The organism is Streptomyces violaceorubidus (assembly GCF_000717995.1).
GTDB classification, from domain to species: Bacteria; Actinomycetota; Actinomycetes; order Streptomycetales; family Streptomycetaceae; genus Streptomyces; species Streptomyces violaceorubidus.
The window spans coordinates 1-57,671 of sequence record NZ_JODM01000018.1 but is presented as its reverse complement, the minus strand read 5'-3'; the positions used below and the strand labels follow the sequence as shown (position 1 = coordinate 57,671).

Here is a 57,671-nt window from a genome sequence, read left to right as displayed (position 1 = left end):
GTGCACCGCCAGGGTGGTCTTGCCGACGCCCGCCATGCCGCAGACGACCGCGGTCGTCGTCAGCGGCCGGCTCTCGCCCTCCAGCGGCAGCAGCTCCAGGCACTGGCTCAGCACCCGCTGCCGGCCGACGAAGGACGCGCAGTCCGCGGGCAGTTGAGAGGGCACGCCGGTCACGGTGGGCTGCCGGTCCGGCGGCCGGCGGTGCACGCCCACGGCCCTGCGCTGGAGCAGGTGCTGCTGGGCGGCGCGCAGTTCGGGGCCGGGCTCGACCCCGAGTTCGTCGGCCAGCCCCCGGCGGACCGTCTCGAACTGCTCCAGCGCCTCGCCCCCACGGCCGGTGGCGGCGAGGACGGCGATGATGCGGCAGTGCAGGGCCTCGTCGAAGGGGTGGCACTCCACCGCGCGCCGCAACGCGGCCAGCACCTCCTCGGTCAGTGCGGGCTCCGCCCTGAGAACCGCGTCGGCCGCCTCCTTCACCGTCGCGACGTACTCGTGCCCGACCGAGGTGAACACCGGGTGCCGGGCCACATGGGTGCCGGCGGCGACCACGGGCCCGCGCCACAGCCGCAGCGCGGCCATGAAGTCCTGCGCGGCCCGTGCGGGTGTGCCGCCCTTGAGCGCGAGCTGCGCCCGCGCCCGCAGGTCGCGGAAGCACAGCAGGTCGGAGGTGCTGGTGTCGGCCGGCAGCCGGTATCCGTCCGCGGCGCGCACCAGGTGTGCCGCCTGCGACCTGCTGCGCAGCTCCGGTTCCAGCGTCCTGCGCAGCGCCCCGATGTGCCGGTGCACCACGTTGGCGGCGCTGGGGGGCGGCTCGTCGTCCCACAGGATGTCCACCGCCTCGCTCAGGGCGAGCGGACCGGGAGCACGCAGCAGCAGCAGGGCGAGCAGGGCCATCCGCTTCGGCGGTCCCAGGTCGAGCTCGGTGTCACCGCGCAGCGCGCGCACGGTGCCGAGGATTGTGTAGCGCACTGTGGCGTCCATCCGGCGGCCGGCCTCACCATTTCTGACGTCATCCCGTCGGTCGCCCCGCCGGCCGCTGTCCCGGGCGACATGTGTGCCGACCCAGAGGGTGCCCGGTCCGGTCCGTGGGCGATGCATGTTTGCACACAGATATTGTCGGTCATGTGGCGGCCCCGCGGTAGCGGAACCCGCGGCAGGCGGTGCGGGGTCTGCACAAAGTGTGCACATGGCGGGTATCTTCATGCTGTCGACAGAGCTGCCACGGGACGGGGCGGGCCCCGGTAGTTCTTCTTCGACAGTCGACACGTGTGCCGAAATGCTGAGACGCTGAGACGGCGCCGCCACGGGGTGTCCCGCCGGTGGGAGGAGGAGTCCCTTGTACGTACTGGTCCCGGACGACCCCGTGTTCTTCGCGAAGTTCCAGAGCCTAGAAGAACCGCTGCTCCGCCGGCTCTACCAGCTCCACAGCGCGGGTCTCGACTGCGCCGACGGGCGGATCATCTCGGACGCCTACGACAGCTGGGTGCAGGTCCTGCTGAAGCTGCCGCTGTGGTCCGACTGGCACGCGGCCGGGGAGCCCGTCGGCCCGGCGCCGGACGACGGAGCCGGATACGTCCTGCTCAGCGAACGCGGCGACCGGTTGACCAGCCTGTACCCGATCGAGGTGACCGCGGCCGACCTCGGACACCTGACGGCCTGCCTCGAACTGTTCGCCGGGCACGACCGGGCCCGCCTCGCGCTGCCGGGCGGGCAGCGGTTCGAGTGGGCCGGTGGGTGGAGCGACGGGTGGGCGGGGCCGCGGCCCGGGGCGCCGGAGCGGGAGAGACCGCTCACCGACGTCTTCCGCCGGGTCATGGAGGTGCTGCTGCTGCCTCCGCCGCAGCGGTTGCTGGCCCCCCTGATGAGTCAGCTCGTGCTCCGGGAGGCGGACGTCGCCGTCATCCTGCCGCGCGAGCAGGAGACGGAGTACCGGCGCTACTGCGAGGACATCGTGACCATCCTCAGCGCGGGGGACAACTTCGCCTACCGCAGTCACCGGGCCCTGTACTTCTGAGCGACGGCCGCGGTGCCCCTTCGGATCCCGGGGCCGCGGGCCGTGAACCTTTCGCCCGCACCGACACGTTCACCAGGAGGAGGCCCCGCGGTTGTCACGCGGGCAGCGGGGCCGGGACGGCTTCCGGAGTCCAGCCACACCCCCCGTGGTCGGAGCCGTTCCCGCGCCGGCGGTCCGAGTCCCACCTCGTGGACCGCCGGCGTTTCCTCCGTACCCCGCCCCTTCGTACTCCCGCCGCGTTCTCGTGCGACGTGGTCGCGCCGGGGCCGTCGTCAGCTCGCGGTGCCCGCCGCCACGGTCTTCTTGCGGGCCCGGTAGGCGGCGGCCTTGTACTTGTTGCCGCAGGACTCCATGCCGCACCACTGGCGCCGCATGCCGCGGGAGCGGTCGATGTAGACCCGCGTGCACTCGGGGTTGCCGCACTCCTTCAGCAGGGGCACGTCCGGGCCGCTGAGCAGCTCGACGGCCTGCCGGGCGACGGTGGCCAGGGCCTGCGCGGGCGTCGCCTCGGTGTGCCGGCCGGCCGGGGTGAGCTGGGGCGTCACGGGAAGCTCGCGCGCGGCCGTGTTGAGCACAGCGAGGGCCTCGCGGTCGAACTCCTCGCCGAGGCGGCGGTCGGTGATCAGGCGGTAGGCGGCCTCGCGCACGGTGACCGCTGCCCGGACGTCGTCCTCGTCGCCGGGAGTGATCGTGTCCACAAGCCCGGACTCCAGGTACCAGGCGTTGAGCCGGTCCGGAGTCACGAACATCTCGAAGCGAGTCGAACGCCGGGCGCGCAGGGTGGCCGCGAAGTCGAGCGCCGGGTGTCCGCAGACGAAGACATGGTTAAGATTCACGTCACCATTTTGACAGGTGACCGTGTCGGGGTGCAAGGAGTCGTCACCGTTCGGGTCGGTGCTCCTGGTGAGAGGGCCCGCCCGGTGCCCGCACGCCGCCTCCCGGGACGGGTCGACGTACGGTACCCCGGGCGGGGCGGGGGTGTCAGGACCGGGCCGGCGCCGCCTCCCGCTCCCGGTCGTGCCCCGGGACCAGCCGGATCTCGCGGCCGGACCACCGGCGGCGCAGCCAGCGGTCGTGGCTGGCGACCACGATCGCACCCGGCCCGGTGGCCAGCGCGTCCTCCAGTTCGTCGCACAGCCGGGGGGAGAGGTGGTTGGTCGGCTCGTCGAGCAGCAGCAGCTGCGGAGGGCGGGCGACCAGCAGCGCCAGTGCCAGCCGGCGGCGCTGCCCCACCGACAGCCGCCCGACCGGCTTGTCCAGGTCGGCCTCGTGCAGCAGGCCCAGCGAGACGAGCGGCACCCTCTCCGCCCGGGCCGCGCCCAGCACCGCCTCGTAGGTGTCGCGGACCGTGCGCTCGGGCCGCTCGAAGACGGTGTCCTGGGTGAGCAGCCCCACCGACAGCCGGCGCCGCCTGCGCACCTCGCCCCCGGTGACCGCCAGCTGCCCCGCGAGCACGGCCAGCAGCGTCGACTTGCCCGCCCCGTTGCCGCCCGTGACCAGCAGGCGGTCGGCGGCGGCCACCTCCAGCTCGTCCAGCGCGAGCCGCCCCGGCACCCGTACGCCGCTCAGGGCGATCAGCGGCTGCGGGCCCTCCTCCGCCCGGGCCGCGAGGTCGCCGGCGGCGAACCGCAGGGGGCGCGGCGGCTCGGCGACCTGGACGCGCTCCAGTTCCTCCAGCCGCCGGGTGGCGTCGCGCACGCGGCGGGAGATCGAGTTCTGGACGCGGCCCGCCCGGTGGCCGTAGCCCATCTTCTCGTGGTCGGTGCGGCCCCGGTCCGGGGCCACCCGGTGCGCGGTCACCCCCGCCGACGTGCGCAGTTCCTCCAGCTGCTGCTGCTCCTCGGCGTACCGCCGCTCCCAGCGCTCCCGCTCCGCGTGCTTCTCGGACAGGTAGGCGCTGTAGTTGCCGCCGTAGCGGACCGGGCCGTCCACCGCCGGGTCGAGGTCGATCAGGTCGGTGCAGACGGCGTCGAGGAACGCCCGGTCGTGGCTGGCGAGCACGACGGTCCCGGGCAGCGAACGGACCTGTTCCTCCAGGAAGGCGGCGGCGCCGTCGTCGAGGTGGTTGGTCGGCTCGTCCAGGAGCAGCGCGGAGGGCCGCCGGACGAGCAGCGCGGCCAGGGCGAGCCGGCCACGCTGCCCGCCGGAGAGCGAGCCGAGCGTGCGGTCGTGGTCCACGGCGCCGAGGCCCAGACCGTCCAGGACCAGGGCGGCGCGGCGGTCGGCGTCCCAGGCCTCCCGGTCCTGGGCCTGCTCCAGACGCCTGCCGTAGGCGTCGAGGACGGCCTGGTGGCCGGGGTCGTCCTCGGGGATCCGGGCGAGCTCCTCGCCGAGCCGGTCCAGCTCGGCGAGGTCCTCCCGGGCCTCGCGCAGCGCCTCGTCCAGGACGGCCGCGATGCTCGTGCCAGCGTCGAAGGGCATCTCCTGGTGCAGGAAGCCGAGGTCGGCGGGGCGGGTGACGCTGCCCGCGTCGGGTTCGTCCACGCCGGCGAGCACCCGCAGCAGGGTGGACTTGCCGACGCCGTTCTCCCCGATCAGGCCGATGCGGTGACCGGGGGAGGCGGTCAGGCCGACGCCGTCGAGGACACGGCGCCCGCCCAGGTTGCGGACGAGGTCGTGGGCGAGAAGTGCGGGCTGGGGCACGGTCGGTCCGTCCTGAGTGATCGGTACTCGGTCCGCCGGGCGCAGAGCCTCGACGCGGGCCACGTCACACGCCGGCGGCTCACACCGCCGGTGCCGCCGCTTCCTTCAGGGTCCCGTCGGCCAGCCGCAGCCAGCGGGTGATCCCGATCTCGGCGAGGAACCGCTCGTCGTGGCTGACCACCATGAACGCGCCCTGGTAGGAGTTGAGCGCGCTCTCCAGCTGGCCCGCGCTGACGAGGTCCAGGTTGTTGGTCGGCTCGTCGAGCAGCAGCAGGTGCGGCGCCGGCTCCGCGCACAGCACGCAGGCCAGGGTGGCGCGCAGCCGCTCGCCGCCGGAGAGCACCCGGACCGGCAGATGGGCGCGCGGGCCCCGGAAGAGGAACCGGGCGAGCAGGTTCATCCGCTCCGCCTCGGGCCGCTCGGGGGCGAACTCGGCGAAGTTCTCCGCCACCGTACGGTCCAGGTCCAGCAGGTCCAGACGCTGCGAGAGGTAGGCGATCCGTCCGTCGTTGCGCTTGATCTCGCCGCCGTCCGGGACGAGGTCGCCGGTGATCAGCCGCATCAGGGTGGTCTTCCCGGCGCCGTTGGGGCCGGTCAGCGCGATGCGCTCGGGGCCCCGGACGGACAGGTCGACGCCGCTCGCGGCGAACACGTCCGCGTCGCCGAGGCGCACCTGCATGCCCTCGCCGAGGAAGAGGTTGCGTCCGGCGGGGACCTGGGTGTCGGGCAGCTCCAGGCTGAGCTTGACCTCCTCGCGCAGCGCGCGGCCGGCCTCGTCCAGGCGGGCTTTGGCCTCGCTGACCCGGGCGGCGTGCATCGTGCCGGACTTGCCCGCGGCCTCCTGCGCGCCCCGCTTCATGTTCCCCGCGAAGATGCGCGGCAGGCCGGCGTTCTTCAGGTTCTTCTGGGCGTTGCTGGCGCGGCGCTCGGCGCGTTCGCGGGCCTGCTGCATCTCCCGCTTCTCGCGCTTGAGTTCCTGCTCGGCGCTGCGGATGTTCTTCTCGGCGACCTCCTGCTCGGCGCGGACCGCCTCTTCGTACTCGGTGAAGTTGCCCCCGTACAGGCGCAGTTCGTCGCTGCCGAGTTCCGCGATGCGTTCCATGCGGTCCAGCAGCGCGCGGTCGTGGCTGACCAGGAGCAGACAGCCGGTGAAGTCCGACAGGACGTCGTACAGCTTGTGCCGCGCCTCCGCGTCGAGGTTGTTGGTGGGCTCGTCGAGGAGGAGGACGTCGGGCCGCTTGAGCAGCTGGGCGGCGAGGCCCAGGGAGACGACCTGGCCGCCGCTGAGGGTGGCCAGGCTGCGGTCCAGCGTGAGGTCGGCCAGGCCGAGACGGTCGAGCTGGGCGCGGGTGCGCTCCTCGATGTCCCAGTCGTCGCCGATGGTGGTGAAGTGCTTCTCGTCGACGTCCCCGGACTCCACGGCGTCCAGCGCACGGATCACGTCGGCGACGCCGAGCACCTCGCCGACCGTGAGGTCCACCGTCAGCGGCAGGCTCTGCGGGAGGTACCCGAGCGTGCCGCTGATCGACACCGAGCCGGTGAGCGGCTTGAGTTCACCGGCGATCAGCTTGAGCAGGGTGGTCTTGCCGGAGCCGTTGGGGGCGACCAGGCCGGTGCGGCCGGGCGTCACGGAGAAGGACAGGTCGTGGAAGACCGGGGTGTCGTCGGGCCAGGCGAAGGAGAGGTTCGAACAGACGATGGCGGCGTCGGACATGAGAGGAGACCTCTGGGTGACTGAGGGCAGAGCATGATCCCTGCCCAGGGCAGACATGGGGAAAGGGGTACGACGGGACGGGCCACCTCGGCAGCGCTCCACGGCGCCGGCCGGTGGCCGTCATATCCGGATCTCACCCGGAGATGTCGTCTTCACCCACCACGTCTGTGACTCCTCGCTAGACGGTCTACGCGATTGTCCAGGATAGCAGGCGCGGTTCACCCCTCGTGCACGTTGACAGCAGGGGAGCCACGTGTCAGGATCGTCACCAGTTGAAACGGTGACGAAGAGTGGGTCGGCGGCACACACACGTGTCGAGCCTGTCGTCGCACGGTTCGCACACCTCGCCGGGCGACGCCTTCGGGTAAGGAGCACACTGACCATGGCAGGACAGTCGAAGCCGGACGCCGAAGGCGGCGCACCGGTCGGCCGGAGGGCGCTGCTGGGAATGCTCGGCGCGGGTGCCGCGAGCCTCGCCGCCGCGCCCTACCTCCAGCGGGGCTGGGAGGGCTTCCTCGGCGCCGCCTCCCAGGTCGACGCGACCGGTCTGACCGGGCTGCTGCCCAACCCGGGCGGCTTCCGCTACTACAGCGTCGTCGGCTCGGTGCCGCGCAAGGACGAGACGAACTACGCGCTCACGGTCGGCGGCCTGGTCGACCGGCCGAAGACCTATACGCTCGCCGACCTGCGCGCGATGCCCCAGACCCGGGTCGTCGCCGACGCGGTGTGCACGGACGGATGGCGCGTGGACGACGTCCCGTTCGAGGGGGTGAAGCTGGCCGACATCCTCGACGAGGCCGGGGTGCACTCGTCGGGCGCGGCGGTCCGCTTCACCTGCTTCGACGGGGCCTACTCCGAGAACCTCACCCTGGAGCAGGCCCGCCGCTCCGACATGCTGGTGGCGCTGAAAATGCAGGACAAGCCCGTCACCCACGAGCACGGCGGACCGGTCCGCCTCTTCACGGCACCCATGTACTTCTACAAGTCGGCCAAGTGGCTGTCCGGCATCTCGGTCACCGACAAGGTCGTCCCCGGCTTCTGGGAGGAGCGCGGATATGACATCGATGGCTGGCTCGACGGCGCCGACCGGCACGCGGCCTGACCCCCCGGGCCGCGTCCGCCGCTTCAGCCCCGCCGAACGCTGGGTCCACCGGGCCACCGGCTGGCTGATGCTGGTGTGCCTGGTCACCGCCGCCTGCCTCTACTTCGGCCCGCTGGCCCAACTCGTCGGACGACACCACGTGGTGGTCTTTCTGCACGAGTGGTCGGGCATCCTGCTGCCGCTGCCGGTCCTTCTGGGACTGTTCTCGGCCGCCTTCCGCGCGGACCTGCGCCGGCTGAACCGGTTCGCGGTGTACGACCGCCAGTGGCTGCGGGCCGTCCGCAGGCGGCGCAGGTCGCCCGAGGCACGCCCGGCCGGGAAGTTCAACGCGGGACAGAAGATCTACGCGGGCTGGATCGCCGGAGCCGTGCTGGTGATGATGTTCACCGGCCTGCTGATGTGGTTCATGGGGCTGCTGCCCTTCATCTCCCGCACCAGCGCCATCTTCGTCCACGACCTGCTGGCCTGGGCGATCACCTTCGTCGTCCTCGGCCACATGCGCAAGGCCTTCGAGGACCCGGAGGCGCGGCTCGGCATGCGCACCGGGTACGTCAGCCGGTCCTGGGCCGAGCGGGAGCACTCCCGGTGGCTGCGTACGGACCGCGACGGTAGCGTGGCCGAGAGAACGCACGAGGAGTGAGGTGTCCCCGACGAGGGCACCGAGGTGGCCGGAAGGGCACATGGACGACGGCGGCGTCGGGGACTCCCGGTCGCGAGAGCAGGAACCGGCCGGGGCGCTCGGCGACGAGCCCACGGTCGTACTGCACCGCGCCGTGGAGCAGGCCGCCCGCCATCTGTACGCCGACGCGGCGGCCGTCTACCTGCTGGCCCCAGACGGCCGGGAACTGCACGCCGCCCTGATCGGCGGCAGCCCGCCGTCCGTCCTCACCCTGCCCGGCCGCATGGCCCTGGACTCCCCCTACGCCTCCGCCCGGGCCCTGGCCGACGGGGGCGTCGCGCTGCTGGCCGAACCGGACCCGTTCGCCGACCCCGCGCACGGGGCGCTGGCCTATCCGTACACCGTCGCCTCGGTCCCCCTGGAGGCCGACGGCCACCGCTTCGGCGCGCTGACCGTACTGCGCGCCGAGGACCTGGGCGGCTACGACGACGAGGACGCCCGGCGGCTCACCCGGATCGGCGACCGGCTGGCCGTCCTGCTGGCCGAACTGCGTGCCCGGGGTGCGGCGATCGCGCCCGGCAACCTGCCCGTGCTGGTCCCGCTCCTGGACACCGAGCGGCGGCCCGCGGCACGGGAGCGGACGGTGTGGGGCGTCCCCGGGGTGCCCGGCTCCGCCGGGATGACCCTGCTCTACGCCCTCCAACGGCTGACCGAGATGCTGAACCGGGCCACCACCATGGAACACGTCGTGGGCGTGGCCCAGTTCTGTGCCGCGACACCGCTGAGGGCGCGGGCGCTGGTGCTGGCCTCGGCGGCCGAGGGCCGGCTGTGGGTCCTGGGCCACGGCGGTGACTCCGCGTCCCTGGTGCGCGACCTGCACGGCGCCGCCCAGCACGGCGACGCCCCCGCCGCGCGGGCGGCGCGGGGACGGGGGCTGTTCCTCACCGGAGACGGCAGCGGCGACGGGGGCGGCCGGGACGCCGCCGCCTTCCTGCCGCTCGTCGGCAGCCGACACGTGCTCGACCTGCCGCTGACGGACGCCGAGCCCGTGGTCGGCGTCTGGTGCCTGGCCTTCGACGGCCCCCGGACCTTCCCGCCCGAGGAGCGGGCGGTGCTGACCATGATGGCCGGACGGCTGGGCTCGGCCGTGCAGCGTATCGAGCTGAGCACCGGCCGCCAGGCGCTCGTGGAGAGCACGCAGAGAGGGCTGCTGCCCGCGGCACTGGCCGAGGCGCCCGGGCTGACCAGCACGGCCCGCTACCGGCCCGCTCGGGACCCGGGCGAGGCGGGCGGCGACTGGTACGACGTGATCACGATGCCGGACGACCGGGTGGTCCTCGTCATCGGGGACGTCGAGGGGCACACCCTGCAGAGCGCGGCCGTCATGGGCCAGTTGCGCACCGCGGTGGCCGCCTACGCCACCGAGGGCCACGGGCCGGCCGCGCTGCTGGAGCGCACCGACCGGCTGCTGTCCCGCCTCGGCAGCGAGCGCCTCGCCACCTGCTGCGTGGTGGCCCTGGACACCCGTACCGGCACCGCGGAGGTCGCGCTGGCGGGGCACCCGGCGCCCCTCGCCCGTCGGCCCGACGGCCGCGTGGTGCCGCTGACGGCCCCGGCCAACATGCCGCTCGGGATGGACGTACGCACGCCCTACGTGTCCCGGGAGCACACGCTCGCGCCCGGCACCGTCCTGGCCCTCTACTCGGACGGTCTGCACGAGCCCGAGCAGGACGACGTCCCCCTCCGGCTGGCCGCCGGGGAGCGGGCGGACGGGACCGATCTGGAACACCTGGCGGATCTCCTCCTGGACGGCACACCCCCGCGGGGCGACGACGCCGCGCTGCTGCTGGCCCGCTACGAGGGCGCCGCCGACGGCGAGGAGTCCCGGACCGCGCGCTTCCACGTCCAGCGGCGCGACCTGGGCGGGGTCGGGGAGGCCCGCGACTTCGTGCACGACCGGCTGCACGCCTGGGGGCTGGAAGGGCTGTCGGACGACGCCGCCCTCGTCACCTCGGAACTGGTGACGAACGCGCTCATCCACGCGGGCAGCGACGTGGACCTGCGGCTGCGGGTCCACGGCGACCGCCTCCGCATGGAGGTGCGGGACTCCGAGAGCGATCCGCCCGTGCCGGCCGCCTACTCGCTCAGCGACGAGGGCCGCGCGCGGGCCGAGCACGGCCGCGGCCTGTTCCTGGTCGACGCGCTGGCGGACACCTGGCACACCTCCCCGAACGGCCGGGGCAAGACCGTGTGGCTGGAGATGGACACCTCCAGGTGTGCCACCGAACTCGCCGAACCCGTCGAATGACCTAACGGATTCTTCACCTGTGCCGCCGGCCCCGTCCGGCACCTCACCGTCAAGTGACTGTTCCCCGCTGCCCGGCCCGGCGGCCACAGTGGTGAACACCGGATCGCAGGATCCGTACCCGCACCCCCTTTCGTCACCGCTCTAACCGGTGATATGGTCCTGATCAGTCTTCGGCAGGCGGTGAGCCCGCAGCTCCCGCCGCCGGTTCTGCTCTTCCGCCGCACACATGTGTCGCCGCGCGGCCCGCTGCACCTCTACTTCCTGGATGGACACCCATGAGACGACGACTTCTGATTGCGATCGCGGCCGGCGTGCCCCTGGCCGCGGCGGTCTACCTGCCGAGCGCCTCCGCCGAGACCCAGACGCCCGCCTCGGCCACCCCGCTCAACTGCGCCGAGGTGCCCGTCAAGGCTCCGTCCGGCACCAAGGTGGAGTCGGTGACGGCGGTCCGCGACGCGGGCGGCACCATCAAGGGCACCGGCCTCCTCGGCGGCGAGGCCACTGGCGTCCCCGCCTTCTGCAAGGTGACCGTCACCCTCACCCACCCGGGCGAGGGCGACCACGCCAAGATCTCGACGTGGCTGCCCGAGAACGGCTGGAACGGCCGCTTCCAGGCACTGGGCGGCAGCGCCTACCTCGCCGGTGACAACGGCGTCGGCATGGGCAACGCCGTCAAGAGCGGCTACGCGGCGACCACCACGGACGCCGGCGTCGGCGACGCCCTCGACGTGAGCTGGGCGCTGAAGAGCGACGGCACGGTCAACACCACGCCGCTGAAGAACTTCTCCTACCGCTCCCAGCACGAGGCGGCCGTGGTCGGCAAACAGGTCGTCGCCTCGGTCTACGCCAAGCGCGCCGCCTACTCCTACTTCACCGGCTGCTCCACGGGCGGCCGCGAGGGCTACGCGGAGGCGCAGCGCTACCCCGACGACTACGACGGCATCCTCGCCGACGCGCCCGCGGTCAACTGGGACGAGTTCGAGGTCGCCACCCTGTGGCCGCAGGTCGTCATGAACAACGAGAAGACCTACCCCACCGGCTGTGAGCTGGACGCGTTCACCAACGCCGCCGTCAAGGCCTGCGACAAGCTGGACGGCGCCAAGGACGGCCTGGTCAACGACCCGTCCCGCTGCGACTTCGACCCGCGCCGCCTGATCGGCACCAAGGTCGTGTGCGACGGCAAGGAGCTGACCATCACCGCCGCCGACGCGTCCGTCGTCCGCAAGATCTGGGACGGCCCGCGCACCGCCTCCGGCAAGAAGCTGTGGTCCGGCGTCCCGATCACGGCCGACCTCAAGGGCCTGGCGGGCAGCACGACCACGCCGGACGGCACCGTCGTGGGCGCCCCCTTCCCGGTCCCCCAGTTCTGGGTCACCAACTGGCTGAAGAAGGATCCGTCCTTCGACATCTCCAAGATCACCTACAGCGAGTTCACCCGGCTGTTCAAGCAGTCCCAGGCCGAGTACGACAAGGTCATCGGCACGGACGACCCGGACCTCTCCGGCTTCCGCGCCTCCGGTGGCAAGCTGCTGACCTGGCACGGCCAGGACGACCAGTACATCCCGACCCAGGGCACGGTCGAGTACCGCAAGCAGGTCGAGCGTGAGCTGGGCGGCGCCAAGAAGGTCGACGACTTCTACCGCGTCTTCCTCGCCCCGGGCACCAGCCACTGCGGTCTCAACGGCCAGGACGGTTCGGCCGACGGCCTCGCCGCGCTGACCTCCTGGGTCGAGCACGGCAAGGCCCCCAAGACCCTGCCCGCCACCCTGATCGCCGCCGACGGCAAGCCGGTCCAGCGCAACCTGTGCCGCTACCCCGAGGTGCCCCGCTACAAGGGCCACGGTGCCCTGGACGCCGCCACCAGCTTCCGGTGCGCCGCCCCGTCCCGGCACTGACCGGGCCGACGAGTTACTGACCCGAGAAAGGCCGGACCATCATGAGCACGCAGACCGAGGGGCGTTCCGCCCTGCTGAGGCTGTACCTGGGCCGCGGTGTACTCGCCGTGGCATGGGCCCTGGCGTTCGCCCGAGCCCATGACGACATCGACGCGGTGGCCATCACCCTGCTCGTCGTCTACCCGTTGATCGACGCGGTGTCCTCGCTGATCGACTACCGCTCCACGCCGGAGGGCTCCGAGCGCGGGGTCACCGCGTTCAACGGGGTGCTCAGCACGCTCGCCGCCGTCGCGGTCGGCGTCGCCGGGGCCGGCGGAGTGCAGCCGGTGCTCCATGTGTTCGGCGCCTGGGCCGTCATCTCCGGCGCGGCCCAGGTGATCGTCGGGGTGCGGCGACGCGGCCCCGAGCTGGGCAAGCAGTGGCCGACCCTGATCTCGGGCGGACTCTCCTTCGTCGTCGGCATCTTCTACAACATCCAGGCCGCGGGCGACAACCCCTCGCTGGACGTGCTGTCGGTGTACGCCACCGGCGGTGGAGTGTGGTTCATCCTCCAGGCCCTCCTGCTGGGCTGGAAGTCCCGGCAGGTGCGTACCCGCACCGCCTGACGGATCCCGCACCCCCGGTGCCGTCCCGGCCCGCGCCCCGTGGCGCGGGCCGGGACTTCTCGCGTCTCAGGCCCGGTGCGGGCCGACCCGGTAGCGCACCGGCAGGGACCGCACACCGCGGATGATGCCGGAACCGATCCACTCCAGATCGGCCTCGGGGACGGCGAGTTCCAGTCCCTCGACGCGCTCCAGCAGGACGCGCAGGGCGATCGCCGTCTCCAGCCGGGCCAGCGGGGCACCCAGGCAGTGGTGGATGCCGTACCCGAAGGCCAGGTGGCGGGCGTGCGGCCGGCCGACGTCCAGGACCGCCGGATCGGTCTCCTCGGCCTGCGGGGCGTCGTGGCCGGCCGAGCCGAGGGCGACCACCACCAGGCCGCCCCGGGGGATGCGCACCCCGCCCAGCTCCAGGTCCTCGGCGGCGTAGCGGTTGGTGGAGCGCTCCACGGAGGTGTCGTGGCGCAGGAACTCCTCCACCGCGCCGGGCATCAGCTCCGGACGCGCGCGCAGCAGCGCGAGCTGTTTGGGGTGGCGCAGCAGCGCGAGAACGGCGTTGCCGAGCAGGTTCACGGTGCTCTCGTGACCCGCGACGATCAGCATCAGGGCGGTGCCGGTCAACTCCTCCTCGGAGAGCCGGCCGTCGCGTTCGTCGCGGACGGCGACGAGGGCGGACAGCAGGTCGTCGCGCGGGTCGCGCCGCTTGTCCTCGATCAGACCGGCCAGCATCCGGTGGAGTGAGGCGAGGGCCGTGCGGTGATCGGGCGAGGCGACCTGGAGGGCCTGGCCCGACCAGCGGCGGAAGTCCGTGTGGAACTCCTCGGGGATGCCGAGGAGTTCGGCGATCACGGTGGCGGGCAGCGGGGCGTTGAACGCCTCGACGAGGTCCGTCTCGCCGGCCGCCGGCAGGACGTCGAGGAGCTCGTGCGCGATCCGCTCGACGCGCGGCGCGAGGGCGGCGGTGCGGCGCGTGGTGAACGCCGCGGCGGCCAGTCGGCGCAGCCTGCCGTGCTCGGGCGGGTCGGCCTCCAGCATCTGGCCGCCGAGCCCCACCGACGGCTTGTTCAGGACGTAGCCGGCGGCCGCCAGGGCCTCGGCGGCGGGTGCGGAGTCCTTCAGCAGGGCGGGATGCGTCAGCGCCTCGCGGGCCAGGTCGTGGCCGACGACCACCCAGCCCTCCAGGCCGAGGTGGAAGCGGGCGGGGTGAATCGGGCCCAGCGTGCGCAGCCGGGCGTAGCGGGCGGGGGCGTCCGCCTTGAATTCCGGGCCCAGGTCCACCCTGCCGTCCCGGTGGGGGCACTGCTCGTGCGCGCTCATGAGGTCTCTCCCGTCCTGCCGGCGGTCGTGTCGTGGCGGGCCGGGCCCGTCGTCGGGTCAACGAGTGCGGGTGGGCGGGAGGTTCGGACCGGGACATGCCGAAGGGGCACGTGCGGTCGCACGTGCCCCTTCGGCGCCGGGGAGGCGGGTCAGTTGTCGCTGTTGAAGATCGTCAGCACCCGCAGCACCTCCAGGTAGATCCACACCAGCGTCAGGGTGAGACCGAAGGCGGCGCGCCACGCCTCCTCGCGCGGGGCGCCGTAGGCTACGGCGTCCTCGACCTGCCGGAAGTCCAGGGCGAGGAAGGCCGCGCCGAGCACGATGCCGACCAGACCGAACACGATGCCGAGGCCGCCGCTGTGGAAGCCCAGGCCGTTACCCGCGCCGAAGGCGGAGAAGAGGGCGTCGGCGACCAGCAGCAGCAGGAACCCGGTGGCGGCGGCGCCGACGAACCCGGCGAAGCGCTGGTTCACCCGGATCCAGCGCATCCGGTACGCGATCAGCGTCCCGGCGGCCACCGCGAAGGTGCCGAGCACGGCCTGCACGACCACGCCCGGGGAGATGTACGTCGACACGGTGCTGGACAGCACCCCGAGGAAGACGCCCTCGAAGGCCGCGTAGCCGAGGATCAGCGCCGGGGAGGGCGACCGCTTGAACGACTGCACGAGCGAGAGCACGAAGCCGACGAGGGCGGCGCCCACCGCGATGCCGTAGGACCGGCCGAGGTTCGCCTCGTCGACGGGCAGCAGCAGCCAGGACAGCACCGCCGTCAGGACCACGGCGCCCAGGGTCGTGGCGGTGCGGACGACGACGTCGTCCATGGTGACCGCGTTCGAGCCGGTCCGGACGCCGGTGTCGGGGCCCGCGGGGGCGTAGGGGTTGGTCCCGTAGTCGGCGGTCGGCTGCCCGCCGACCGCGGCGCCCACCGGCTCGCGCCGATACGCGCCCGCCCGGCCCGCGTCCGGGTCACGGCCGCTGTCCCAGCGGGAAAAGATGGGGTTGCTGCTCCTCATGTCGTCCTCCTCGTCCGCCGCGTTCGCGGCCCGTCCGCAAAGCGTTCGTCGTCGGGTGCCCGGGTGACACACATGTGCCGACGACCCTCCACCGGACCGGCGACGGCAACCCTTCGCGTCACCACTCTGACAGGTGACGCTAGAGGAGGCAAGTCCCGCTCCCGCCCCGGCGCCGGGCGGACCTTCACGCGGCGGGCGCCTCCGGCCCCTCCAGCACGTCCCGCAGGAAGCCGTCCCAGTCCAGCGCGTCCATCTCCCGCTCCGCGGGGACGGCCCGGTAGGTGGTGTCGAGCCACTCCGCCAGCCGCTCGGTGGGCAGCTCGAACAGGGCCTCCACCTCCTCCGACTCCAGCAGCAGCCAGGAGGAGGGCTGGTCCCCGGGCAGCGTCGGCCACATGCGCACGTCGCCGGCCCCGCTCATCGAGGTGAGACCCACCTTCAGCAGGTCCCGGCCGATGTTCCAGATCAGGCTGGGACCGCGCTCCGCCAGGAACTCGACCGTGATCACCGCGGCCAGCTCCGGGGCGAAGCAGAACTTCGCCCGCATGGGAAGCCGGGTGAACTCGTCCATCATCTGGTCGAGCTCCAGGAAGAGCGGCGGAACGACATCGGGCGCCGAACGTGCCCGCAGTGGTGACTGGTCACGATGCATGACAGGAGTTCCCTCCATGGGACGGGGTCTGCGGTGTCCCACTCTTCGCCGTTGACCCGTCGCGCACATCGGTCAGTTGACGGTGAGCGGGTCCGGCCTTCCGGGCCGGACGAGGGCGGTGGAAGGTGTCCCGCGGACCGCGGAGGAGGGGGCGTAAGTCAATTGGCTGCCCGACCGTGCCCCGCACCCCCCGCCCCGCACCCCCCGCCCCGGGCCCCGTGCGCCCCGTACCCCGCTCGCCGAGCGGGCGCGGACCCGTACCGTCCGCCGCCGATGACATGCGTGTATGTTCAAAGAAACACGCCGATGCCCTGGGGCGTGTGCGCCCGGCTCGCCCGGTGTCGACCCGCACACACACCCGGCATCGCAGCGAAGTGGGGGGATCCACACATGACCTCGTCCGACCGCCGGCCCGGCGCGGGCCGGCACCGCTCGCCCTCGGCCGCGCACCGGGTCCGCGCCGTCCTCCCGAGGGTGTCACTGCCCGCGGTCGTCCTGGCCACCGTGCTCTCCACGGGCGCGTGCGGCACCCTCCAGGGGTCGGGGAGGGCCGACGGCGAGCGGACCACCGCCGCGGCCGACCGCGGGCCGGTCGGCCGTACCGCCCCGCCGGCCCCGTCCGCCACCCCCACCGCCCCGGAACCCGCCCCCGCCGGTCTGCCCGGCCTGGGCCCCGCGACCTCGGCCCGCGTCCCGGCCGACGCCCGGCAGGTCGTCGTGGTCACCGGTCAGGGCAGGAACTCCGCACGGTCCCACGTCGTGCTCTACCGGCGGACCGGTTCCGGCTGGCAGGGCGGCGCCGCCTGGTCCGCCCACAACGCCCTCAAGGGCTGGACGGACGACCACCACCTGAACGATCTCCGCTCGCCCATCGGCGTGTTCACCCTCAGCGACGCGGGCGGCCTGCTGCCCGGCCCCGGATCCAAGCTTCCGTACACCCACTCCGGCGGATTCTCCGTCGGCGGCACCGGATTCGAGGGCGAACCCCTCGCCGGCTCCTTCGACTACGTCATCGCCATCGACTACAACCACGTCAAGGGCACCTCCCCGCTCGACTGGGGCCGGCCGCTGGGCGCGGACAAGGGCGGCGGGATCTGGCTGCACGTCGACCACGGCGGACCCACGCACGCCTGCGTGAGCCTGCCGGAGGCGCACCTGAAAGAACTGCTGCGCACCCTCGACCCCGCGCAGCACCCCGTCGTCGTCATGGGCGACGCGGCCTCCCTGGCCGAGTGAGGCGCGGCACCGGAAGACGAAGACCCCCGCCCGTGGACCCGGGGGACGGACCACGGACGGGGGAGTGCGGGGGAGGGCGGGATCAGGTGACGGGCGCCAGGTTCGGGCCGGTCGTGCCCAGCTGCTCGGTGGCCACCACCGGCGGCACCGGCCAGGTCACGCCCTTCGGCGGCCAGCTCTGCCCGGTCGCCCCCAGGAAATCGGCGGGCGGCTCGTACAGCGGCGGCTGCTGCCCGTCGGGGATCATCGAGGTCCAGGTGATGCCCTCGGTACGGTCCTTGAACTCCTGCTTCATCGCGTCCAGCAGCTCGGGCTGCTCGATCAGGTCGACCGCGCCGGCCGCCAGGTACCGGGCGGCGGACAGCGTCGCCTGGTGGCCGATGTTCGTGCCGGCCGTCGCGGTGGCACCCCAGTTGTGGTTCGGGATGCCCGGCGGATAGGCCGCGGACAGCAGTACGGCGGTGGGTGCCTGCCAGCTGATGTCCGCGGTGTCGGTGGCCAGACCGCCGGTGTACGCCGACGCCGGGGGAGCCAGCGGCGTCAGGCCGGTCGGCATGCCCACCTCGGGCTTGCCCAGCGACTTCTGCACCGCCTTCGCCAGGGCGTGGTCGGCGTCGGTGAACTTCGGCGCGCCGATCTGCTGCATGTTGTCGTTGAGCAGCTCAGCACCCGCCTTGTTGGCCAGCAGGTTCCAGGTCCCGGCGTGGAACTTGTGCACCAGGCGGGTCTGGCTGGCCTGCGCGGCGGCCCTGGCGCACTCCACGATCTTGTCGTAGAGCACCTGGGCGCGCGCCGGGCTGCCCTCGCGGACGAAGAACCAGATGGAGCACATGTCCGGGGTCACGTTCGGCGCGCCACCACCGTTGATGATCGCGTAGTGGAACCGGCCCGACGGGGCCACGTTCTTCTCCCGCAGGTACTCCGACATGGTCGCCATCAGCAGCGCGCCGTCCAGGCCGCTCTTGTTGCCGAGCGGGGTGCCGCCGTGCCCGGAGGCGCCGAGGAAGGTGAACGTGGCCGAGATCAGCGCGCTGGTGGTGTTCCAGAACGGCACGGTGATGTTGAACGGGTGCCAGTCCAGGAACGCGTCGAGACCGTCGTAGACGCCCTCCTTGACCGCGTAGGCCTTGCCGACGAGCTGCTCCTCGCCCGCGCTGCCGAACAGCTTGACCCGGGCCTTCAGGCCGCCCGCCCGGATCGCCTGCGCGACGGCGATGGCGGCGGCGGTGCCGCCCGCGCCCAGGCAGTTGTGGGCGTCGCCGTGCCCGGCGCCGTAGGTCGGGCCGTAGGCGTCGTAGTGGTAGACCAGCGGGTCGTGGGCGCCCACGCCCTTCTTCTGGGACAGGCCCGGCAGCGCGTCGTACTCCGCGTTGAAGCCGATGACCGGGCCCTCGGTGCCGTAGGAGGCGACGAACGCGGTCGGAAAGCCGGCCGCGCCCCACTGGACGGTGAAGCCGTTGTCCTTCAGCAGCTTGGCGTGGGCGAGGGACGACTTCCACTCGCGCAGCGACAGCTCCGCGTGGCCCCACACCTCGTCGGCCAGCCCGGTGATCGCGCCCTCGTTGGCCGTGATCCAGTCGAGCGCCCGCTGCTTGGCGGCGGTGTTCCTCGCCAGCCCCTTGGGGGCCTTGTACCCGGTGGGGGAGACGCCGGACCTCTCGTCGTACCCAAGGGTCGCGGCGAGGACCGGGTCGGCCTGGAGGATCGCCGCGGTGGTCGCGGTGGCGCCCAGTCCGAACATCTTCAGCAGGCGTCTGCGGCCGGGGTGGAAGTCGTTCACGTCGGATCCGTTCTCGGAGTTCCCTGACATGCCGTCAGCGAATCATACGTGTGCGCCGGGCGTGCTTCGTGACGTGTTTCCGCCACCGCGGGGAATGCAAACGACATATGTGGATGTTCGGTACGGGTGAGCGGGGTGATGCGACATGTCCCGCCGCACACTCGCCCCCTTGGGAAGGATGGATCCCGCTCATGAGCAGCACGATCAGCACACCGGTGGACGTCCCCACCCCCGACGGAACCGCCGACGCCTACTTCGTCCGCCCCGCCGGCGACCGCGCCCACCCGGGCGTGATCCTGTACCAGGACGCGTTCGGGCTGCGCCCGCACCTCCTGGCCATGGCGGACCGGCTGGCGTCGGCCGGTCACGCGGTGCTCGTACCGAACGTCTTCTACCGGCACGGGCGTGCCCCGGTCGTGGAACTGCCGGAGTTCATCGACATGGACGCCCGCCCGGACGTCGTGGGCCGGCTGATCCCGCTGATGCAGTCGCTCACGCCCGCGACCACCGAGCGCGACGCCGGCGCGTACCTGACCTGGCTCGCCGAGAACCCCCTGGTCGGCGCCGGGCCGGTGGGCATCACCGGCTACTGCATGGGGGCCCGGCTCGCGCTGCACACGGCCGGCGCCCACCCCGACCGGGTGGCGTCCGCGGCGGGCTTCCACGGCGGCGACCTGGCGAGCGAGTCCCCCGACAGCCCCCATCTGCTGGCCGGCCGGATCCGTGCCGAGCTGTACTTCGCGCACGCCGACGAGGACCCGTCGATGCCCGAGGAGCAGATGGACCGGCTGGAGCGGGCCCTCACCGACGCGGGCGTCCGGCACCGCTGCGAGGTCTACACCGGCGCCCACCACGGCTACACCCAGTCGGACACCGCCGCCTACAACCCGCAGGCGGCTCAGCGGCACTGGACCGAACTGCTCGCCCTGTTCGCCCGCACGCTGTGACCGGTCCACCGGCGGACAGGGGAGGCGGTGCCGGCGGCACCCGCCGGGACCGGTGCCGGGCCGGGCACCGGAGCCGGTCCGGTCCCCGGCGCGCTCCGGGCCCGCGCCCCGGCCTCCGGTTCGTGCGAGCGCGCGCCGTCCGGCGCCGCCTGGGGACCACGGCGCCGCGGACCCCGGATCGTCATCCGGGAGACTCCGCAAGGACACCTGCGGTCCGCCCCGCGGGTGTCCGGTGGTCAATGCGTGTAGGAGCCATCCACGCGCATGACCGCAAGGACGAAAACACACATGACACCTCGCGCAAGGAAACCCATGGGTTCCGGGGCGCGGCACGCCGCAGTGGCGACCGCCGTGGCACTCGCGCTCGTGGGCGGCGCCGTGGCCGGGGCGGGCACCGCCTTCGGCGACGCCGACAGCCCCGCCACCGGCCATCCCGCCCGCCCGAACGACGGGGACTGGCTCCCGGCCACCCCGCAGAACTGGCCGCTGGTGGTGGACCGCACCACCACCCCGGCCGAGACCGTCACCCGGGGTCTCACCCACCACAGCGAGACCTACGACACCGTCGGCGGACGCCAGCACATCCAGGTGCTCGACGCCGACCTCACCGACCCCAACCTGCGCGTCGGCACCGTCGAGGCGGGCGACACCCTCACCTACCCGGCGGACGAGACCCCGTCGTCCATGGCACGGCGCACCCACGCGGTCGCCGGTGTCAACGGCGACTACTTCGAGATCCACGGCAGCGGACGCCCCCTCGGCGGCATCATGACCGGCGGACACCTGCTGAAGAGTCCCAAGCCGAACTTCGCCGCCCAGCTCGGGGTCAAGCCCGACGGCACCCTGGTCATGGGCCCGGAGACCTTCTCCGGCACGATCACCGCCGGGACCGCGACGCACGCGCTCACCTCGGTGAACACCGTGGACGACATCGCGGCCGGCGGCATCACCGAGGTCACCTCCGGCCTCGGCGAGACCTCCGGCCTGGCCAAGGCGGCCACGCTGGTGACCGGACACACGACCGCCGAGGGCTTCGTCGTCGACCGTGTGCGCACCGGCCTGACCACCGTCCCCCGCCTGGACGCGGACCGGACCGGGCTCCTCGGCGCCGGCGCCGGCGGACAGTGGCTCACCGACACACTGCACCCCGGCGACACTGTCGGCATCACCGCCCACCTGTCTCCTGACAACGATGTCACCGAGTTGATCAGCGGCGTGGACACCCTGGTGAAGGACGGCAAGGTCTACACGGACCCGACCGGCACGCCGCCCGGCGGCGCCAACCCGGAGACGGCGGTCGGCATCACCAGGGACGGCAAGCACGCCCTCGTCGTAGCCGTCGACGGCCACGGAGGCGCCGACACCGCCTTCGGCGTCACCCGCGAGCAGGCGGCGGGGTACCTGGCCGCGCACGGCGCCTGGACCGCACTGCTCTTCGACGGCGGCGGCTCGACCGGCATGGTCAGCCGCGCCCCGGGCGCCGACCGGGCGGAGGTCGTCAACACACCCTCCGACCTGCCCGGCAACACCGAACGTCCGGTCGCCAACGGCATCTTCTTCTACTCCACGGCCAAGGAGCCCGGCGCCGCCACCGAGGTCGTCGTCAACGGCGGCGAGCCGGTCACCACCGTCGTGGGCGGCTCCGTCCCGGTGCCGGTGCACGCCGTCGACCGGTTCGCCAACCCGGCGGCGGGCCGGATCCATGTGCGCATCGAGCCCTCCGGCCTGGCCACCTACGCGGACGGCAGGGTCACCCCGCACCGCGCGGGCACCGGCCGGATCATCGCCACCGACGGCCACGCCGTCACCTCGCAGAGGCTCCGGGTCGTCAGCGGACTCCAGGCCCTCACGGTCTCGCCCGACAAGGCCGACCTCGACAGCGGCGCCACACGGCAACTGACCCTGTCCGGCACGGTCAGGGGCGGCTCCGGCGCGCAGATCCCCGCCGAGGCGGCCACCTGGAAGGTCACCCCCGACGACCTGGGCACCGTCGACGCGCACGGACTGTTCACCGCGAGCAGCGACAAGGGCGGCCTCGCCGAGGTGAGCGCGCTCGTCGCCGGTAGGACCACGACCACCTCGATCGCCGTCGGCCGGGTCAGCAAGGTCATCGACCCGATCAGCAGCACGGACCGCTGGAAGCTCAGCAACAACACCACCGGCAGCCCCGCCACGCTGTCCTTCGACAAGGACGTCGTCCCACCGATGTCCACCGAGCCGGGTTCCCTGCGGCTCGACTACACGATGCCCGCCGCCTCCGGGGTCAAGCAGCTGGTGCTGGCGCCCAGCGTCAAGCTGACCACCGACACCGACGACGGCCGGGTACCCACCGGCATCGGCGTATGGATCAAGGGCGGCGGCCCCGACAGCCTCCAGCTCGCCGAGAAGTACATCAACATCGACGGCACGGCCAACACGCCGCTTTACCTGACCGGCGTCACGTCCGACGGCTGGCACCTCGCGGTGGCCCAGTTGCCGGCCGGCTACAAGTTCCCGCTGACCGTCAGCTACCTCGACTTCCTGGCCATCAGCCCCAGCACCTCGTACAGCGGTTCGCTGAACATCGCCGGACTGCAGGCGCTGTACTCGCCACGGCCGATCACGGCGCCCGAGTACCAAGCGATCGCGGACAACCCGAAGTGGCTGTCCTTCGAGGAGGACTCCGCCAACTTCGCCGGACACGGCACCACGCTCCTCACCGGTGACGACGCCCACCTGCTCGCGAGCGACCCGGGTTCGGTCAGCAGCCACGTGATGGACTCCATCGCCCGGCGGCTGCCCACGCTCAGTGAGCAGGCCCGGCCGGACGCCGCGCAGTTCCTCGGCGACATGCCCGACGACGGCAGGGACGCCGACCTGCGGTTCGCCAAGGCCAAGATGGACGCCCTCGGTGTGCCCGCCCGCGACATCGTCGGCAACCACGAGATCACGCAGGGCGCCGACGCCGAGAACGGCAACTACAGCGACACGTTCGGCGACACCCACTACGCCTACACCCGGGGCGCGGCGCGGATGATCGTGACCGACAACTCGCACGGCAGCCTCCAGTCCTCGGACCCGTTCCAGAACCCCGCTGGTGTGCAGTACCCGTGGCTGGTCCAGCAGTTGACCGCGGCCACCGCCAAGGACGTGCTGGTCATCACCCACATGCCGGCCTACGACCCGCACCCGTCCGCGAACAGCCAGTTCACGGACCGCTGGGAGGCCCGGATGTACCTGAGACTGGTGCAGCGCTACCAGCAGACGCACCCGAAGCAGCACGTGATCATGATGTACGGCCACGCGCGCGGTTTCGCGGAGCAGATCCTCGATCCCGAGGGCAACAGCACGACCGTCGAGAAGGGCGGCATCCCGCAGTTCACGTTCGCGGACCTCGGCATGCCGGCGTACGCCCCGGCGGACCAGGGCGGCATCTACCACTTCGGCCTCGTGCGGATCGGTGACGACGGGAACCTGCAGTACTCGGTCGAGCCCGCGCTGGCCTCGGTGGAGGTTCGGGGTCCCAAGGACCCGGTCGCACCCGGTGACCGTCTCACCCTGACCGCCACCGGTGACCAGACCGCCGGTGACAACATCGCACCGCTCACGATCCCGATCGCGGATCCCGCGTCCCACGTCTGGACCTCGAGCAACCCCCGGGTCGCCTCGGTGGACCCGTCCACCGGCGCCCTCACCGCCCACCGCGGCGGAACCGTCACCGTCTCGGTGACCTCCGGTGGCGTCAGGGGCAGCGCCCAGGTCGTCGTACGGTGAGCTGATCCGCCCAGCAGGCCGGGCCGGTCACCCGACCGGCCCGGCCTGCGCGCGTGCCGCGACCGGACGGACCGGTCAGGCCAGCCCCCTGTACCGGCCGTGATGGATGACGAGCGGGTCGCCCGCGAGGACGTTGACGCAGAAGGTGCCCGCGCCGCGGATCAGCGGCCAGGTGCGGGAGGTGCACGCGGGCGCCGGCGACACCAGGCGTGGGCCCATGAAGTAGCCCTCCGGGGCATCTCGACGCGGAGCCCCGGAGGGCGGGATGGGGTGAGAGTCGGTCTACGGGACGGCGTCTACGGGGTCAGGCGGTCGGCCCCGTGCCCTTGACCAGCGGTGTGATGTCGATGCGCCCCTTCTGGAGCACCTCACCCAGCTTCCAGGCGGTGTTCAGGTGGCGGTACGCGTCGGGCGGCGTGACCTCCAGGCGCGCGGGGTTCTTCTCCGCCTTGGTCGGCTCGCCGGCGGCGGGCACGGCCCCCCAGTGCAGTCGGGTGTACGCGCTCTGGCCCGGCCCGAGCGTGATGGCCCCGACCTTGCCGTGGTCGCGCACCACGCGCGTGGTGACGTTCCGGCCGTGGGAGTCGAGCAGTTGCAACCCGACGTACCCCTGGGTCCGCACCGCCCGGTGGGTCTTGTTGGTGAGGATCACCGTCGCGTAGCGCTGCCCCGCGCCCGAGTTCAGGCCGTGGACGCGCACGGACAGCGAGGAGGTGTCGGCCCACGCCGGCCGGGTCGCGGCCTGCGAGGGGCCCGCGGTGATGCCGATCAGCGCGACGGCGGAGAGCGCCGAGAGGGCGATGGGTGCGACGAGGGGGCGGCGGGTGTGCTTGCGGAACAACATGGTCGAGTTCCCTTCCGGATGCCCTGTTCGGGCATCTCTGAGGGGTATGAGTCCATCCGGGTGGGGATGGTTCGCCCGTATACGTAAACTTTGCCTCGCGACCCGCGCCTCTGTGGTGTCCATGTGAGTAACTGCGGGTGTCTCACTCGGCAATCACACGTATGTCCATCTAACATGTCCCGAGTGACATATGTGCAGTCATGCGTACCTCGCGAGTGCACATCCGCGACAGGCTGCAGGAGGCACCGTGCTCACCGCGTTGAACCAGGCGTTCCGAACCCCTGACCTGCGCAGAAAGCTGCTCTTCACGCTGGGGATCATCGTCGTGTACCGCGCCGGTACGCACGTCCCCATCCCCGGGGTCGACTACCGGGCCGTCCAGCAGTGTGTCAGCCAGGCCTCCGGCAGCCAGGGGCTGTTCGGGCTGGTCAACCTTTTCAGCGGGGGAGCGCTGCTGCAGATCACGATCTTCGCGCTCGGCATCCTGCCGTACATCACGGCCAGCATCATCCTGCAACTGCTGACCGTGGTCGTGCCCCGGCTGGAGGCGCTGAAGAAGGAGGGGCAGGCCGGCACCGCGAAGATCACCCAGTACACCCGCTACCTGGCCATCGCGCTCGCCGTCCTCCAGGGCACCGGCCTGGTGGCCACCGCCCGCAGCGGCGCGCTCTTCTCCGGCTGCACGGCGGCCTCCCAGATCGTCCCGGACCGGGCGATCCTCACCACGGTCACCATGGTCCTCTGCATCACCGCCGGCACGGCCCTCGTCATGTGGTTCGGCGAGCTGATCACCGACCGCGGCATCGGCAACGGCATGTCCATCCTGATGTTCATCTCCGTCGCCGCGACGGCCCCCTCCGCGCTGTGGGCGATCAAGAAGCAGGGGACGCTGGCGGGCGGCTGGATCGCCTTCGGCACCGTCGTCCTCGTCGCCCTCGCCATGGTCGGCCTGGTCGTCTTCGTCGAGCAGGCCCAGCGCCGGATCCCGGTCCAGTACGCCAAGCGCATGGTCGGACGCCGTTCCTACGGCGGCACCTCGACCTACATCCCGGTGAAGGTCAACCAGGCGGGCGTGGTCCCGGTCATCTTCGCCTCCTCGCTGCTCTACCTCCCCTCCCTCGTCGCGCAGTTCTCCAGCGGCGAGTCGGGCTGGAAGACCTGGATCACCCAGAACCTGACGAAGGGCGACCACCCGATCTACATCACCGCCTACTTCCTGCTCACCGTCTTCTTCGCGTTCTTCTACGTCGCCATCTCCTTCAACCCGGAGGAGGTCGCGGACAACATGAAGCGGTACGGCGGCTTCGTCCCCGGCATCCGCGCCGGACGCCCGACCGCCGAGTACCTGTCGTACGTGCTCAACCGGATCACCTGGCCGGGCGCGCTGTACCTCGGGGTGATCGCCCTCGTCCCCACCGTCGCCCTGGTCGCCTTCGGCGCGAGCCAGAACTTCCCGTTCGGCGGTACCAGCATCCTGATCATCGTGGGTGTCGGCCTGGAGACCGTGAAGCAGATCGAGAGCCAGCTCCAGCAGCGCAACTACGAGGGCTTCCTGCGCTGAACCCGCGCGCCCGAGCCCGGCCGCGCCACCGCGGCCCGATGTCGGAGGCGATCGTGGCCGCGTTCACCAGCGACTGGAGCAGGTAGACCGTGGTCTTGCGCGGGCCGCGTACGCAGAGGCGGACGGGGCTCGCGCCCAGGAGAGGCGAGCCGTCAGACCCGCTCCAGGGGCCGGTGCGGTCCGCTGGGAAGCTCCGCCGTGATCGTGTCGCCCGGGCGCACCGCGCCGCCGCTCTTCACGATCGTCATGATTCCGGCCTTGCGTACGACGTTCCCGCTCTCGTCGCGGCCGACGACCTTCTTGAGCAGCCCGTCCTGGAAGTTGTCGATCTGCAGGCAGGGATTGCGCAGGCCGGTCACCTCCAGCACCGCGTCGTCGCCGATGCGCAGCAGTGTGCCGACCGGCAGGCCGAGCAGATCGATGCCGCGGGTGGTGATGTTCTCGCCGAGGTCACCGGGGGTCACCTCGAACCCGTCTGCGCCGACCTCGGCGAACAGCTCTTCATGGATGAGGTGGACCTGGCGCAGGTTCGGCTGGGTGGGGTCCTGCGCGACGCGCGAGCGGTGCTTGACCGTCACGCCCGCGTGCACGTCGCCCTCCACACCGAGCCCGGCGAGCAGCGTGATGCTGTCCCGGTTCGGCTTGGTGAAGGAGTACGTGCCATTGCTGCTGACTGCCGCCACTATCCCGCTCACTCTCGGACCCCCTCTTCAGTGACAATGATCAGCCTCGACCCTAACCCCGGGGCCGGCAGCCACGGCCGGCCGTCACGACCGGCCGCACAGGCGGTGCCGAGGGGCTACTCCTCGGGCTCCCAGGCGATCAGCCGCTCGAACACCTGCTGGTCGCCGTCGATCTTCAGCTCGCTCAGCGTGCGGCGGCCCCAGACGAAGAGGAGCAGCTGCTCGGCCGTGCCTGTCGCGGAAGCGGAGGCCGGCGCGGCGTCGTCCGGGAGGGGTGCGGGCCAGGCACCGGTGCCGTCCAGCGTGAGGAGCCAGGAGCGGCCCTCGGTGGCGTGGTAGTGGATGGTGGCGGCCTCGTGCGGCCAGGCCGCCGGAGTGGAGTTGCAGGTGTCGAGGAACTCGGCCACGCCGTCGATCGCGACGTCCACCGGCATCGGCTGCACGGAGCCTGCGGCGAGCTGGGCGTCGTAGGTGTGCACCAGCAGCTCGTGCACCCGGCGCCGGGCGACGCCCCAGGCGTTCGCCGGTGACACGCCGGCGGCCCACCACGTCCAGCACTCGCGCTCCGGGCCGGCCTCGCGCAGCGCGCTCAGCAGCAGCTCGTTCGACTCGGTGTACCAGGTCAGCAGCGCCTCGAGCTCGCGCGGCGCCTCTGCGGTCTCCTTGGCCGGCGGAGCCTCGGCGGGGCCCGCGGCGACGATCGCGGCCCACCAGCGCTGGCCCGTACCCAGGTGCCGCACCAGGTCGAACAACGTCCACGCGAGGCAGGACGGCACCGGCGCGTCCAGGCCGGGCGCGGCGGCGACCGCACTCCGGAACGCGGCCGACCGCTCGTCGATCAGTCGCAGCAGGGCGGAAAACTCAAGGCTCTCTGTCACATCGCTTGGCTATCACTCCGCCTGAGCCGACCGCACGCCAATTTCGAGGCCGTCGGCACCTTATGGACCGATGGTGCACAAGCGCCTGTTGGCCGGCGGCACAGCGCCGAGAGCCCTGGGGCCCTCGGCGCTCATGGACGTCAGCGGCGTCGGTTGCGTACGGAGCGGCCCGTAGCGCGTGTGACGAGGCCGAGGCCGAGGAGGACGGCCGCCGCGGCTGCCAGGAGCAGGGATGTCGTGCGCTCTCCGGTGGCGGCCAGTTCGGGGCGGTCGGCGTGCGTGCCGTCGTCGCTGGTGACGCTGCCGTCGGAGTCCGCTGTGGGAGCGCTCAGGGGAGAGAGGGCGGCTTTCGATGCCGGCGCGCAGTGGTGGCCGTCGGCCGCGTTCCCGGTGTCCCGGCCCGAGCCGGTGGTGATCAGCGGGTAGCGGCACAGGGCGCGGGGTGTCTTCTTGCCGGCGGCGTCCGTGACGGCAGCGGGCAGGGTGTCGGGTGCCTTGCCCTTCTCTACCCAGTCGGTGAGCGACGCCAGCGGGTCGGTCGGGACGAGGCCGGTGCCGCCGCCTGCGCAGTGGTCGACGCCGGGTGCCAGGAACAACCGGTAGAAGGAGTCCACCTCGTCGGCGCCGCCCATGAGTTCCTGTACCCGCTCGCGGTAGTCGACCGTGCCCTGGACGGGAATGAGCTGGTCGGCGAGGCCGTGGAAGGTCAGCAGCTTGCCGCCGGCCGCGCGGAAGCCCGCCAGGTCCGGGTCGTCGGTGCCGATGACGCGGTGGTACTCGGCACTCGACTGCTCGAACAGTTGGGCGAACCGCGCGTAGGTGAGGGTCGAGGGGTCGAACGCCGGGTCGCGTTCCAGGAAGGTCGAGACCCACACGGCAGGGACGGGGAAGGGCACGCCGGACCGGGAGCCGTCCGCGTTGGCCTTGGTGCCCGCCAGGGCGTCGAGGGCGGCTCCGACCGGCACGCCGTACCACAGCTTCTCGCCCGAGGGGGTGGTGGGCCCGTCCCAGATCCTGCGGACGACTTCGGCGTCGGCGGCCGAGACGGTCACCTTTCTCCCCTCGCACTCCACGGTCTTGCCGACGAGTCTGCGCGGGTCGAACGTGCAGGCGGCGGGTTCGGCGAGGAGACCGTCGGTTGCGCCGTCGCGCGGGTCGCAGGCCTTGACGGCCGCCTGGGTGAAGGCGTCGAGCACGCAGGGAGCGGGGAAGTCGCGCTCCTCGTTCATCACCACCTGCGGCCAGAGTGTCGCCGGCACGTACCGGTCCCAGTTGATGGCGGGGGCGTTGGCGAGGATGCCGTCGAAGTCGTCGGGGTGGCGCTGTGCCTCCATGTACCCCTGGCGGCCGCCGGTGGAACAGCCGTTCCAGTAGCTGTAGTCGGCCCGGCGACCGTAGAAGGCGGCGGTGACCTCCTTGCCGACCAGGGCCATCTCGTGCTGCGACCGGTCGGCGAAGTTCTCGAGCAGGGGCGTGTTGATCCCTCCGTCGGAGGTGAGCGCCCAGCCGACGTCGAGGTACGCCGGGGTGACACCCGCGTCGGTCGTTGCCGCCGCGTATCCCGCCTTGACGGCGTTGGCGAGCCCGGGGCCGAAGTCGCCCGCCGCGTAGGCGCTGCCTCCGATCGCCTGGAAGCGCCCGGTCCAGCCGGTCTCCGGCAGCCAGATCCTGATGTGCGCGTGGTCGCCGGCGCCGGGGTGAGCGAGGGTGACGGTCACCTCGCAGTACGCCGGAACCCCGGTGGCCGGGGGCGGGGCCGGCTGGGGCGCCACCGCGGGGAAGGTGACGGTGCCGCCCGCTCGTCGCACCCCCTTGATGGACTCCACCTCGGTGCCGGGCGGTGCGGTCACGGACGGGGTGGCGCACCCGCTGGAGGGTCCGCCGCCCAGGGGGAGCGAGGCAGGAGCGGCCGAAGCCGCGCCGGCCGGGAAAGGTGCCGCGACCGAGAGCGCGAGCGCCCCGGTGAAGGCGAAGGCCGATATTCGCATTGCACTCCTCGAAGCCGTGGGTCGGGCGCCGACTCGTGACCCCGCTGATCGTGTCCAGCGGCGTCGCATCGTGCGGCACGACGGCCTCGACGCCAGGCACGTCCCGAGCCGCTGGGGCCAAACGTGTGCCACCGCGCCGCTCGGCGGGAAGTCCCGCACGGAGACGGAGGTCAGTCCCGCACGGCGACCTACCGAGGTGGACGGCGCGCGGGACTCCTGGGAATCGGCAGGCCGCGAGCTGGCGTCGACGTTGTCTACTTGTGAGGAATGTAGGCGACTTGTGAACCTTTCGCACGATAGGTACCGCCACACCGGGAGCGGCGCACCGGATGGGCCCCTCCCAGGCCCCTCCCCGGCCCGCCGCCTCGGCCGCGGCGAGCACAGCGGTGAGAGCGCCGAGCGATCGCCACCCCGTAGTCCGCCAGCAGACCGCGGACTCGGCCCCGCCCCCGTCGCGCGCCGTCGGCCCCGGGCGCCGTGACCGTCAGGCCCTGGCCCAGCGGAGCCTGATCGTGCGGGCCTCGGGGCGCAGCGCGAACCCGGGCCGCACGTCGGAGCCGCAGGACCGGGAGCCGAGCCCGTGCTGGGCGGCGTCGACGATCAGGTAGGTCGTGGTCGAATCCGGCAGCTCGTACGGATGTCCCGCTCGTGCGATCTGCTGGGGGGTGTGCCGGGCGAGCGTGAAGCCGGGGCGGCGTCCCAGCCGGTCCGCGAGGGCGGTGACGTGCAGCACCTCGGTGTCCGCGCTCGCCAGCGTCAGCCGTCGCAGCCCGGCGCGGTGCCCGGTCTCCTGCGGCCGCGCGTAGTCGACGCCGAGGTCGCCGACGGCCGAGGAGAAGCGCCCGGTGCGGGCCGCGCGGGCACTGTCCGGATACGACTCGAGCGGGCCCAGGCCGAACCACGTGACGCCGTCGACGGGAGCGGCGCCGTCGGGCAGGTCGAAGCGGATCCCGATCCGCGGCCACACCGTCGTCCAACCGCTCGACGGCTCGATCTCCACCCGCAGTTCGAGCTCGTCGCCCTCCACCGACCAGACGGACTCCGTCATCACCCATGCCGCGGAGTTCGCCGCCGAGACCCGGTCGACGGTGCGCAGGGCGTCCGCCGTACAGGTCACCGAGAGGCGGCGTGCGATCAGCCGGTCCAGGCCCTCGCGCCGCCAGAGTTCGGCGTGCGAGACACCGGCGACGGTGGCGTCGCTGTCCTCCAGGTCGTCGGACGTGCCCTCGTCGTTGTCGGTGGGGGCGCGGAACAGCTCCAGCCGCGGGCCGGTCACGGCGCGGCCGGCCAGGCCCACGAGGGACCCGCCCGCGAACTCCGCGAACCCGAGCCTCAGCGTGCCGTCGCCGGGCCGCCAGCCGGACCGGTGCCGGACGGCGGGCGTGGGACGCGGCGCCGACCGGTCCGACTGGGCCGTGGCGACGACGTGCCCGGCGGGCGCCCACGAGGTGGGGGCGGCGAGGACGGCGTCGAGGGTGAGCCACGTCTCCGCGTCCCGCGCCACCGGGACCGGGGGCAGCGGCACGCGCCGGGTGCCGCCCGCGGCGACGGCCGGGACGTCCAGGTCTCCGCGGGCCACGACGGCCCCCTCGTGCTCGACCCGCCAGACGAAACGCAGGTCGCCGGTGTCGGCCGAGTGCCGCAGGTTCGTGACGGCGACCTCGTCGGCGTCGAAGGCGAAGCGGATCGGCTGGACGACCGCCTTGTACTCGTAAAGGCCGGGGGTCGGGACGTCGTCGCTCAGCACCAGGCCGTCCATCACGAAGTTGGCGTCGTGGACGACCTCTCCGAAGTCGCCGCCGTACCCGTAGAAGGGCGTGCCGTCCGGGGTCGTGGTCAGGATGCCGTGGTCGCGCCATTCCCAGACGAAACCGCCGTGAAGTCTCGGATGCCGGTCGACCAGTGCCTCGTACTGGTCGAGTCCGCCCGGTCCGTTTCCCATCGCGTGGGCGTACTCGCAGAGCAGGAACGGCTTGCCGCGCTGCCTCACGCTCTGCGCGGGCGTGCAGTTCATCAGGGTGGCGCGGGAGTCGTCGGCCGCGATCCGTTCGATCTCGGGCACGGACGCGTACATGCGCGAGTAGACGTCCGTGTACTCGCCGGTGTGGTCGCCCTCGTAGTGCACGGGCCGCCCGGTGTCGCGGGCGTGGACCCACGCGGACATCGCGGCGAGGTTGCTTCCGGTGCCCGCCTCGTTGCCGAGCGACCAGATCACGACGCTGGGGTGGTTCTTGTCCCGTTCCACGGTGCGCCGGATCCGGTCGAGGTAGGCCTCGCGCCACGCGGGGTCGTCGCTGGGGTTGCCGGTCCAGCCGACCTTGTCGAAGCCGTGCGTCTCCAGGTCGCACTCCAGCACGACCCAGAACCCGAGTTCGTCGGCCAGGTCCAGCAGGCGGGGGTGCGGCGGGTAGTGGCTGGTGCGGATCGCGTTCACGTTGAACCGCTTCATGCGGGCGAGGTCCTCGCGGGCGTGGTCCTCGTCGAAGACCCGGCCGCGCTCGGGGTGGGCCTCGTGGCGGTTCACGCCGTGGAAGACGACGCGGCGGCCGTTGACCAGGAACCGGTCGCCACGGATCTCGACGGTGCGAAAGCCCACGCGCAGCGCGATGCTCTCCGCCGCCGACGACACCGTGGCGTCGTACAGCCGGGGCCGTTCGGCCGACCAGGGCTCCGCGCCGCCGACGTCGAACGGGACCACGTCGGCCGCCGTGGCCCACGTCCTGTCGACGCCCAGTTCGGGGATGCGCAGCGTGACCGGGAACGCCGCCGCGTCGGCGGTGATCTCCGGGTCCACGCTTGCGCGCCCGTCCTCGAACCCGGTGCGCAGCCAGACGTCCTCGATGCCGGCGGCGGGCCGGGCGATCAGGGTGACGTCACGGAAGATGCCCGGCAGCCACCACTGGTCCTGGTCCTCGAGGTAGCTGGCCGCCGACCACTGGTGCACCCGCACGGCGACGACGTTGTCCCCCGGCCGCACCGCCCGCGTCACGTCGAACTCGTGGGTGAGGCGGCTGCCGGCGGCACTGCCGATCTCGACGCCGTTCACCCACACTTTGAACAGCGACTCCACCCCGTCGAACCGCAGCAGGACGCGCCCGGTGCCCGACCAGTCGGCGGGAATCCCGACGTGCCTGCGGTAGTCGCCGGTGGGGTTCTCGTCCGGGACGTGGGGCGGGTCGATGGGGAACGGGAACTGCACGTTCGTGTAGATGGGCCGGCCGTGGGCGCCGTCGTCCCGGAGCACCCAGTGCGAGGGCACCGGGATGTCGTCCCAGTCGCTGTCGTCGAAGCCCTCGGCCGCGAACTCCTCCGCCACCGAGGCCGTCGGCGACAGGCGGAAGCGCCAGGGCCCGTTCAGCGGGAGACGGGCGGCGTCGGAGTGCAGCCAGGAGCGGGCCGGGCGCAGCGACCCGCGTCCGGGCGCGGTGTCCGAGACGTACGCGGAGGATTCGCAGGGCACAGGGTCACAACCCCTTCTTGGTGGCGGAGGGTCCGGGTGGGCGGAGCGGGCGTCTACCGGAGCACGACGGTGCGGATCTCCCAGGGCCCGAGGGCGAGTTCGAGACCGTCCAAGACCGGTTCCGCTCCCAGGGGGCGGCCGAGCAGGTCCACCGTGGCGGCGTCGGTGAAGTCGCCGGTCACCCGGACGGTCGTGCCCGCGTCGCTCATCGCGGCCAGCCGCACCTCGGTCCCGCCGCCGCGCTCGTCGTCGACGACGCGGCGGACGCACGAGACGAGGACGTCCTCGCCCTCGACCCGCACTCCGCAGGCGTCCGGCGGCAGTTGCCCCCCGACGGGTGCGCTGCCCCGGACGACGAGCACGTCGCCCCGGAACTCCTCGGCGAGGGCGACCGCGCCGGCCGCCTGCCAGCCGCGCGCGGAGGGCAGGACGGCGATCCGGTTCTCGATCCGCACCCCAAGTTCCTGGGCGCCGGGTGCGGGGATCTCGCTCGCCGCCGGCTCGTCGCGCAGGGGGTGGATGTTGACGCTGATCGAGCCGATGGCGCGCAGCAGGGTGAGGGCCAACTCTGCTCCGTCTTCGACGAGTTCGTACTCGCCGCAGTGGTCGAGCAGGACGGTGGCGGCACCGGCCGAGACGAACGAACTCGCCGGGAAGGTCGGCAGCGGGTACTCGCCCCAGCCGCCCTCCGCACTCAGGCCCCGCTCGGTGACGGCGAACTGTCCGGCGGAGGCGGACACCGTCGCCGGTTCGGGCAGCGGCACGTGCAGACGCAGCCGGTGGTCGGCGGACTGGTTCAGGAACGTTGTGGTCAGGCGGACGAAGGGCTCACCCGCGCGTACCTCCACCAGCGTCTCCACCGGGGTCGGCACGGTCCGCGCGTCGCGCAGGTCACGGTCGTCGGACAGCGCCGCGGGCCACTCGTAGACGCGGGTGACGCGGGTCCTCGCGCGCAGCGGGCCGCTCTCGAGCGGTTCCACCGTGACCTGTGTCGGCCGGGACACGAGGGTGTCGTGCGCCGGGGGAGCGTAGTTGTAGCTGTCGCCGCGGTCGCCCCCGTCGACGAGGCGGCCGACTCCGCGCAGCACGGTGCCGTCGGCGCCGGTCACGTCCAGGGTGCCGTCCGCGACGATGACGGCCTCGACCAGGTGGTTGGACAGCGTGCGCGCCGTCGCGCTCGCCGGGGCGGGCGCGACGGGCGCGGCACTCCCCTCGCTCGGGCCGACCCGGAAGCTCGCGAGCCCCGAGGCGGGGACGGTCACGGGCACCAGGGCGGTGGCCCGCGCCTCCTCCAGCGTCGTCACCCGCCACTGCCCCGGGTGCGCCACGGCGGCCTCGGCGACCTCGCGGCGCAGGACCATCAGGTCGAACGGACCGGCGGTGGGGACCTCGGCGAGGTGGAAGACGAGGGAGTGCGGGGCGATGTCGTAGCGGTCGATGAGACGGCCGAAGAGCTCGCGCCGGTGGATGCGGCGCAGCACGCGCTCCAGGTGCGAGGCGTCCATCCGTTCGTCGCTGAGCACGGTGGGCGCCTCGGAGACCAGCTGCACCGGACGGACCGAGCCGTCCGCGCCCGTCGCCACCGGTGCCGATCCCCGCTCGGGTGCGGCGACGTCCACCTCGACCAGCGCCGAGCGGGGGAAGGGCAGGGGGTTGGCGACCAGATGGGCGTCGCCCGGCACCCTGGCGGCCGGTTCGGCGAGGGCCGCGTCCCGGACCGCGCGCGCCGCCTGCGCGGCTTCCGCCAGCCGGGCCTCCACCTGGTCACAGGTCTCGTCGGTGCCGGAGCCGACGACCGAGTCGTGCGCCGTCGACTCGATGATCTTGTGCCAGGCCAGGGAGAGGAACGGTCCCGCGTCCTGTCCGGACCACAGGGCGTTCATCCGCTCGGCGTGGTCGACGGTGCGCTCGGCGACGGCCATGCGCTGCTTGAGGCCGAGCCGTACGGAGAGCACGCCCGGCAGGATGTTGCCGCGCACATGGCTGCGCAGCTCGCCGGTGACGACGGTGGACACCTCGTCGCGCACGTGCGTGCGGATGTACTCGTCGAGCGTCGCGACGGTGATGGCGCGCTGTTCGCCGGAGGCCCGCCGCAGCCAGGACGCCAGTCGCGGGTCGGGCGCGTTGTGGTCCGTCCCGGCCATCGCCAGCACCGGATCGCCGCCCCAGCGCCCGGCGGTCGCCCGCGCGTACTCGCCGAGGGCGGGGCCGATCCGGTCGGGGACCAGCAGGACGTCGAGGCCGTTGTCGTAGCCGTCGAAGAGGAACTCGGTGCGCACCTCGGAGCCGTCGGGGGCGCGCCAGCAAAAGGCGTGGCCGTCGACCGTGCCGGGCACACCGCGCCACAGGGCCGCGTGGGCGATGCCGGCGCGCGCCAGGATCTGCGGCATCTGGGCGATGTGGCCGAACATGTCGGGGAGGTAGCCGATCGGCATCGGGCCGCCGAGTCGTTCCGCGGCCTCCCAGCCCATCCGCAGGTTGCGCACGATGGTCTCGCCGGAGCAGAGGAATTCGTCGAGCAGGATCAGCCACGGCCCGATGGCGAGCCGGCCGGAGGCGACCAGGGCCGCGACCCGGTCGCGGTTCTCCGGCCGCATCTCCAGGTAGTCCTCGATCGCGGCCATCTGCCCGTCGACGGTGAACCGGAAGTCCGGGTCGGCCTCGGCCGTCTCCAGCACGCTGTCGAGGGCGGCGACCAGCCGGTGCCGGAAGACCTGGAACGGCTCGTACCACTCCCGGTCCCAGTGGAAGTGGGGCACGAACACGGCGGATTTCTGCATCAGGAGCGGGGCCTTCTGTGCGGGCGGGGCGCGGTGTACTCGGCGCCCGCCGGGTGTGCGGTCGCCTCGGGGGAGCGGCGGCGGGCCCGGTGCGGCACAACCGCCGGGGGGGCGGGCCGCGCAGTCGTGGGCCGGCGCAGTGGTGAGCCGTCTGAACACCCCTTGGGGGATGTTGTTAATTGGTGGGAAGTGTGTGCTCCCGTGCGGTCGGGTGTCAAGGCTCCGTGTCACACATGTCCGGCCGTCCGGTGGCCCGCGTCCCGTTCGCCGGTGGTCGGCAGCCCTCCCCCTCACGGCCCGAGGACCCCGCAGGTCCCTTCCACCACCACGTCCGAGCAGCCCTCGGCGGCCACGAGGGCGGCCTCGGGGAAAGCCCCGGCGGCCGTCCCCGTCAGGCGGTTGCCGGTGACGGCGAGTCCGCCGACGGAGCGGGCGCGGACGACCGGGGCCTGGGCGTCCATGAACTCGTTGCCGCTGACGCGCACGTTGCGGTGCACCGGGTGAGCGGGGTCGAGGACGGTGCTCGTCGGCGCGAGGAGGACCGCGGGCGTGGCCGGACGCAGGAAGGTGTTGTCCCGGATCGTCAGGTCGGCGACCGGCCCGGACTCGTACCACTCCTCGGCGTCCGCGGAGACGTAGACGCCGGCCATGGTCACGCTGTCGAAGACGTTGTTCTCGATGACGACCGGCTGCCGGGTGGTCACCAGGACACCGCGCGTGGGCACGTTGACGAAGTGGTTGCCCACGACGGCGACCGACGCCGTGGCGGTGACGTTCTCGGCGACCCAGTGCTCCGGCATGACGTCGGACGGCAGCGGACGGTCCAGGCTCACGGTCATCAGGCGACGGTCGTCCGCGTCGCCCCGGTCGTGGGGGCCGTCGACGGCGGTGACGCACGCGGTGTGGCCGGCCGCGCCGTCCAGGGTGGCGCGAGCGGTGAACTCGATCGTGTCCCCGGCCCGGAACGCGGGGAAACCGGCGGTCTCCGGGTGCCGGTAGGCCAGCGTCACCACGTCGTCCGCGACCCGGTCGGCCAGGACCAGGTAGGTGCCGTGGACGTTGACCGGGTCGTCGTGCGGCCCGTCGAAGACGCAGTCGGCGATCCGTACGTGTCCGGCCATCGACGACAGGTTGATGAAGTCGGCGAAGCCGGCCGACGTGCGACCGGTGGCCGGGTCGGCGCGGAACCGGACGTCACGCACGGTCAGGTCCCTGCTCATCTGCCCCACGAGACCGAATCCGTGCAGATAGTGCGCCGAGATGTCGCGGACCTCCACCCGCTCACTGCCGCACACGAACGCGCCCGGGTGGTCGCGCACCGTGGTGCGCATCTGGTAGACGAGCCCGACGTCGCGGGGAGCCTCGGCGTGGCGGTAGGTCAGGCGCAGGCGCCGGCCCGGGAGTTCGCGGACCGCGGCCACGTCGTCGAACAGGGGGTTGCGGTCCCGCCATGTGCGCCGGGCCGCCGGATCGTGGACCTGCGTGTACTCCATCGCGTCCGTGCCGCTCCAGTACGGCTCGCCGTCCCCGGGGCGTGCCTCGCCGAGCCAGGTGACGGTGGTGCCGTCGATCCGGAAGCGGGTGTCCGCGGGCAGGGCCAGCTCCCGCCAGGCCGCGACCCCGTCCGTGCCGGCGTCCGCCACCGTGGCGTCGACGACCCGGGGCGAGACGTAGTCGAAGGAGAACCCCTCGAACCGGACGTCGGCCGAGTCGATCGCCGCGAACGCCGTCTGCGCGCCGTGCAGCACGAAGGCCGCGCCCCGGCCGTCGACCACCAGGTCGCGGGCGTTCTCCACGAGCAGCGCGACGGTCTTGGACAGGTACCGCCGGTCGGCGCCCACGGTGTTGGAGACGTACAGTTCACGGCGTTCGGCCCGCTCCGGATACAGGTGGTACCGGCCCGGCGGGAACCGCACGGTCACCGGGTGCGGCACGGCACAGGCCGTGCGCAGGGCCTCGGCGACCGCCGCGGCGCTGTCCCGGGTGCCCCCGGGGTCCGCGCCGAACTCCGTGACGTCGACCGTGGTGCGCAGCGCCACACGTACTCCTCGTTGGGAAGCGTTTCGGAAACGGGCCCATGTCGTCCCGGCCGACTCACGGAACCGACGTTGCCCTAATGTCTGGTCAAAGTCAGGCGCGTCAGTGTAGCCAGTCCCCGCCCGTCCCCCAGGAGGCATCGTGCCGACCCGTCCCCACGGTCCCACGCAGACCCCCCACCGGCTCTCCTTCGCCCGCCCGGCCGGCCACTGGCTGGAGGCGCTGCCGCTCGGCAACGGCCGGATCGGCGCGATGCCGGACGGCGGTGTGGAGCGCGAGCGGGTGCGGCTCAACGACGGCACGGCGTGGTCGGGTTCGCCCGCGAGCGAGTTCGCCCACGGCCGGGTCGGGGCCGCGACGGCACGCGAGGCCGTCGCCGAGGCCCGCCGGGCGCTCGCCGGGGGCGACCACGCCGCCGCCGACCGGGCGGTCCGCAGGCTCCAGGAACGCTGGACCCAGGCCTACCTGCCGTTCGGCCGGCTGACGGTCGGCGTCGCCCATCCGCCGGGCCCCGTCACCGGATACTCCCGCCGGCTCGACCTGCGCACCGCCGAGCACGTCGTGAGCTACACGGCGGGCGGGGCGACGGTGGTACGGCGCACGGTGGTCTCGCACCCCGACCGGGCCCTGCTGATGACCATCGACGTACCCCAGGGCCCGGGCCTCGACCTCACCCTCGGCCTCGACTCCCCGCTGCGGATCCTGGGCCACGGTGCGGACGGGCGCGGCGCCTGGCTCACCACCCGGATGCCCACCGACGTCGCACCCCCGCACGAACCCGACGCGCCCTCGCCGGTGTACGACGACGACGCGGTCAGCCTGCGGGGCGCGATGGCCGTGCACTGGTCGCACGACGGGCAGGACGTCCCCGCGGGCGAGGCGGCGGCGCCCGGCACCCGGGGCGGCGGCGCCCTGCTGGCGGCCCGGGGTGTGCGGCACGCCGAGATCGTGCTGACCACCGGCACCACCTTCACCGCGCTCGGCGCCGCACCGCGCGGTGACGAACGCGACGCCCTGGAGGCGGCCCGCCGGGACCTCGACGCGGCCGTGGAGCGGGGCGCCGCCGCACTGCGCGAGCGGCAGCGCGCGGACCACGCGCGCCTGTACGAGCGGGTGGAGCTGGAGTGGGACGTCCCCGACGAGCGGGGGCGGCAGCTCGCGTTCCTCTTCCACTACGGCCGCTACCTGCTGATCAGCGCGTCGCGGGCCGGCGGGACACCGGCCACGCTCCAGGGCCTGTGGAACGACTCGATGCGCCCTGCGTGGAGTGCGAACTACACCGTCAACATCAACACCCAGATGAACTACTGGCCGGCCGACGTCACCGACCTGCCCGAATGCCTGCCACCCCTGTTCGACCTGGTCGAGGCGGTGAGCGTCCGGGGCGCCAAGACCGCGCGGCGGCTGTACGACGCCGACGGCTGGTGCGCGCACCACAACACCGACGTATGGGCGTACACCTCCCCGGTGGGCCGGGGGGAGGCCGACCCCGCCTGGGCGTTCTGGCCGCTGGCGGGGGGCTGGCTGTGCCGGCACCTGGTCGACCACGTGGCCTTCGGCGCCGGCCTGCCGTTCGCCCGGGACCGCGCCTGGCCCATCGTCCGGGGCGCGGCGCGCTTCCTCCTCGACTGGCTGGTGGAACTGCCCGACGGCACGCTCGGCCTGTCCCCCTCGTCGTCGCCGGAGAACCGGTTCAGCACCGCGGCCGGCCCCATGGCGGTCGACGTCAGCTCCGCGATCGACGTCGGCATCGCCCGCGACGTGCTCACCTCGGTCGTCGCCCTCGCCCGGGACACGGGACGACCCTTTGACCCCGTGGCCGAGGCGGCCCGGTCCGCCCTGCCCCGCCTGCCGCACCCGGAGACCGACGAGGACGGGACGATCCGTGAATGGCGCGGACCGCACGTCATGGCGGAGCCGGCCCACCGTCATCTGTCACCGCTCTACGAGGCGTTCCCCGGGCCGGGGATACGACCGGAGTCGGCCGCCGCGGTGGCCCGCACCCTGGACGTGCGCGGCGACGACTCCACGGGCTGGTCGCTCGCCTGGAAAGTCGCGCTGCGCGCACGGCTGCGCCACACCGGGCGGCTGCCCGCGCTGATCGATCTGGCGCTGCGCGAGGTGGACCCGGGGGCCGTGGGAGAGCACGGGGGCCTCTACCCCAACCGCCTGTCGGCCCACCCGCCGTTCCAGATCGACGGCAACTTCGGGTTCACGGCGGCGATCGCGGAGTGCGTGCTGCAGAGCCACACCGGCACGGTCGACCTGCTGCCGGCGCTGCCGTCCGACTGGCCCGCCGGGCGGCTGCGGGGACTGGTGGCACGGCCGGGTGTCGTGGTCGACCTGGCCTGGGACGACGGGCGGCGCCTGACCGGGGCGCGGTTGCGCGGACGCGGTGAGGGCACGGGTGAGGTGCGCGTTTCGTGGGACGGCGCGTCGGTGGAGGTGGACCTGGACCGGGGGCCGTGGACCGTGCGCCCCGGCGAGGGCGGCACGTTGCTGGCCGTGCCGGGCTGAGGACCGGTCCGTCCGGTGCCCGGCATGCTCCCGGTACACTCGCCACACGCCGGGCGGCGCCGTTCACGCAGAGGGAGTCATGGCCAAGGTCGGGATCAGCGACGTCGCGGCGCGAGCGGGCGTCAGCGAGGCCACAGTCAGCCGCGTCATCAACCGCCGCGGAGTCGTCGCGACGGCGACCCGGCGCCAGGTCGAGGAGGCGATCCGCGAGCTGGGCTACGAGCGCGGCGGGCAGAGCCAGCTGATCGTGGTCCTCACCCCCGGACTGGCCCAGCCGTTCTTCGGCCAGCTGTGCGAACTGATCGAGTCGGCCCTCGCCTCCCAGGGCTTCAGGGCCATAGTGGGCTCCACCACGGTGGGCGGGCTTCAGGAGATCGACTTCATCTCCTCGACGATGGACCTGGGCATCGCCGGCGCGGTCTTCGCCTCCGCCAGCAACACCCTGATCGACGCCGACCCGACCGTCTACCAGCTGCTCACCGAGCGCAAGATCCCCTTCGTGCTGGTGAACGGCGCGATCGCGGGGCATCCGGCGCCCAGTTGCTCGACCAACGACGCCGTGGCGGCGGAACTGGCGGTCGAGCACCTGTGGGGTCTCGGGCACCGCGAGATCGGTCTGATCGCCGGCCCGGCGGGGAACCGTCCGAGCGAGCGACGGCTGGCCGGGTTCGTCCGGGCGATGACCGCGCGCGGGGTCGCCGATCCGCAACGGCTCGTCGCCCGTCAGGTCTACAGCGTCGAGGGCGGGATGTCCGCCGCCGGGGAGCTGCTCGGCCAGGGGGTCACGGGGATCGTCGCGGCCAGCGACTACATGGCGCTCGGCGCGATCCGGGCAGCCCGGCGCCGGGGGATGTCGATCCCCGAGGACCTGTCGGTGGTCGGCTACGACGACTCGCTGGTCATGGACTTCGTCGATCCGCCGCTGACCACCGTGCGCCAGCCCGTGGAGCGGATCGCGCAGTCGGTGTCGACGGCCATGGTGCACCTGGTCAACCGCAAGCTGGTCCCTTCCGGCGAGCTGCTGTTCGACCCGGAGCTGATCGTGCGCGCCTCCACCGCGCCGCCGCGCACCCCTTCCGTTGACGGGTAATTGACGGATCCGTCATAAGTACGTCATTGTCTTCCGGCGTCTCTCCCGGCACACCTCCGCGCCTCGCCCCACTGCGGCCCGATCGGGCGATCCCGGCGCCGTACTGGCGCGTTTCGGACCCCTCGTAGCCGCCCGAGACACGTTTGAGATGTCCGAGGCAACGCTCCCACCTGCGGTGATGGGCGAACACAAATCCTTCGGAAGGTTGCGAGCAACGATGCGTTGACGTGAAGTTGACGTGCGTGCAACACTCCCTTTCATGGCGCAGGGACCAACGTATCCGCAGCCCTCAAGCACTTTCACGGGCTCAGGACGTCAAGGTGTAACGCTTCAGCTCAGATCCAGCATGACGGATCTTGTCGAGTCTTTCATTTGGGCGTCATCGCGTGCACGGGAGTGGGTGCAGACCGGGCGGAGCGCGGACTTCCTGCCGAGCTACTGGGCGGGACTCACCGACCGGCCGATGTTCTACTCCCGGGACCTGGCCCACCAGATGCTCGGCGCCCACCTGCTGGGTCTCGACACCGAGAACCTGGCGATGCTCCGGCACTTCGCCGCCTCGGCGACCGAGCGGCGCGGCTGGTACCCGCTGTGGGCGTTCCTCTTCGACGGCACGCCCGCGGCCATCGACTACCACGACGACGACGACTTCGTCCGGGAGATCCCGGCCCCGTTCGAACTGGTGGAGAAGGCCGTCGAGCAGTACCGCTGGACGCGCGACGACCGGTTCCTGCGGACACCTGAGATCGCCTCGTTCATCCGCACCACCCTGACCTCGTTCGTACAGGCCCACGACCCCCTGGGCAACGGAGTCGCCGGCGAGCGCGGCAGTGGTCGGATCTTCCAGGGCACGGCCACGTACAACGAGGTGGAGAAACAGCCGCACCTGCTGGTGTCCGCCGACGGCATCGCCAGCCAGTGGGCGGCCCACGCCGCACTCGCCGACGTCACGAAGGAGGCGGGGCTGGACAGGGAGTTCGCGCGATGGAACGCGGAGCGGACCCACGCCCTGGAGACCGAGTTCGCCGAGAACTGGTGGCTGGCGGACCACCGGTGCTACACCGCGGGCTTCACCCGCGAGGGGCCGGTCAGCGGCTTCTCACTGGAGAGCACGTGGTTCCCGGCGGTCAAGGGCCTGATGCGAGCGGACGACCGGGCGGACGCCCACCTGGACTTCCTCGGTACCGGCCTGGAACAGAGCCCGCCGCACAACATCGAAGCCTTCACCTACCTGCCCGAGGCGTATCTGCGCTACGGACGCGACGAGGAAGCCCTCCGGTGGATCCGCCACCTGGCGGACTCCCGCGCCCACTACCCCGAAGTCCCGTTCACCCATGTCGCCCACCTCGCGGCCGGACTGACCGGCCTGGCCCCCGGGGCCCACCGGGGCGAGGTGCGCACCCGTTCGCACATCCCCGCCGACGCCTGGCTGGAGGCCGACCAAGTGGCCGTCGGCACCTCGGTCGTCGGCGTGCGCCACGAGGGACACGAGGCGAGCGAACTGTGGGTGACCGGCGGCAACGCCGTCGACTGGACCCACACCTGGCGGGACGGCCGCACCACCCGCGTGCACGTCCCCGTCGGCACACGTATCCGCATCACCGGCGGCGGCGAGACGCCCGCGGCCGACGAACAGAAATGAACCCGGCACCCTCCAACGGCAACGAGCCGCGATGACAAGGACCTTCCCGTGTTGAGAACCGCAGTGACAGCCGCCATCGTCGTCGGCTGCCTGGCCTCCCTCGCCGCGTGCGGCAACGAGAGCGGGGCCACCCCCGGAGACAGCGGCAAAGACTCCGCATCCATCTCCTTCGCCTACTGGGGCAGCAACGAGGAGAACGCGACGATCAAGAACATGGTCGCCGCCTTCGAAAAGGCCCACCCCGACATCGATGTCGAAGCCAACTGGATCCAGAGCGACTACGAGCAGAAGCTCCAGACCTCCATCGCCGGCGGGGACGCCCCCACCGTGGCCGCGATCTCCAACACCTCGCTGCCGAGCTTCTTCAGCGCCTTCAAGCCGGTCGACGTCGACGCCGGCGCGTACTACTCCCCGGCCGTCGCCAAGGCGGGCACCGTCGACGGCACCGACTACGCCGTGCCGTTCGTGGCCAAGAGCAAGGTCATGGCCGTCGACAAGACCAGCTTCACCAAGGCGGGACTGCCCGTGCCGTCGGCCACGAAGCCGCTCGGCACCCAGGACTTCGTCGCCGCCGCGAAGAAGATGACCACCGGCTCCGGCTCGTCCAAGGTCTACGGTTCCGCGCCCCTGTGGTACGACGGATGGCTGCTCGCCGACGGCGGCTCCTACTACAACGCCGACGGCACCAAGTGCACCATGGGCGACGCCGCGGGCGTCCGGGCGGCGAAGACCGTCGTCGACTCGGTGAAGCCGGACGGCTTCGCCCCGACCGCGATCGCCGCCCAGGGACAGGACATGTTCCAGTGGCTGGCCCAGGGCAAGGTCGCCACACTGCCCGACTTCGGCCCGTGGAACATCGCGAAGTTCGCCGCCCTTGACCCCTCCCGCTTCGCGCTCGTGCCCATGCCCGGCCGCGGTGAGCCCATGGAGGTCGACGGCCTCGGCATCTCCAGGAGCGCGAACGCCGAGCAGACCAAGTCCGCCCAGACGTTCACGCGGTTCGTGAGCACCGACCCCGCCGCCCAGAACCTGCTGGCGTCCAAGGAGTCCGCGCTCGGCGTACCCGTCGTCAAGGACTCGCTGGCCGCCTTCAAGTCCGCCGCGCCCCAGGCCGGCCTCCAGGTCTTCGTCGACGCCGTCGAGCGCGCGGTGACCACGCCGTACGTGAAGAACAAGGTCCAGATCGAGAGCACCTTCTCCACCGCTCTCAACTCCCGCACCGCGATCGGGACCGGCCACGAGGACCCGGCGACCGTGCTGCCGCAGCTCGAGGCCGAGTGCCAGAAGATGCTCGACGCGACCAAGTAACCCTCGCAGCGGACTGGCCGCGAACGGCACCGACAAGGACCGGATCCCCGACATGACAGACATAGTGAAGGGCCTGGAGGGCTTCCTCGCCCGGCTTCACCTGGATGTGGCGCTCCAGCCCATCGTCGCCTTCGTCATCATGATGGCCGTCGTCTTCGGGGTGCTCGCGGCCGCCCTGTGGCTCGCGGTGCGACGAAGGTGGGTGGGGCGCGCGACCGCGGCCTTCTGGCTCTTCGTCTCCCCCTGGATCGTCGGCTTCCTGCTCTTCACCGGCGGCCCGATGATCTACTCGCTGGTCCTGTCGTTCACCCACTGGGACCTGATCAGCCCGGCGCGGTTCGCCGGGCTCGACAACTACCGCAAGGCACTGCACGACCCGAACGTCGGGCATGCCGTCAAGGTCACCCTTCTGTACGCGGTCCTCAGCGTCCCGGCGCAGACGGTGCTGTCGCTGGCGGTGGCGCTGCTGATGAACGTCAAGGTCCGCGGCATCCACGTGTTCCGCACCATCTGGTACCTGCCCTCCCTGGTGAGCGGGGTGGCGCAGGCGGTGCTGTTCATCTGGGTGTTCAACCCCGACCACGGCCTGGTCAACGGGGTGCTGGGGCTGCTCGGCATCGAGGGCCCGAAGTGGCTCTTCGACCCCGGCTGGGCACTGCCCGCGGTCGTCGTCATGAGCCTGTGGACCGTCGGCGGCAACATGATCATCTATCTGGCGGGGCTTCAGGACATCCCGTCCGAACTCTACGAGGCGGCCGCACTCGACGGCGCCGGCCGCCTCCGCTCCCTGTGGAACATCACCATTCCGCAGATCAGCCCGGTCATCTTCTTCAACGTGGTGACGGGACTCATCTACGCGATGCAGACCTTCACCCAGGGCTACGTCATCACGCAGAACGGCGGCGGACCCTCGAACTCCCTGCTGTTCTACGTCCTCTACCTGTACCAGAACGCGTTCAAGTTCTTCCAGATGGGCTATGCCTCCGCCCTCGCCTGGATCCTCTTCCTCATGATCATGGTGCTCACCGCGGTCGTCTTCCGGGGCAGCAGTTTCTGGGTCTACTACGAATCGCAGGGTCCCAAGGAAGGGAGGCGGCGTGTCCGCGCCAAGTAAAGAGATGCCTAGCACACGCGCGGAAAGGACCGCACGCGCCCCGAGAGCACGGGGCGACGGGACGTCGGCCGCGCGCTACACCTCGGTCGCCGTCCTGATCGTGGGATCGGTCGTCTTCGTCTACCCCTTCCTCTGGATGATCGCGACCGCGCTGCGCACACCGGAGGGCGTCTCCAGCGGGGGCATCGCGCTGTGGCCCGTCCAGTGGCAGTGGTCGAACTTCTCGAGCGGCCTCAACTCGTTCCCGTTCTGGCGGTACTTCCGCAACTCGCTGCTCAGCACGCTGGTCCCGGTGGCGGCGGTCGTCTACTCGTCCTCACTGGTGGGCTTCGCCTTCGCCCGCATCCGGGCCCGCGGCTCGAACGTGCTGTTCGGCATCGTGCTGGCGACCCTGCTGCTCCCGCAGGAAGTGACGATCGTCCCGCAGTTCGTCCTGTTCAAGAACCTCGACATGCTCAACACGCTGTGGCCGATCATCGTGCCCACCTTCTTCGGATCGGCCTTCTTCATCTTCCTGTTCCGCCAGTTCTACCTGCGGCTTCCGGAGTCACTGACGGACGCCGCCATCCTCGACGGCGCCGGATGGTTCCGCATCTGGTGGTCGGTCTACCTCCCGCTGTCCCGCCCGGTGCTGATCGCGACCGCGGTCCTGCAGTTCATGTCGTACTGGAACAACTTCTTCCAGGCCGCGATCTTCATCACCGACGACAGGTGGAAGACGCTGCCGCTGGCACTCGCCGGATTCCAGTCGGTGAACGGCACCAACACACCGCTGCTCATGGCCACGACCGTCGTCGTGACCCTGCCCTGCGTACTGATCTTCTTTCTCGCCCAGCGCCACATCATCGGCGGAATCTCCTTCTCGGGAAACAAATGACTGACACTCGATCCCCGGCACCGGCGTCCTTCTGGGTGCCCGGCCGGGACACCGCCCCACCGCAGGAACCCGTGCCCCTGGGCACGACGGCGACGGCACGCGGACTCCGGCTCCAGGCGACCGGCACCGGCCCCGTGCGGGCGGCCGAGCTCGCCGACGGCGTGTGGGAGATCGCGTTCCGCACCGGCCCCGCCCCGCTGGAACTGACCGTCCTGGTCCCGGCGGCCGACGCGGTCACCTGGTGGCACCCGGGCAGCACCGCCCCGCACGCCACGATCCCGCCCTCCTGGGGAGAACCCGCCGACACCACCGCCCTCACCGGCCTCCCCTTCGGCGCCCTGCTGCGGCGCCAGGACCGGACCGGCCTGGTCTACGCGCTCGACGCCGGCAGCCACCGCACCTCCGTGCGGGCCGGACTGGTCGAGGAGAGCGCGGACTTCGCCGTCATGGTGACCGTGGGGGACGCCGAACCCGGCGAGGAGGTCCGGCTGCTGCTCGACGTCTCCGGCCGCCCCTTCGCGACGGCCGTACCGGACACCGGGCGCTGGCTCCAGCGGGGCGACGGGCCCCCGGTGACACCCGGCGCCGAGGACGCGGTGCTGTGCACCTGGTACTTCGCCCACCAGGACGTCACGGCCGCGGCGGTACTGGCCCAGGCCGACCGGGCCGCCGCGCTCGGCTTCGGCGTCGTCATCGTGGACGACGGCTGGCAGACCATGTCACTGGCACGCGGCTACGGCTCGTGCGGCGACTGGGAGGCGGCCACCGAGAAGTTTCCCGACCCGGCCGGATTGATCGCCGAACTGCGGGCCCGGGGACTGCGCACCATGTGGTGGGTGGGCACCCCCTTCCTCGGCCACCACGCCGAGGCCCGTACGGCCGGTCTCGCCACGCGGTACGACGAGAGGGAACTCGACGCCGCGGTCCTCGACCCCCGGGACGACGCCACACGGCACTACCTCGTGCGGCGCATCCGCGACCTCGTCGTGGAGACCGGCGCGGACGGGGTCAAGCTCGACTTCCTCGAACGCTTCGCCACCCCGGTGCCCGACGACCCCTCGCCGCACTCGCCCGTGGCGGCGACCGTGCGGCTGCTCGCGGAGATCACCGACGCCGTCGCGGCGGCGGGAGTCCGGCCGCTGATCGAGTTCCGCGAGCCGTACGTGCATCCGGCCGTCGGTCGGTTCGCCACGATGCTGCGCGTGGGCGACTGCCCGCTGAGCGCGACCCAGAACCGGGTCGGCATCGTCGATCTGCGCCTGGCCCGGCCCGGCACACCGATCCACAGCGATCCGATCATGTGGGCCTCGGACGACAGTGCCGAACGTGTCGCGCACCACCTGGTCAACGCCCTGTTCGGCGTCCCCCAGGTGTCCGTCGACCTCGTGGGCCTCGACGACGCCCCGGCGGACGCGCTGGCGTTCTGGATGCGGGTGTGGCGCACCTACCGGGACACCCTCCTGCACGGCGAACTGCTCCCGGAGCGCCCCGACCTGCTCTACCCGCTGATCGCCGCCCACGACGAGGACCGCCACATCGTCGCCCGCTACGCGCCGCACGCGGTGACGCTGCCGAAACGGCCCTGGCGCGAGGTGCTGATCGCGAACGCGGACGACAGCGCGCCGCTGGTGGTGAACGACTCGTTCCCGATGAGTGTCCGACTGGAGATCTGGGACGCGCGCGGCCGCCTAGTCCACCGGTCCCTCGCGGAACTGTCGTCCGGGCCCTCGGTCCTCCCGGTGCCCTCCGGGGGCCTGGCCCGCCTCAGCCACCCGGACCTCGAACCCGGCCCTCGGCTGTAGGGCGTCTGCGGCGGCCCGTTACCGGCCGGACGGTGCCATCCGTGTCATCACCCCTGTTCCCACCGGCCCCGGCCGGCGGGAACACCGCGGCGATCACGGCACGTTCTCCACACGTGTCGCGACGCGCGTCGCCGACACCCCCATGACACGGAGAGCCCATGAGAACACGTCAACCCGGGCACCGCACCACCACGGGCGCCGTCCCCGTCCCTCCGCCCGCCGAGGAGGGCCGGGCGGTCCGTTCCCGCACCCGGTGGTCCAGCGCCGGTGCCGGGGCGTCCGACGCTTTCGACTTCTGGGCGGATGTCGTGTGCGACACGTTCGTCGGGGTGGCGGTGCGCGCCGGCGGGGGCGACACCTTCGAAGCCCGCATCGAGACGTCCGACGTGGACGGGGTGGGCTTCGCCGCGCTGACCGCGAGCCCCCAGCGGGTGGTCCGGACGGGCCGGCTGATCGCGCGCGACCACGAGGACGTCGTGCTGGCCAATATCCAGCTCGACGGCCGGGCCAGGCTGGAGCAGAACGGACGCGTGGCCGTGCTCTCCGAGGGGGCGATGGCCTTCGTCGACAGCGCCCACCCCTACGAGCTGGACTTCGCCGGCGACTTCTCCCAGCTGGTGGTGAAGGTGCCCAGGAACTGCCTGCCGCACCGTTCGCTGAGCCGAGCGACCGCCGTGGAACTGGATTCCTCGACCCCCGGCCGGGTGGTCGCCGACTTCCTCGTCGGACTCCACCGTCTGGAGGGCCGCGATCCCGTGGCCGCCCTCGCGCTGCTGCCCCATGCCCTGGACCTGCTGGACACCGCTCTCGGCTGGGCCGCGGACGGAGCACTGCCCCGGTCGTCGGCGACGGCGTTCACGCGTGAACGCGTCCACCGGTTCGTGCGCCGGCACGCCCTGGACCACGGTCTGGACGCCGCCGCCGTGGCAGCGGGCTGCGGTGTCTCCCGGCGCACGCTGTACCGGGCGCTGGCCGAGGACGGGGAGACGCTCACGGGGCTGATCCGCAGGGTGCGGGTGTCACACGTGCAGCGGATGGTCCGCGCCCACCCCGACCGCCCGCTCGCCGCCGTGGCTGACGCGTGCGGCTTCGGCGGCGAGGCCCAGATGTACCGGGCGTTCCGGGCGGTCACGGGCACGACACCGGGCGCCTACCGGTCAGGGTGACGGTCGGTCCGCCACCGGCCCGCGGCGGGGCATGAACTTACCGACCACCTCGACGACCGCGGGCGGAGCCGGCGGCATCGGCGACTCGACGAACCTGCCGAGGGCGACGTCGTAGCGCTGCCCCACCCGCGGGTCGACGACGTGGTGGCCGTCGAGACGGAGCTGGTCCACATTGCGCCGCACGGCGGGCTTGGCCCACATCGCGCCGGTCATCACCGGGAAGAAGACCACGGGGACCTCGGCGGCCGCGACCGTCGCGGTCAGCAGGTTGGGCGCGGCGCCCGTGGCGACGGCGGAGAGGGTGTGGGCGCTGGACGGCAGGACGGCCATCAGGTCGTGCTCTGCCGCCAGGGTCCCCGGGTTCTCCCGCTGCCAGGCGTCCCGAGCGCCCGTCACCACACGGTCCGCGAACAGGCTGACGGTGTGCGGCGGCAGGAACACACCGGCGGTGTGGGTCATCACCACGGTGACGGTGCCGGTGAACGTGGCGCGCAGGGCGTTGATGTAGGCCGGGAGCAGGGCGACGGCCGCGGAGCCGGTGGCGCCGATGAGCAGACGTCCATCGAAGGTGGACGGGGTTTCGCTGGTCATGCCCGCATGGTGGTCCGCCGCGCGGACCACCGGGTGACCAGGTGCGCCACGGAGACTGACCACGCGTGCCGTCGACCGTACCCGTCCGTGGCCCCTTCCGGTTCAGGGTGCCGGGGCCAGGCGCCACAGGGACGTGGTCTCGGCGCTCCGTGCCGCGTGCAGCGGGTCGGAGGTGTCCTTGGCGCGGGGGTGACGCGGCCTGGTGTCGCTCCTGCCCACGACATGGAGCCCCGCCGCCCCGATGGCGTCGAGCAGTTGCTGACGGGTCCGCAGGTCGAGGTGTTCTGCCAGGTCGGACAGGACGAGCCAGCCCTCGCCGCCCGGCCGGAGGTGAGCGGACAGTCCGGTGAGGAAGCCGTGGAGCATGGTGCCGTCCGGGTCGTAGACGCCCTGTTCGACGGGGCCGGTCGGGCGGGCGGGCAGCCAGGGCGGGTTGCAGACGACGAGGTGGGCGCGGCCCTCGGGGTACAGGCCCGGGTCGCTCGACACCTCGATGCGGTCGGACAGCGCGAGCCGGTGGACGTTCTCCCCGGCGCAGGCCAGGGCACGCGGGCTGATGTCGGTGGCCACGACCCGCCGGATTCCCCGGTGGGCCAGGACCGCGGCGAGGACACCGGTCCCCGTGCCGAGGTCGAACGCCGTGCTGGTGGTGGGACCGTGCCGCGCCGCCGGTGGCAGCGGCGTGCGGGCGACCAGGTCGACGTACTCGCCCCTGACGGGCGCGAACACGCCGTAGTGCGGGTGGATCCGAGCCCCGAGCGCCGGTACCTCGACGCCTCTGCGCCGCCACTGGTGTGCGCCGATCACACCGAGCAGTTCGCGCAGGGAGACCGCGGTGGGGCCCGTCGCAGGACCGTAGGCCTCCCTGCACGCCTGCCGGACGTCGGGGGCCCGGCGCAACCCCAGCGTGTAGTCGTCGTCCAGCAGTACCAGGAGCTTTCCGAGGACCCGGGCGCGGTGACCGCTGCCGCGCCGGTGCAGGTGGAAGCTCTCACTCGGTGACGTGCCGGGCCCGGGAGGCTTGCGGTCGACGCGGTGGCCCATGGCCCGGAGCAGTTGCCGGGCGTTGTGGAAGTCGCCCTGCCAGAGCAGGGCCGTTCCCTCGCACGCCTGCCGGTAGGCGTCGTCGGCTTTCATCCGGTCGTCCGCGACGACGGTCCGCCGGGGGAGGGGGGCCGCGCTCTCGGAATGCCAGCGGGCGGATCGGGGGGTGTCGTTGTCGGTCCAGTGGATGGTGGACACCGGGTACTCCTCGTGGTCGAGCCTGCGGGGGCACGAAGAGCACTTCGACGAGGAGCAGGGCGAACCCACGTCTGTCCGCTCGGACAGACGTGTGCGTCAGGAGGCAGGTGCCGGCTACCGCTCTCGCGTCGAAGCGCGAGAGCGGAGGTCCCAGACGATCATGCCGATCACGAGAGTGAGCCCTTTCGGAGGAGTACCAGAAGATTCGCACAGGTCCCGACCGCCCACCAAACACAGCAATGGGCCCTGACCGGTTTCATTCGAACACCCGTCTGTCGCTGAGGAATTGAAGGAAAAGACCCATCCGGAGCACAACCAATCCCTGCTGCCCGTAGTCACACCAGACAGGAGCAAACAACTCCAACGACCGCAAGGGGGAAATATGCGCATCACGCGTTCCGTCCTGTCCGCCACCGCCGTGGCGACCCTGGCCCTGGGCACCGCGACGGCGCTCGCCGCACCCGCGTCCGCCGCTCCCAACACCACGCCCGAGAAGGTCTGCGGCAGCGGCTACAAGACCGTCAACTCGGCCGCCGTCGGCTCGCGCGGCACCGTCTACCTCACCTACAACGCCGCCAACGGCAAGAACTGCGTCGCGACCATCCGCAGCGCCCCCGGCACCGCGACGGACATGTCCGCGTGGGTCTACGTGCCCGACACCGAGGCGTACGACGAGGACTACGGGAAGTACACCTCGTACGCCGGCCCCACCTACGTCTACGGCAAGGGCCACTGCGTGGACTGGGGCGGCAGCATCGGCAACGTCAGCGTCCAGATCACCGGCTCCAACTGCGCCGCCCGCACCGAGCACCGGGTCACCACCGTCCGGTGATCCACCGCTCATGAGGGCCGCCGTCCGGCGGTGACCCACCACGGCGGCCTGCCGCGTCCCCGGGCGCGGCAGGCCGCCCGCCGCTGTCACGGCCCGCCGTCGCGGCGAGCACGGGGAAAGCCTGGTGCGGCGCCCTGCACGGGAGTGCGATCATCCCCGAATGGCGCACGGTCTCGAAGCAATGGTCATCCGGCACACCCGTCGCGTCCCCCGTCCGAGGGGCTCCGCGGGGGAGGGCGGCATCGCCGCGCGACAGTTCGACACGGCGTTGATGACCGTCGGTTTCAAGCTCTCGGCACCGCTGCTGGGCCGGCTTTCCGCGCTGTCAGAGGCCGCGGTCCCGCACACCGCCGGACGGCCCCTGCGGACCGAAGCCGGGCGTCCTCCGGCCCGCCGCCGCGCCACCACGACACGGTTGCTTTTCTGGTGTGCGGCCTGGCGTCCACCCGGACGCCGTCGCCGCAGCCGGCACCAGCGGATCCATCAGGGCCATCTGTCCCCGAGTACCTGGATATCTGCCGGGGAAGGCCACAGTGCACGGTTAGGGAGCACGGTCGTGCCCCGGGAAGCCGCCCCTTCACCCGCACGAGCGTACTTCCGTGAGGACGTCCCCGGCCGTGTTCGCGTCTGCCGTCCAGAGCACCGCTCGGCGGGGAGGGCTCGGACCACCGGGGCGGCGACTTCACGGCGGCCCGTGCTCCGCGCAGTGCCGTCGCGCGGTGGGTTGGTGCCGTCCGGGGCGTGCCCACTCGTGCATGATGCTCACCGAGCCTGGGACCGGGAACGTGTGAGGAACGGGGTGACAGCGTGGGCGCGGGGCGGGCCGCGGCGGAGCACAGACAGTGGGCCGAGCGGCATCCCTGGCCGCCCCGGTGGCTCCGCTGGGGCCCGCCCGCACTCGTCGTGGCGACCATGGTGCTCGACCGGGTGACACCGCCGAGCTACTTCTTCGGCTCGCTGCTGACGGCCTCGGTCGTACTGGCCCTCTTCACGTACCCGCCGCTGGGTGTCCTCGCCGTCGGCGCCGCCGGATGCGGGCTGCTGGCGGTCACCGAGGTGCTCGAGGACTACGTCGGCCCGATGACCGTCGTCGCCCTGACCGTTCTGGCCGTCGTCACCCTGCTGTCCGCTGCGCTGTGTGGGGTGCGCCGGCGGGCCGAGAGCCGTTTCCGCCGCGTGCAGGCGGTCGCCGAGGCCGTGCAACTGGCCCTGCTGCGCCCGCTGCCCGCCCGGATCGGCCCGTTGCGTGTGGCCGGCTTCTACCGGGCGGCGGACGACGAGGCGCTCATCGGCGGGGACCTCTACAGCGTCCGCCCGACGCCGTTCGGCATCCGGGTGATCGTCGGGGACGTCAAGGGCAAGGGCATCAGCGCGACGCAGACCGTGGCCACGGTGATCTCCTCGTTCCAGGAGGCGGCGCTGCTCCAGCCGTCGCTGAGCCAGGTGGCCGAGCGGATCGACGTGGCCCTGCAACTGGACCGCGACAACCCTCCGGCCGAACCGATGGGAGCCGGCCCGGCATACACGCCCGGTGAGGCCCCGGGACCGGCGGACGAGGTCTTCGTCACGGCCGTCCTGCTGGAGTTCTCCGCCGACGCCCGTACCGTACGGGTCCTGGACCGGGGACATCAGCCTCTGGTCGGCATCCGGCAGGGCACGGTGTCGGTCGCGGAGACCGACCACAGCCTGCCGCTCGGCATGAGCGACCTGCTGACCGCACCTCCGCGTGCCGTGACGCACCTCCTGAACCCCGGCGACATCCTGATCGCCTACTCCGACGGGGTCACCGAGGCACGCGACGGCGCCGGAACGTTCTACCCGCTGCGCGAACGCCTCCAGGAGCTCTGCTCCGGCGGTGCGGGGCCGGGCTCCCCCGCCCGTCTTGTCACCTTCATCGAGGAGGACGTCGCCCGGTGGGCCCCCACCCTGGGCGACGACCTCGTCGCCATCGCCTTCCAGCCCGCCCCGTCCGACGACGAGTGATCCACTTCCTTGCAGCGGGCCCGCCCTGAACGAGTCCGGTCCGCAGCGACAACGGCGTCCGCCGGGACGCTCGGCCCCACCGATCAGGCACCGTCCGACACGGTGCTGATCGTTCTGGTCTTCGGCACCCTCGTCGCACCGACCGCCCTCGGACAGGGCGTCCTGCACCCCGCGGGCAGTCGGCCTCCTGCGTCGACGACTCCGGCCGCCGACCGCCCTCGCGCGCGCTCCTCGCATGCCACTCGCGCTTCCGGGCCGACAGAAACAACCCCGGGGACGTGAGTCGCGCGCACCTCGTCGTGCACCGGCCTTCGAACTCCGGAGGCCGACGGGTCACCGTGCACCGTCACGGCCGGGACGAGATACTCGGCACCGCTTACAGCGATCACGACGTGGCGGTGTTCCTCGAAGACGCCGGCATGGAGGACGCGGGAGCGGTTCCGGACGACCGGTGGTGGGTGGAGGGGCGTGGCGGCCCGGCTCACGATTTCCGTGCCGCGTGACCCGCGCTGCCCGACTACTCGGTACAGAGGTCCGCCCCCAGGCGGTGACCAGACCGCGCAGGCGGCCGGGGCCGCGCTGCCGGACGTCGAGCCACCGGACCGCCGACGCCTGGTCGAAGGGTCGCCCCGGCCCGACTTGGACGGTGTCGGCGTAGTTCCCGCCGCGTGGCGGATCGCGTCTTCGGGCGGGGCGCCGACGGTTCACCGGAGTCCGACGCCCGGCCGTGAACGACCTACCAAGGTATAGAACGCCTCGTCACGAGTCCGACTTTCGGCAACCACCACTCACCGTCTTTCTGCCGAAGCCCCGCCACCGTGCAAGCCATAACTTCGTCACGTGCGCCGCCCCACCGGGCCCGGCAGCAGTAAGACCAACACCTGGTCCAGAGCCGCCGCACACGGAGCGCGGCCCGCCGCTGCCCCCTCACAGGAAGAACGCAGGCCAGTACGCCATGACCTACTCCACACAAGACGGGCAAGTCCCCGAAGCCCTCGCTGTCGAGGCCCGCGGGCTGGGCAGGTACTACCGCCGCGGGTGGGCGCTGCGCGACGTCTCCTTCAGGCTGCCCGCCGGACGGATGGCCGCACTCGTCGGCCCCAACGGAGCGGGCAAGACCACCCTGCTGTCCCTGGCCACCCACCTGATCGAACCGTCCACCGGCACGATCACCCTGGCCGGACACCACCCCGGCAGCCGTGAGGCCCGCCGGAGCACCGCGTTCCTCGGCCAGCAGAAGGCCCTCTACCCGCGCTTCCGCGTCCGCGAAATCCTCCGTATGGGGCAGGAGCTGAATCCCACCTGGCACCAGGAGACCGCCGAGGCCCTCGTCGAGGGCGGCGGCATCCCGATGAACGCCAGGATCGGCACCCTCTCGGGCGGTCAGTCCACCCGTGTCGCCTTCGCCCTCGCTCTCGGCAAGCGCCCCCGGTTGACGCTCCTGGACGAACCGCTGGCGGATTTGGACCCGCTGGTGCGGCACCAGATGGTCGACACCCTCCGGGACCAGGCCCGCAGCGACGGCTCCACGGTAGTGATGTCCTCCCACCTGGTCTCCGAACTGGAGGGCGCCTGCGACTACCTGCTCCTGATCAACAACGGCCGCGTCAGCCTGGCGGGCGAGGTGGACCTCCTTCTGGACCAGCACCGGCAGGTGGTCACGGGGACGGGAGACCGCTGGCACCGGGCGCGCCTGGACGGGTACGAGGTCATCGCGACAACCAGCGGCGGAGGACGGACCACCTCCCTGGTCCGAGTCGACCACGGGCTGCCGCCGGACACCGACCACCGGACCCCGACCCTTGAAGAACTCGTCCTGGGTTACCTGCGCACACCCGACGCACCACCACTGTTCACTCCGAGCGCGCAGGTCACGGACCGAAGCGAGGTGGCGGCGTGAGCACCGGGATCCTCGGGGCCCCCGCGGCCGACCCCCGACGCCCGCGCCTGCGCGGATTGACCTGGCTGATCTGGCGGCAGAACCGCACCGCGTTCTGGATCGGAATCGTGGCCGCGCTGGCCGTCGCCATCTACGCCGTCGTGCAGCACCAGCACATCACCGCGGCCGTCACCGCTCAGCACCTGGATGCCTGTCAGGGCCAGGAGACCTCCATGCCGTGCCTGGGCCGGCTCAACGCGTTCGGACAGCACTACCAGTTCCCGATGCGGCGCCCCCTGCAAGCCATGCTGCTGCTCCCGTTCCTGTTCGGGATGTTCCTCGGCGGGCCGCAACTCGCCCAGGAACTGGAATCCGGAACGTACCGCATGGTGGCCACCCAGTCCGTGCCGCGCATGCGCTGGTTCGCGGCGAAACTGAGCGTCCCGCTCGCCATGACCGTACTCGTCAGCGGTGTGTTCGCCGCCGCCATGACCTGGTGGTGGCACCCGGCTGCCCAGGCCATGGGCCCCCTGTTCGCCTGGCACTCGTGGTACCCCTTCTACGGGATCGGACCCGTGGTCGTCGGCCTCAGCGTCGTGTTCCTCGTACTGGGGACGACCCTCGGAATCTTCCTGCGTCGGACCGTCCTCGCCATGGGTGCCACCCTCGTCACCGGCGCCGGACTGTTCGCCCTCCTCGAACGGGCCCGGCCGCACCTGTGGCCCGTCCACACCACGTACGCACAGCACACCGTCGATCCCCCGGCTCCCGCCGACGCGTGGCTGCTGGCTGACGGCCCGCTGTCCCCGGACGGCCGACGCGTGTCCGAGGTCTGGGACTGCTATGCCTCCCGAGACATCAAGCAGTGCCTCACCTCCCACGGCATCACCGGACGCTGGGCCGAGTATCACCCCGCCTCCCACCTGTGGGCCCTTCAATGGACGGTGACGGGGCTGTGCCTAGCGCTCGCCGCCGTGCTCGTCGCCCTGTCCGCATGGTGGGTCCGCGGCGGGTTCGGCATCCGACGGCGCCCGGCCCCCGCGGAAAAGCGCTGACAAGCCCGGCCCGGCCCCGCCCCGGCCGCCGTGCAGCGCTCAGACGAGTCCGGCGCGATACACGACCAGGGCGATCTGCACCCGGTTGTTCAGATCCAGCTTGGTGAGTATGTGCGACACGTGTGCCTTCACCGTGGGCAGGATCGTGCAGCACGCCGCCGCGATCTGGGAGTTGGTCAAACAGCGGGCGACCCCCAGGGCGATCTCCCGCTCGCGGTCTCCCAGCCGGTCCGACAGCTTCACGGCCTGGACGCGTTCACGGTCCTCGTCGGCCTTGGTCTGCTGTGCCGGGTCCGCCACCGCGGCGATGATCTGTGGCGGAGGGGTGTGCTTGAGGAGGTAGCCGACGGCGCCCGCACGCAGGCCACGCAGAATGTACGCGTGGTGGTGAAGGTGGTGAGGATCAGCACCTGCGGCGGCTGTGGGCGTCGGCGCAGCAGTTCGGTGGTGGCCAGGCCGTCCAGCCCCGGCATACGGGTGTCCCTCAGTACGAGATCGGTCCGGTGCCGGGCGACCAGGGGACGCGCTGTGCCCGCCCGGGTTCCGCACCGGCCGGCCCCCGCCGCCCGCGACCGCGACCGCGGCCGCACCCGCAGCGGCAGCGGACGGGCCTTGACCCAAGGCCGGGTAGTTAGCGTTTTTGCAGGTCACGCAAGGGAGTTGAGAAAGTCCTGACATGGAGCAACGGAGCTCGTTGGTACAGGCAGTCGTCCAAGACAGCTTGTTCCCGAAGGAGCTCCGTTGCCCGAG

The 57,671-nt window shown here is 72.2% G+C and carries 43 protein-coding genes (1 of these 43 running past the window's edge); 23 read left to right on the top strand and 20 right to left on the bottom strand.

From position 1 onward, the window contains the following. Nucleotides 1-969, bottom strand: partial view of an AfsR/SARP family transcriptional regulator gene (locus tag IE94_RS35875; protein ID WP_245235291.1) — the beginning only. Its footprint begins 1,134 nt before the window's first position; 969 of the gene's 2,103 nt are visible here — the first part of the coding sequence; the start codon lies at nucleotides 967-969; its stop codon lies beyond the left edge, outside the window. Nucleotides 970-1,336: 367 nt separating this feature from the next. Here IE94_RS35875 and IE94_RS0121055 point away from each other — a divergent pair, with 367 nt between their 5' ends. Further along, nucleotides 1,337-2,014 carry a hypothetical protein gene (locus IE94_RS0121055; protein ID WP_030186613.1) on the top strand — a complete coding sequence of 226 codons (678 nt, stop codon included), beginning with the start codon at nucleotides 1,337-1,339 and terminating at the stop codon, nucleotides 2,012-2,014. A 272-nt stretch (nucleotides 2,015-2,286) separates the two neighbouring features. On the opposite strand, the gene IE94_RS0121050 is transcribed toward IE94_RS0121055, so the two are convergent. The 3 genes from IE94_RS0121050 to abc-f all read right to left on the bottom strand — a co-directional run bounded on the left by IE94_RS0121050 (nucleotide 2,287) and on the right by abc-f (nucleotide 6,371). Further along, entirely contained in the window at nucleotides 2,287-2,850 is a 564-nt protein-coding gene (locus IE94_RS0121050) for a CGNR zinc finger domain-containing protein (RefSeq protein ID WP_030186607.1), read from the bottom strand. A 145-nt stretch (nucleotides 2,851-2,995) separates the two neighbouring features. Next, entirely contained in the window at nucleotides 2,996-4,657 is a 1,662-nt protein-coding gene (locus IE94_RS0121045) for an ABC-F family ATP-binding cassette domain-containing protein (RefSeq protein ID WP_037923177.1), read from the bottom strand. Between the two features lie 79 nt (nucleotides 4,658-4,736). Then, nucleotides 4,737-6,371 (bottom strand): ribosomal protection-like ABC-F family protein, encoded by a 1,635-nt coding sequence (gene abc-f / locus IE94_RS0121040; RefSeq protein WP_030186605.1) that lies wholly within the window; start codon nucleotides 6,369-6,371, stop codon nucleotides 4,737-4,739. Between the two features lie 382 nt (nucleotides 6,372-6,753). On the opposite strand from abc-f, the gene IE94_RS0121035 reads away from it, so the two are divergent. The 5 genes from IE94_RS0121035 (at nucleotide 6,754) to IE94_RS0121015 (ending at nucleotide 12,900) form a co-directional block, all read left to right on the top strand. Further along, nucleotides 6,754-7,473 (top strand): molybdopterin-dependent oxidoreductase, encoded by a 720-nt coding sequence (locus tag IE94_RS0121035; RefSeq protein WP_030186603.1) that lies wholly within the window; start codon nucleotides 6,754-6,756, stop codon nucleotides 7,471-7,473. Further along, entirely contained in the window at nucleotides 7,427-8,113 is a 687-nt protein-coding gene (locus IE94_RS0121030; protein ID WP_030186597.1) for a cytochrome b/b6 domain-containing protein, read from the top strand. The genes IE94_RS0121035 and IE94_RS0121030 overlap by 47 nt, the downstream gene beginning before the upstream one ends. A 40-nt stretch (nucleotides 8,114-8,153) precedes the next feature. Then, nucleotides 8,154-10,400 (top strand): SpoIIE family protein phosphatase, encoded by a 2,247-nt coding sequence (locus tag IE94_RS0121025; protein WP_051777578.1) that lies wholly within the window; start codon nucleotides 8,154-8,156, stop codon nucleotides 10,398-10,400. Nucleotides 10,401-10,675: 275 nt separating this feature from the next. Then, nucleotides 10,676-12,295 carry a tannase/feruloyl esterase family alpha/beta hydrolase gene (locus IE94_RS0121020; RefSeq protein WP_030186593.1) on the top strand — a complete coding sequence of 540 codons (1,620 nt, stop codon included), beginning with the start codon at nucleotides 10,676-10,678 and terminating at the stop codon, nucleotides 12,293-12,295. A 41-nt stretch (nucleotides 12,296-12,336) separates the two neighbouring features. Continuing rightward, on the top strand, nucleotides 12,337-12,900 hold the full coding sequence (locus IE94_RS0121015; protein ID WP_030186591.1) for a DUF308 domain-containing protein: 564 nt from the start codon (nucleotides 12,337-12,339) through the stop codon (nucleotides 12,898-12,900). Between the two features lie 66 nt (nucleotides 12,901-12,966). Here the strand turns inward: IE94_RS0121015 and IE94_RS0121010 are convergent, their stop codons facing one another. From IE94_RS0121010 to IE94_RS0121000, 3 genes are all read right to left on the bottom strand, one after another. After that, on the bottom strand, nucleotides 12,967-14,211 hold the full coding sequence (locus IE94_RS0121010) for a cytochrome P450 family protein (protein ID WP_030186589.1): 1,245 nt from the start codon (nucleotides 14,209-14,211) through the stop codon (nucleotides 12,967-12,969). Between the two features lie 149 nt (nucleotides 14,212-14,360). After that, a complete protein-coding gene (locus IE94_RS0121005) occupies nucleotides 14,361-15,224 on the bottom strand; it encodes a Bax inhibitor-1/YccA family protein (RefSeq protein WP_030186588.1) in 864 nt (287 codons plus the stop codon). Nucleotides 15,225-15,408: 184 nt separating this feature from the next. Then, nucleotides 15,409-15,876 (bottom strand): SsgA family sporulation/cell division regulator, encoded by a 468-nt coding sequence (locus tag IE94_RS0121000; protein ID WP_030186587.1) that lies wholly within the window; start codon nucleotides 15,874-15,876, stop codon nucleotides 15,409-15,411. A gap of 390 nt (nucleotides 15,877-16,266) precedes the next feature. On the opposite strand from IE94_RS0121000, the gene IE94_RS0120995 reads away from it, so the two are divergent. Next, complete coding sequence (locus IE94_RS0120995) at nucleotides 16,267-17,112, top strand: hypothetical protein (protein WP_030186586.1); 846 nt, start codon at nucleotides 16,267-16,269, stop codon at nucleotides 17,110-17,112. 82 nt (nucleotides 17,113-17,194) lie between these two features. Here the strand turns inward: IE94_RS0120995 and IE94_RS0120990 are convergent, their stop codons facing one another. After that, nucleotides 17,195-18,922: an amidohydrolase gene (locus tag IE94_RS0120990; protein WP_245235290.1), complete on the bottom strand. Its 1,728-nt coding sequence runs from the start codon at nucleotides 18,920-18,922 to the stop codon at nucleotides 17,195-17,197. Nucleotides 18,923-19,083: 161 nt separating this feature from the next. Between IE94_RS0120990 and IE94_RS0120985 the strand changes: the two genes are divergently transcribed. After that, nucleotides 19,084-19,839: a dienelactone hydrolase family protein gene (locus IE94_RS0120985; RefSeq protein ID WP_030186583.1), complete on the top strand. Its 756-nt coding sequence runs from the start codon at nucleotides 19,084-19,086 to the stop codon at nucleotides 19,837-19,839. 312 nt (nucleotides 19,840-20,151) lie between these two features. Next, nucleotides 20,152-23,592: a phosphodiester glycosidase family protein gene (locus IE94_RS0120980; protein WP_030186582.1), complete on the top strand. Its 3,441-nt coding sequence runs from the start codon at nucleotides 20,152-20,154 to the stop codon at nucleotides 23,590-23,592. A gap of 75 nt (nucleotides 23,593-23,667) precedes the next feature. On the opposite strand, the gene IE94_RS39360 is transcribed toward IE94_RS0120980, so the two are convergent. Together IE94_RS39360 and IE94_RS0120970 are read right to left on the bottom strand one after the other, a co-directional pair. Beyond that, nucleotides 23,668-23,811: a flavin reductase family protein gene (locus tag IE94_RS39360; protein WP_245235289.1), complete on the bottom strand. Its 144-nt coding sequence runs from the start codon at nucleotides 23,809-23,811 to the stop codon at nucleotides 23,668-23,670. Between the two features lie 85 nt (nucleotides 23,812-23,896). Beyond that, on the bottom strand, nucleotides 23,897-24,436 hold the full coding sequence (locus IE94_RS0120970; RefSeq protein WP_030186581.1) for a DUF4232 domain-containing protein: 540 nt from the start codon (nucleotides 24,434-24,436) through the stop codon (nucleotides 23,897-23,899). Between the two features lie 247 nt (nucleotides 24,437-24,683). Between IE94_RS0120970 and secY the strand changes: the two genes are divergently transcribed. After that, nucleotides 24,684-25,997 carry a preprotein translocase subunit SecY gene (gene secY, locus IE94_RS0120965; protein WP_030186579.1) on the top strand — a complete coding sequence of 438 codons (1,314 nt, stop codon included), beginning with the start codon at nucleotides 24,684-24,686 and terminating at the stop codon, nucleotides 25,995-25,997. Between the two features lie 152 nt (nucleotides 25,998-26,149). Here the strand turns inward: secY and IE94_RS0120960 are convergent, their stop codons facing one another. The 6 genes from IE94_RS0120960 to IE94_RS41155 form a co-directional block, all read right to left on the bottom strand. Beyond that, a complete protein-coding gene (locus tag IE94_RS0120960; protein WP_030186577.1) occupies nucleotides 26,150-26,680 on the bottom strand; it encodes an MOSC domain-containing protein in 531 nt (176 codons plus the stop codon). A 116-nt stretch (nucleotides 26,681-26,796) separates the two neighbouring features. Further along, a complete protein-coding gene (locus IE94_RS0120955; RefSeq protein ID WP_030186575.1) occupies nucleotides 26,797-27,558 on the bottom strand; it encodes a maleylpyruvate isomerase family mycothiol-dependent enzyme in 762 nt (253 codons plus the stop codon). 140 nt (nucleotides 27,559-27,698) lie between these two features. Next, on the bottom strand, nucleotides 27,699-29,546 hold the full coding sequence (locus IE94_RS0120950) for a tannase/feruloyl esterase family alpha/beta hydrolase (RefSeq protein WP_063829725.1): 1,848 nt from the start codon (nucleotides 29,544-29,546) through the stop codon (nucleotides 27,699-27,701). 484 nt (nucleotides 29,547-30,030) lie between these two features. Continuing rightward, the gene (locus IE94_RS0120945; RefSeq protein ID WP_030186570.1) at nucleotides 30,031-33,006 is read right to left on the bottom strand and encodes a glycoside hydrolase family 2 TIM barrel-domain containing protein; all 2,976 of its coding nucleotides are present in this window, start codon (nucleotides 33,004-33,006) and stop codon (nucleotides 30,031-30,033) included. Nucleotides 33,007-33,059: 53 nt separating this feature from the next. After that, a complete protein-coding gene (locus tag IE94_RS0120940; protein WP_030186568.1) occupies nucleotides 33,060-35,786 on the bottom strand; it encodes a glycoside hydrolase family 38 N-terminal domain-containing protein in 2,727 nt (908 codons plus the stop codon). A 290-nt stretch (nucleotides 35,787-36,076) separates the two neighbouring features. Next, nucleotides 36,077-37,825, bottom strand: coding sequence for a right-handed parallel beta-helix repeat-containing protein (locus IE94_RS41155; protein ID WP_051777576.1), 1,749 nt, complete (start codon nucleotides 37,823-37,825; stop codon nucleotides 36,077-36,079). A gap of 139 nt (nucleotides 37,826-37,964) precedes the next feature. Here IE94_RS41155 and IE94_RS0120930 point away from each other — a divergent pair, with 139 nt between their 5' ends. The 8 genes from IE94_RS0120930 (at nucleotide 37,965) to IE94_RS0120895 (ending at nucleotide 49,339) form a co-directional block, all read left to right on the top strand. Further along, nucleotides 37,965-40,340 (top strand): glycoside hydrolase family 95 protein, encoded by a 2,376-nt coding sequence (locus IE94_RS0120930; RefSeq protein WP_051777574.1) that lies wholly within the window; start codon nucleotides 37,965-37,967, stop codon nucleotides 40,338-40,340. Between the two features lie 79 nt (nucleotides 40,341-40,419). Then, a complete protein-coding gene (locus IE94_RS0120925; RefSeq protein ID WP_030186563.1) occupies nucleotides 40,420-41,430 on the top strand; it encodes a LacI family DNA-binding transcriptional regulator in 1,011 nt (336 codons plus the stop codon). A gap of 400 nt (nucleotides 41,431-41,830) precedes the next feature. Continuing rightward, the gene (locus IE94_RS0120920; RefSeq protein ID WP_051777572.1) at nucleotides 41,831-43,072 is read left to right on the top strand and encodes a hypothetical protein; all 1,242 of its coding nucleotides are present in this window, start codon (nucleotides 41,831-41,833) and stop codon (nucleotides 43,070-43,072) included. 51 nt (nucleotides 43,073-43,123) lie between these two features. Beyond that, entirely contained in the window at nucleotides 43,124-44,380 is a 1,257-nt protein-coding gene (locus tag IE94_RS0120915; RefSeq protein ID WP_157849366.1) for an extracellular solute-binding protein, read from the top strand. Nucleotides 44,381-44,432: 52 nt separating this feature from the next. Then, nucleotides 44,433-45,494 (top strand): carbohydrate ABC transporter permease, encoded by a 1,062-nt coding sequence (locus IE94_RS0120910; RefSeq protein ID WP_209441076.1) that lies wholly within the window; start codon nucleotides 44,433-44,435, stop codon nucleotides 45,492-45,494. 4 nt (nucleotides 45,495-45,498) lie between these two features. Beyond that, complete coding sequence (locus tag IE94_RS0120905; protein ID WP_051777570.1) at nucleotides 45,499-46,371, top strand: carbohydrate ABC transporter permease; 873 nt, start codon at nucleotides 45,499-45,501, stop codon at nucleotides 46,369-46,371. After that, nucleotides 46,368-48,173 carry a TIM-barrel domain-containing protein gene (locus tag IE94_RS40640; RefSeq protein ID WP_106977944.1) on the top strand — a complete coding sequence of 602 codons (1,806 nt, stop codon included), beginning with the start codon at nucleotides 46,368-46,370 and terminating at the stop codon, nucleotides 48,171-48,173. The genes IE94_RS0120905 and IE94_RS40640 overlap by 4 nt, the downstream gene beginning before the upstream one ends. Nucleotides 48,174-48,331: 158 nt before the next feature. Continuing rightward, nucleotides 48,332-49,339 carry an AraC-like ligand-binding domain-containing protein gene (locus tag IE94_RS0120895; protein ID WP_078606540.1) on the top strand — a complete coding sequence of 336 codons (1,008 nt, stop codon included), beginning with the start codon at nucleotides 48,332-48,334 and terminating at the stop codon, nucleotides 49,337-49,339. Here the strand turns inward: IE94_RS0120895 and IE94_RS0120890 are convergent. After that, nucleotides 49,331-49,930, bottom strand: a complete 600-nt coding sequence (locus IE94_RS0120890) for a flavoprotein (protein ID WP_030186549.1) — start codon at nucleotides 49,928-49,930, stop codon at nucleotides 49,331-49,333. The two genes, IE94_RS0120895 and IE94_RS0120890, sit on opposite strands and share 9 nt — an antisense overlap. A gap of 102 nt (nucleotides 49,931-50,032) precedes the next feature. Then, nucleotides 50,033-51,172: a methyltransferase gene (locus IE94_RS0120885; protein WP_030186547.1), complete on the bottom strand. Its 1,140-nt coding sequence runs from the start codon at nucleotides 51,170-51,172 to the stop codon at nucleotides 50,033-50,035. A 382-nt stretch (nucleotides 51,173-51,554) separates the two neighbouring features. On the opposite strand from IE94_RS0120885, the gene IE94_RS0120880 reads away from it, so the two are divergent. The 5 genes from IE94_RS0120880 (at nucleotide 51,555) to IE94_RS0120860 (ending at nucleotide 56,921) form a co-directional block, all read left to right on the top strand. Continuing rightward, nucleotides 51,555-52,004, top strand: a complete 450-nt coding sequence (locus IE94_RS0120880; RefSeq protein ID WP_030186545.1) for a hypothetical protein — start codon at nucleotides 51,555-51,557, stop codon at nucleotides 52,002-52,004. Nucleotides 52,005-52,811: 807 nt separating this feature from the next. Further along, a complete protein-coding gene (locus IE94_RS0120875) occupies nucleotides 52,812-53,987 on the top strand; it encodes a PP2C family protein-serine/threonine phosphatase (RefSeq protein ID WP_030186544.1) in 1,176 nt (391 codons plus the stop codon). Between the two features lie 278 nt (nucleotides 53,988-54,265). Further along, a complete protein-coding gene (locus tag IE94_RS41145; RefSeq protein ID WP_030186543.1) occupies nucleotides 54,266-54,490 on the top strand; it encodes a hypothetical protein in 225 nt (74 codons plus the stop codon). 452 nt (nucleotides 54,491-54,942) lie between these two features. Then, nucleotides 54,943-55,887, top strand: a complete 945-nt coding sequence (locus tag IE94_RS0120865) for an ABC transporter ATP-binding protein (RefSeq protein WP_037923108.1) — start codon at nucleotides 54,943-54,945, stop codon at nucleotides 55,885-55,887. After that, entirely contained in the window at nucleotides 55,884-56,921 is a 1,038-nt protein-coding gene (locus IE94_RS0120860; protein WP_078606539.1) for an ABC-2 transporter permease, read from the top strand. Before IE94_RS0120865 ends, IE94_RS0120860 begins: the two co-directional genes overlap by 4 nt. Before the next feature lie 39 nt (nucleotides 56,922-56,960). On the opposite strand, the gene IE94_RS41140 is transcribed toward IE94_RS0120860, so the two are convergent. Then, nucleotides 56,961-57,221: a response regulator transcription factor gene (locus IE94_RS41140; RefSeq protein WP_051777566.1), complete on the bottom strand. Its 261-nt coding sequence runs from the start codon at nucleotides 57,219-57,221 to the stop codon at nucleotides 56,961-56,963. Next, on the bottom strand, nucleotides 57,161-57,394 hold the full coding sequence (locus tag IE94_RS41135) for a response regulator (protein ID WP_245235288.1): 234 nt from the start codon (nucleotides 57,392-57,394) through the stop codon (nucleotides 57,161-57,163). Before IE94_RS41135 ends, IE94_RS41140 begins: the two co-directional genes overlap by 61 nt. Between the last annotated feature and the right edge of the window lie 277 nt (nucleotides 57,395-57,671).

Excerpts from the sequence above, each read along its gene's own strand:
- abc-f (WP_030186605.1), bottom strand. The coding sequence starts at position 6,371 with ATGTCCGACGCCGCCATCGTCTGTTCGAACCTCTCCTTCGCCTGGCCC.
- IE94_RS0121035 (WP_030186603.1), top strand. The coding sequence starts at position 6,754 with ATGGCAGGACAGTCGAAGCCGGACGCCGAAGGCGGCGCACCGGTCGGC.
- IE94_RS0121030 (WP_030186597.1), top strand. The coding sequence starts at position 7,427 with ATGACATCGATGGCTGGCTCGACGGCGCCGACCGGCACGCGGCCTGAC.
- IE94_RS0121025 (WP_051777578.1), top strand. The coding sequence starts at position 8,154 with ATGGACGACGGCGGCGTCGGGGACTCCCGGTCGCGAGAGCAGGAACCG.
- IE94_RS0121020 (WP_030186593.1), top strand. The coding sequence starts at position 10,676 with ATGAGACGACGACTTCTGATTGCGATCGCGGCCGGCGTGCCCCTGGCC.
- IE94_RS0121015 (WP_030186591.1), top strand. The coding sequence starts at position 12,337 with ATGAGCACGCAGACCGAGGGGCGTTCCGCCCTGCTGAGGCTGTACCTG.
- IE94_RS0121010 (WP_030186589.1), bottom strand. The coding sequence starts at position 14,211 with ATGAGCGCGCACGAGCAGTGCCCCCACCGGGACGGCAGGGTGGACCTG.
- IE94_RS0121005 (WP_030186588.1), bottom strand. The coding sequence starts at position 15,224 with ATGAGGAGCAGCAACCCCATCTTTTCCCGCTGGGACAGCGGCCGTGAC.
- IE94_RS0121000 (WP_030186587.1), bottom strand. The coding sequence starts at position 15,876 with ATGCATCGTGACCAGTCACCACTGCGGGCACGTTCGGCGCCCGATGTC.
- IE94_RS0120995 (WP_030186586.1), top strand. The coding sequence starts at position 16,267 with ATGACCTCGTCCGACCGCCGGCCCGGCGCGGGCCGGCACCGCTCGCCC.
- IE94_RS0120990 (WP_245235290.1), bottom strand. The coding sequence starts at position 18,922 with ATGTCAGGGAACTCCGAGAACGGATCCGACGTGAACGACTTCCACCCC.
- IE94_RS0120985 (WP_030186583.1), top strand. The coding sequence starts at position 19,084 with ATGAGCAGCACGATCAGCACACCGGTGGACGTCCCCACCCCCGACGGA.
- IE94_RS0120980 (WP_030186582.1), top strand. The coding sequence starts at position 20,152 with ATGGGTTCCGGGGCGCGGCACGCCGCAGTGGCGACCGCCGTGGCACTC.
- IE94_RS39360 (WP_245235289.1), bottom strand. The coding sequence starts at position 23,811 with ATGGGCCCACGCCTGGTGTCGCCGGCGCCCGCGTGCACCTCCCGCACC.
- IE94_RS0120970 (WP_030186581.1), bottom strand. The coding sequence starts at position 24,436 with ATGTTGTTCCGCAAGCACACCCGCCGCCCCCTCGTCGCACCCATCGCC.
- IE94_RS0120950 (WP_063829725.1), bottom strand. The coding sequence starts at position 29,546 with ATGCGAATATCGGCCTTCGCCTTCACCGGGGCGCTCGCGCTCTCGGTC.
- IE94_RS0120940 (WP_030186568.1), bottom strand. The coding sequence starts at position 35,786 with ATGCAGAAATCCGCCGTGTTCGTGCCCCACTTCCACTGGGACCGGGAG.
- IE94_RS0120925 (WP_030186563.1), top strand. The coding sequence starts at position 40,420 with ATGGCCAAGGTCGGGATCAGCGACGTCGCGGCGCGAGCGGGCGTCAGC.
- IE94_RS0120910 (WP_209441076.1), top strand. The coding sequence starts at position 44,433 with ATGACAGACATAGTGAAGGGCCTGGAGGGCTTCCTCGCCCGGCTTCAC.
- IE94_RS0120905 (WP_051777570.1), top strand. The coding sequence starts at position 45,499 with ATGCCTAGCACACGCGCGGAAAGGACCGCACGCGCCCCGAGAGCACGG.
- IE94_RS40640 (WP_106977944.1), top strand. The coding sequence starts at position 46,368 with ATGACTGACACTCGATCCCCGGCACCGGCGTCCTTCTGGGTGCCCGGC.
- IE94_RS0120895 (WP_078606540.1), top strand. The coding sequence starts at position 48,332 with ATGAGAACACGTCAACCCGGGCACCGCACCACCACGGGCGCCGTCCCC.
- IE94_RS0120890 (WP_030186549.1), bottom strand. The coding sequence starts at position 49,930 with ATGACCAGCGAAACCCCGTCCACCTTCGATGGACGTCTGCTCATCGGC.
- IE94_RS0120880 (WP_030186545.1), top strand. The coding sequence starts at position 51,555 with ATGCGCATCACGCGTTCCGTCCTGTCCGCCACCGCCGTGGCGACCCTG.
- IE94_RS0120865 (WP_037923108.1), top strand. The coding sequence starts at position 54,943 with ATGACCTACTCCACACAAGACGGGCAAGTCCCCGAAGCCCTCGCTGTC.
- IE94_RS41135 (WP_245235288.1), bottom strand. The coding sequence starts at position 57,394 with ATGCCGGGGCTGGACGGCCTGGCCACCACCGAACTGCTGCGCCGACGC.